The sequence below is a fragment of the Sphingobium sp. CECT 9361 genome, from assembly GCF_918741285.1.
GTDB lineage: Bacteria > Pseudomonadota > Alphaproteobacteria > Sphingomonadales > Sphingomonadaceae > Sphingobium.
The window spans coordinates 228,271-283,476 of sequence record NZ_CAKKNC010000003.1 but is presented as its reverse complement, the minus strand read 5'-3'; the positions used below and the strand labels follow the sequence as shown (position 1 = coordinate 283,476).

General features: G+C 58.2%; 39 protein-coding genes, 2 tRNA genes and 1 rRNA gene (1 of these 42 only partly in view). 8 read left to right on the top strand and 34 right to left on the bottom strand.

Annotated elements, in window-relative coordinates:
* Positions 1 to 3 precede the first annotated feature (3 nt).
* The 4 genes from LQ220_RS08000 to LQ220_RS07985 all read right to left on the bottom strand — a co-directional run bounded on the left by LQ220_RS08000 (position 4) and on the right by LQ220_RS07985 (position 3,052).
* Positions 4 to 79 (bottom strand) — tRNA-Ala (locus LQ220_RS08000).
* A gap of 17 nt (positions 80 to 96) precedes the next feature.
* Positions 97 to 173: transfer RNA gene (locus tag LQ220_RS07995), tRNA-Ile, on the bottom strand.
* 181 nt (positions 174 to 354) lie between these two features.
* Positions 355 to 1,843 (bottom strand): 16S ribosomal RNA (locus tag LQ220_RS07990).
* 396 nt (positions 1,844 to 2,239) lie between these two features.
* Positions 2,240 to 3,052 carry a ferredoxin--NADP reductase gene (locus tag LQ220_RS07985; protein WP_230187775.1) on the bottom strand — a complete coding sequence of 271 codons (813 nt, stop codon included), beginning with the start codon at positions 3,050 to 3,052 and terminating at the stop codon, positions 2,240 to 2,242.
* A 371-nt stretch (positions 3,053 to 3,423) separates the two neighbouring features.
* On the opposite strand from LQ220_RS07985, the gene LQ220_RS07980 reads away from it, so the two are divergent.
* The gene (locus LQ220_RS07980) at positions 3,424 to 3,609 is read left to right on the top strand and encodes a hypothetical protein (RefSeq protein WP_230187774.1); all 186 of its coding nucleotides are present in this window, start codon (positions 3,424 to 3,426) and stop codon (positions 3,607 to 3,609) included.
* Between the two features lie 455 nt (positions 3,610 to 4,064).
* Here the strand turns inward: LQ220_RS07980 and LQ220_RS07975 are convergent, their stop codons facing one another.
* The 11 genes from LQ220_RS07975 to LQ220_RS07925 form a co-directional block, all read right to left on the bottom strand.
* The gene (locus LQ220_RS07975) at positions 4,065 to 5,141 is read right to left on the bottom strand and encodes a PLP-dependent cysteine synthase family protein (RefSeq protein WP_230187773.1); all 1,077 of its coding nucleotides are present in this window, start codon (positions 5,139 to 5,141) and stop codon (positions 4,065 to 4,067) included.
* A complete protein-coding gene (locus LQ220_RS07970; RefSeq protein WP_230187772.1) occupies positions 5,131 to 5,652 on the bottom strand; it encodes a GNAT family N-acetyltransferase in 522 nt (173 codons plus the stop codon). Before LQ220_RS07970 ends, LQ220_RS07975 begins: the two co-directional genes overlap by 11 nt.
* Complete coding sequence (locus LQ220_RS07965) at positions 5,649 to 7,700, bottom strand: M3 family metallopeptidase (RefSeq protein WP_230187796.1); 2,052 nt, start codon at positions 7,698 to 7,700, stop codon at positions 5,649 to 5,651. Before LQ220_RS07965 ends, LQ220_RS07970 begins: the two co-directional genes overlap by 4 nt.
* Positions 7,701 to 7,735: 35 nt before the next feature.
* Complete coding sequence (locus tag LQ220_RS07960) at positions 7,736 to 8,629, bottom strand: hypothetical protein (RefSeq protein WP_230187771.1); 894 nt, start codon at positions 8,627 to 8,629, stop codon at positions 7,736 to 7,738.
* Positions 8,626 to 8,949 (bottom strand): thioredoxin, encoded by a 324-nt coding sequence (gene trxA, locus LQ220_RS07955; RefSeq protein WP_230187770.1) that lies wholly within the window; start codon positions 8,947 to 8,949, stop codon positions 8,626 to 8,628. Before trxA ends, LQ220_RS07960 begins: the two co-directional genes overlap by 4 nt.
* A 39-nt stretch (positions 8,950 to 8,988) precedes the next feature.
* Positions 8,989 to 10,449, bottom strand: coding sequence for a metallopeptidase TldD-related protein (locus LQ220_RS07950; RefSeq protein ID WP_230187769.1), 1,461 nt, complete (start codon positions 10,447 to 10,449; stop codon positions 8,989 to 8,991).
* Complete coding sequence (locus LQ220_RS07945; RefSeq protein ID WP_230187768.1) at positions 10,446 to 11,795, bottom strand: metallopeptidase TldD-related protein; 1,350 nt, start codon at positions 11,793 to 11,795, stop codon at positions 10,446 to 10,448. Before LQ220_RS07945 ends, LQ220_RS07950 begins: the two co-directional genes overlap by 4 nt.
* On the bottom strand, positions 11,792 to 13,588 hold the full coding sequence (locus LQ220_RS07940; protein WP_230187767.1) for an ABC transporter ATP-binding protein/permease: 1,797 nt from the start codon (positions 13,586 to 13,588) through the stop codon (positions 11,792 to 11,794). The genes LQ220_RS07945 and LQ220_RS07940 overlap by 4 nt, the downstream gene beginning before the upstream one ends.
* 15 nt (positions 13,589 to 13,603) lie before the next feature.
* Positions 13,604 to 15,937 (bottom strand): TonB-dependent receptor, encoded by a 2,334-nt coding sequence (locus LQ220_RS07935; protein WP_230187766.1) that lies wholly within the window; start codon positions 15,935 to 15,937, stop codon positions 13,604 to 13,606.
* A 278-nt stretch (positions 15,938 to 16,215) separates the two neighbouring features.
* Entirely contained in the window at positions 16,216 to 17,199 is a 984-nt protein-coding gene (locus LQ220_RS07930) for a LysR family transcriptional regulator (protein WP_230187765.1), read from the bottom strand.
* A 184-nt stretch (positions 17,200 to 17,383) separates the two neighbouring features.
* A complete protein-coding gene (locus LQ220_RS07925; protein WP_230187764.1) occupies positions 17,384 to 18,124 on the bottom strand; it encodes an IclR family transcriptional regulator in 741 nt (246 codons plus the stop codon).
* Positions 18,125 to 18,658: 534 nt separating this feature from the next.
* Between LQ220_RS07925 and LQ220_RS07920 the strand changes: the two genes are divergently transcribed.
* A complete protein-coding gene (locus tag LQ220_RS07920; protein WP_230187763.1) occupies positions 18,659 to 20,971 on the top strand; it encodes a TonB-dependent receptor in 2,313 nt (770 codons plus the stop codon).
* 731 nt (positions 20,972 to 21,702) lie between these two features.
* Here LQ220_RS07920 and LQ220_RS07915 read toward each other — a convergent pair.
* Positions 21,703 to 22,050 carry a DUF6152 family protein gene (locus LQ220_RS07915; RefSeq protein ID WP_230187762.1) on the bottom strand — a complete coding sequence of 116 codons (348 nt, stop codon included), beginning with the start codon at positions 22,048 to 22,050 and terminating at the stop codon, positions 21,703 to 21,705.
* Between the two features lie 317 nt (positions 22,051 to 22,367).
* Here LQ220_RS07915 and LQ220_RS07910 point away from each other — a divergent pair, with 317 nt between their 5' ends.
* From LQ220_RS07910 to LQ220_RS07900, 3 genes are all read left to right on the top strand, one after another.
* On the top strand, positions 22,368 to 23,162 hold the full coding sequence (locus tag LQ220_RS07910; RefSeq protein ID WP_230187761.1) for an SDR family oxidoreductase: 795 nt from the start codon (positions 22,368 to 22,370) through the stop codon (positions 23,160 to 23,162).
* 79 nt (positions 23,163 to 23,241) lie between these two features.
* The gene (locus LQ220_RS07905; RefSeq protein WP_230187760.1) at positions 23,242 to 23,694 is read left to right on the top strand and encodes a VOC family protein; all 453 of its coding nucleotides are present in this window, start codon (positions 23,242 to 23,244) and stop codon (positions 23,692 to 23,694) included.
* A 990-nt stretch (positions 23,695 to 24,684) separates the two neighbouring features.
* Complete coding sequence (locus tag LQ220_RS07900; RefSeq protein WP_230187759.1) at positions 24,685 to 25,878, top strand: calcium-binding protein; 1,194 nt, start codon at positions 24,685 to 24,687, stop codon at positions 25,876 to 25,878.
* A gap of 81 nt (positions 25,879 to 25,959) precedes the next feature.
* Here the strand turns inward: LQ220_RS07900 and LQ220_RS07895 are convergent, their stop codons facing one another.
* From LQ220_RS07895 to LQ220_RS07865, 7 genes are all read right to left on the bottom strand, one after another.
* Positions 25,960 to 30,456 carry a tandem-95 repeat protein gene (locus tag LQ220_RS07895; RefSeq protein WP_230187758.1) on the bottom strand — a complete coding sequence of 1,499 codons (4,497 nt, stop codon included), beginning with the start codon at positions 30,454 to 30,456 and terminating at the stop codon, positions 25,960 to 25,962.
* A gap of 141 nt (positions 30,457 to 30,597) precedes the next feature.
* Positions 30,598 to 32,367: a hypothetical protein gene (locus tag LQ220_RS07890; protein WP_230187757.1), complete on the bottom strand. Its 1,770-nt coding sequence runs from the start codon at positions 32,365 to 32,367 to the stop codon at positions 30,598 to 30,600.
* Between the two features lie 57 nt (positions 32,368 to 32,424).
* A complete protein-coding gene (locus LQ220_RS07885) occupies positions 32,425 to 33,726 on the bottom strand; it encodes an O-antigen ligase family protein (RefSeq protein ID WP_230187756.1) in 1,302 nt (433 codons plus the stop codon).
* Positions 33,723 to 34,940, bottom strand: a complete 1,218-nt coding sequence (locus LQ220_RS07880) for an acyltransferase (protein ID WP_230187755.1) — start codon at positions 34,938 to 34,940, stop codon at positions 33,723 to 33,725. The genes LQ220_RS07885 and LQ220_RS07880 overlap by 4 nt, the downstream gene beginning before the upstream one ends.
* Positions 34,930 to 35,949 (bottom strand): NAD(P)-dependent oxidoreductase, encoded by a 1,020-nt coding sequence (locus LQ220_RS07875; RefSeq protein ID WP_230187754.1) that lies wholly within the window; start codon positions 35,947 to 35,949, stop codon positions 34,930 to 34,932. Before LQ220_RS07875 ends, LQ220_RS07880 begins: the two co-directional genes overlap by 11 nt.
* A complete protein-coding gene (locus LQ220_RS07870) occupies positions 35,946 to 36,314 on the bottom strand; it encodes an EamA family transporter (RefSeq protein ID WP_230187753.1) in 369 nt (122 codons plus the stop codon). Before LQ220_RS07870 ends, LQ220_RS07875 begins: the two co-directional genes overlap by 4 nt.
* On the bottom strand, positions 36,311 to 37,798 hold the full coding sequence (locus LQ220_RS07865) for a UbiA family prenyltransferase (protein WP_230187752.1): 1,488 nt from the start codon (positions 37,796 to 37,798) through the stop codon (positions 36,311 to 36,313). The genes LQ220_RS07870 and LQ220_RS07865 overlap by 4 nt, the downstream gene beginning before the upstream one ends.
* 200 nt (positions 37,799 to 37,998) lie before the next feature.
* Here LQ220_RS07865 and LQ220_RS07860 point away from each other — a divergent pair, with 200 nt between their 5' ends.
* On the top strand, positions 37,999 to 39,621 hold the full coding sequence (locus LQ220_RS07860) for a hypothetical protein (protein ID WP_230187751.1): 1,623 nt from the start codon (positions 37,999 to 38,001) through the stop codon (positions 39,619 to 39,621).
* A 15-nt stretch (positions 39,622 to 39,636) separates the two neighbouring features.
* Here LQ220_RS07860 and LQ220_RS07855 read toward each other — a convergent pair whose 3' ends face one another.
* Complete coding sequence (locus tag LQ220_RS07855) at positions 39,637 to 40,659, bottom strand: glycosyltransferase family 4 protein (protein ID WP_230187750.1); 1,023 nt, start codon at positions 40,657 to 40,659, stop codon at positions 39,637 to 39,639.
* 143 nt (positions 40,660 to 40,802) lie between these two features.
* Positions 40,803 to 41,675: a hypothetical protein gene (locus tag LQ220_RS07850; RefSeq protein WP_230187749.1), complete on the bottom strand. Its 873-nt coding sequence runs from the start codon at positions 41,673 to 41,675 to the stop codon at positions 40,803 to 40,805.
* Positions 41,676 to 41,902: 227 nt separating this feature from the next.
* On the opposite strand from LQ220_RS07850, the gene LQ220_RS07845 reads away from it, so the two are divergent.
* Complete coding sequence (locus LQ220_RS07845) at positions 41,903 to 43,177, top strand: oligosaccharide flippase family protein (RefSeq protein ID WP_230187748.1); 1,275 nt, start codon at positions 41,903 to 41,905, stop codon at positions 43,175 to 43,177.
* 38 nt (positions 43,178 to 43,215) lie between these two features.
* Here the strand turns inward: LQ220_RS07845 and LQ220_RS07840 are convergent, their stop codons facing one another.
* The 9 genes from LQ220_RS07840 to LQ220_RS07800 all read right to left on the bottom strand — a co-directional run bounded on the left by LQ220_RS07840 (position 43,216) and on the right by LQ220_RS07800 (position 52,894).
* Positions 43,216 to 45,477 (bottom strand): polysaccharide biosynthesis tyrosine autokinase, encoded by a 2,262-nt coding sequence (locus tag LQ220_RS07840; RefSeq protein ID WP_230187747.1) that lies wholly within the window; start codon positions 45,475 to 45,477, stop codon positions 43,216 to 43,218.
* A gap of 161 nt (positions 45,478 to 45,638) precedes the next feature.
* Positions 45,639 to 46,400, bottom strand: a complete 762-nt coding sequence (locus LQ220_RS07835) for a response regulator transcription factor (protein ID WP_230187746.1) — start codon at positions 46,398 to 46,400, stop codon at positions 45,639 to 45,641.
* Positions 46,401 to 46,635: 235 nt separating this feature from the next.
* Complete coding sequence (locus LQ220_RS07830) at positions 46,636 to 47,211, bottom strand: HAD family hydrolase (RefSeq protein ID WP_354957305.1); 576 nt, start codon at positions 47,209 to 47,211, stop codon at positions 46,636 to 46,638.
* Between the two features lie 104 nt (positions 47,212 to 47,315).
* Positions 47,316 to 48,263 carry an ATP-grasp domain-containing protein gene (locus tag LQ220_RS07825; RefSeq protein WP_354957324.1) on the bottom strand — a complete coding sequence of 316 codons (948 nt, stop codon included), beginning with the start codon at positions 48,261 to 48,263 and terminating at the stop codon, positions 47,316 to 47,318.
* Between the two features lie 91 nt (positions 48,264 to 48,354).
* Positions 48,355 to 49,008: a PIG-L deacetylase family protein gene (locus LQ220_RS07820; RefSeq protein ID WP_290369024.1), complete on the bottom strand. Its 654-nt coding sequence runs from the start codon at positions 49,006 to 49,008 to the stop codon at positions 48,355 to 48,357.
* Positions 49,009 to 49,028: 20 nt separating this feature from the next.
* Complete coding sequence (locus LQ220_RS07815; RefSeq protein ID WP_230187743.1) at positions 49,029 to 49,955, bottom strand: formyltransferase family protein; 927 nt, start codon at positions 49,953 to 49,955, stop codon at positions 49,029 to 49,031.
* Positions 49,927 to 50,529, bottom strand: a complete 603-nt coding sequence (locus tag LQ220_RS07810; RefSeq protein WP_230187742.1) for a sugar transferase — start codon at positions 50,527 to 50,529, stop codon at positions 49,927 to 49,929. The genes LQ220_RS07815 and LQ220_RS07810 overlap by 29 nt, the downstream gene beginning before the upstream one ends.
* The gene (locus tag LQ220_RS07805) at positions 50,529 to 51,713 is read right to left on the bottom strand and encodes a glycosyltransferase family 4 protein (RefSeq protein WP_230187741.1); all 1,185 of its coding nucleotides are present in this window, start codon (positions 51,711 to 51,713) and stop codon (positions 50,529 to 50,531) included. The genes LQ220_RS07810 and LQ220_RS07805 overlap by 1 nt, the downstream gene beginning before the upstream one ends.
* Complete coding sequence (locus tag LQ220_RS07800) at positions 51,710 to 52,894, bottom strand: glycosyltransferase (RefSeq protein ID WP_230187740.1); 1,185 nt, start codon at positions 52,892 to 52,894, stop codon at positions 51,710 to 51,712. Before LQ220_RS07800 ends, LQ220_RS07805 begins: the two co-directional genes overlap by 4 nt.
* A 341-nt stretch (positions 52,895 to 53,235) precedes the next feature.
* On the opposite strand from LQ220_RS07800, the gene LQ220_RS07795 reads away from it, so the two are divergent.
* On the top strand, positions 53,236 to 55,206 hold the 5' portion of the coding sequence (locus LQ220_RS07795) for a nucleoside-diphosphate sugar epimerase/dehydratase (protein ID WP_230187739.1). 84 nt of this gene lie beyond the right edge of the window; the window shows 1,971 of its 2,055 coding nt (coding positions 1-1,971); it begins with the start codon at positions 53,236 to 53,238; the stop codon falls past the right edge of the window.

Below are 55,206 nucleotides of genomic sequence, written 5' to 3'. Positions count from 1 at the left end.
AAATGGTGGAGCCTATCGGGATCGAACCGATGACCTGATGCTTGCAAAGCAACCGCTCTCCCAGCTGAGCTAAGGCCCCCTTGAGCCCCACGAGAATGGTGGGCTTGGGTGGACTCGAACCACCGGCCTCACCCTTATCAGGGGTGTGCTCTAACCAACTGAGCTACAAGCCCACTCTCGCTGCCCAAGCGGCCATAATGGCCGCCAGGCGGCGTAAGCCAGCTCAAGACTCTCAACAGCACAATGCTGTTGGTCTCTAGGGATGAAGGGACATGAGGACGACGGCATATGTTCTTTGGAATGGAGGAAGCTCTTCCGACTACTAGAGCCGGCGCTTTCCGCCGATATCCTTAGAAAGGAGGTGATCCAGCCGCAGGTTCCCCTACGGCTACCTTGTTACGACTTCACCCCAGTCGCTAAACCCACCGTGGTCGCCTGCCTCTCTTGCGAGTTAGCGCAACGCCTTCGGGTGAATCCAACTCCCATGGTGTGACGGGCGGTGTGTACAAGGCCTGGGAACGTATTCACCGCGGCATGCTGATCCGCGATTACTAGCGATTCCGCCTTCATGCTCTCGAGTTGCAGAGAACAATCCGAACTGAGACGACTTTTGGAGATTAGCTTCCCCTCGCGGAGTTGCTGCCCACTGTAGTCGCCATTGTAGCACGTGTGTAGCCCAGCGTGTAAGGGCCATGAGGACTTGACGTCATCCCCACCTTCCTCCGGCTTATCACCGGCGGTTCCTTTAGAGTTCCCAACTAAATGATGGTAACTAAAGGCGAGGGTTGCGCTCGTTGCGGGACTTAACCCAACATCTCACGACACGAGCTGACGACAGCCATGCAGCACCTGTCACTCATCCAGCCGAACTGAAGTAATCCATCTCTGGAAAACGCGATGAGGATGTCAAACGCTGGTAAGGTTCTGCGCGTTGCTTCGAATTAAACCACATGCTCCACCGCTTGTGCAGGCCCCCGTCAATTCCTTTGAGTTTTAATCTTGCGACCGTACTCCCCAGGCGGATAACTTAATGCGTTAGCTGCGCCACCGAAGCTCCATGAGCCCCAGCAGCTAGTTATCATCGTTTACGGCGTGGACTACCAGGGTATCTAATCCTGTTTGCTCCCCACGCTTTCGCACCTCAGCGTCAATACCAGTCCAGTGAGCCGCCTTCGCCACTGGTGTTCTTCCGAATATCTACGAATTTCACCTCTACACTCGGAATTCCACTCACCTCTCCTGGATTCAAGCTATCTAGTTTCAAAGGCAGTTCCGGGGTTGAGCCCCGGGCTTTCACCTCTGACTTGAATAGCCGCCTACGTGCGCTTTACGCCCAGTAATTCCGAACAACGCTAGCTCCCCCCGTATTACCGCGGCTGCTGGCACGGAGTTAGCCGGAGCTTATTCTCCCGGTACAGTCATTATCTTCCCGGGTAAAAGAGCTTTACAACCCTAAGGCCTTCATCACTCACGCGGCATTGCTGGATCAGGCTTTCGCCCATTGTCCAATATTCCCCACTGCTGCCTCCCGTAGGAGTCTGGGCCGTGTCTCAGTCCCAGTGTGGCTGATCATCCTCTCAGACCAGCTAAGGATCGTCGCCTTGGTGAGCCTTTACCTCACCAACTAGCTAATCCTACGCGGGCTCATCCCTGGGCGATAAATCTTTGGACTTACGTCATCATCCGGTATTAGCAGTCGTTTCCAACTGTTATTCCGAACCCAAGGGCAGATTCCCACGCGTTACGCACCCGTGCGCCACTAGACCCGAAGGTCTCGTTCGACTTGCATGTGTTAGGCATGCCGCCAGCGTTCGTTCTGAGCCAGGATCAAACTCTCAAGTTTGATGCTCAACCTCCAGCGCGGCGGAATAAGCCACGTCAAAGGCTGCCATTTCATGGAGCCATTCCTGCACAAATTACATTCACTGTGGATATGTAAATTGAGACATATAGGAACGGCCTAATTTTAACTGATCTCGCACGCCATAAAACCGTACGAAACCAGAGCCGTCGCCCACATGTCCCTTCATCAAACTAACAATGTCAAAGAACCAAATTCCACCCGGATTTCCGTGACTTCTTCTAAGTAGCCAACCCTGTTTCCAGGTGCCGTAGAAGAGCGCCGCGTTGTCCGGAGGGCGCCGTCTATGCCCGTGATCGATTCGTGTCAACGACTAAAATCCAACTTTTTTCGTTCAGCCAATATTTGCTGGAAAACAGTCGGTGACACGATTTGATATTAGTCCACGAACGCCCGTTCAATCACATAGTGACCCGGCTTTGCATTCGACCCTTCGGCAAAACCATCCCGGTCGAAGCGCGCTGCAAGGTCGCGGATCATTGCCATGCTGCCGCACATCATGATCCGGTCTGTCTCAGGATCGAACCGATGCTGGCCCCCTACCCCTTCGAACAACAGGCCGCTTTCGATATGCGCGTCTATCCGCCCGGTCGTACGGAAAGGCTCCCGCGTCACGGTCGGCAAATAGCTTAGCTGCACCAGCGCCTGATCCTGCACCAACACGTCGTTGGCCAGAAGCGACTCTAGTTCCTCCCGAAATGCCAGATCCCTGACCTGCCGAACGCAATGCACCACCACGATCTGCCCGAACCGCTCGTAGATATCCGGATCGCGAATAATGCTGAGAAACGGCGCAAGGCCGGTACCAGTGGACAGCAGGAACAGTCGGCTACCCGGCAACAATGCGTCGGCCACAAGCGTACCTGTCGGCTTGCGACCGAGAAAGAGCTCGTCCCCCTCCCGAATTTCGGCAAGTCGTGACGTCAAAGGCCCGTCCGGTACCTTGATCGACAGGAATTCGAGTTCTTCCGCATAAGCGGGACTCGCGATCGAATACGCCCGAAGCAAAGGCTTGCCCTCCCCCGGCAACCCCAGCATGACGAACTCGCCCGACCGGAACCGGAAGCTAGGCGGGCGAGTGATCGAGAAGCTGAAAAGGTGGTCATTCCAATGACGTACGCTAGTGACTGTTTCGACCGTGAGGTTGGATGAAGGAGCGATAAGGGAAGGCATGGTGGAGCGGTTACTCATGTTCGCATAACGAGAAAGAAGGAGGCAAAAAATGCATGTTCGGCTCAGCCCCTACAAGAAAAGGGGGGGGAAGTGGAAGCCACTGAAGCAAATTAGGCGCCCGCTGCCTCCAATTTCATCGTTCGGAGACGCTCAAATACTCAGGATCGCGCGCCCTCCTCCGGATTTGCGCCAGGTGGCATCCAAAGCACAACCAAAGTGGGAACAGAGCCAAAAATGGCTTCTCGCTCAATCGCAAGTCACACTTGTGGATAGCGAATGCGGGCTCGGCTATAATCTCGTGCGAACTCCCATCACTGACAGCTGGACCTGCGTGCTGGCCATTCCCCCTGGGCTGCGGTAGGCGATCGTTTTGATGTTTTAGGAAATTTATGAACGGCTATGTGCTTCTGGAAACCCCCGATGGCGAACCTATTGCTGTAAATGCAGATCGCGTGAATTTTGTTCGCCGCTTCAAAGGCGGAAATGATGCGAGCGCCGTGAATTTTGAAAAGGGCAATTATGTTGTCGTGTCGGGAGATATTCAGCACATAGTAGACCTTCTGGCCAAGGGCTGAGTGTCTTTCAGGTCTACAGGTGGTAGCGCTTCCTATTCACGGTATATCACGCTCACCCCAGATCAGCCGGCGGTCACGCGGCCAAAGCCAAAAAACGCTTTGCGGTGTGTCGGCAGGTGACTGCTTTTTTGCTACAATCCGTGCAAGTCATTCTATGGGATTGGTGGGGGCAAGGTTGACTTAGGGAGGAGGCGATGGCGCGCTTATCGAAGCCGCCCTCCTACCAGATTGCTTTCTGCCCCGCTTCACCCCAACGGTTGCAAGTACATCCGCCTTCCCGGCGCGCAGTGTTGCAGTCTCGTGAGTCGGAATAGCGACTGACATCACCATCGCGTTGGAGGGCTTTTGCCGCAGCGGTGATCGGGGCCTTCAAGACTTCCGAAGGGACGTTCCTTGGACCTGCCCCTTACACGTTCTCAGGTTATCCGTTTCCCACGAAAAAGGACTCATTTCCCTCAACCAGAGACGAAACGATTCATTGCGCTTTCGTGCTCCTGCCAGTCAACGCCGCGTGCTGAGAGCCAGTCATCGTCATAATAGGTGCACCCGTACCGGTCACCGCCATCGCATAATATCGTGACGATCGAACCATGCTCGCCCTGGGCAGACATTTCTTCGATCAACTGCGCACAGGCGATGAGGTTCGTGCCGGTCGATCCCCCTACTTTCCTGCCAAGGCGCCGGGACAAGGCGCGCATCGCACCGATGCTGTGCGCGTCCTCGACTGCGATCATGCGATCGATCACCGACGGGATGAAGCTGGGTTCGACACGTGGCCGTCCGATACCCTCGATACGGCTGGCGCATCCTTCCGGCAGCGCGACGGCGGTGCGATCGGCGAAATGGCGGTGGAAGATCGAGTGGACCGGATCGGCGACGCACAGCCGGGTGGCATGGCGCTGATAGGCGATATAGCGGCCGATGGTCGCGGACGTTCCGCCAGTGCCCGCACCACAGACCACCCAGGTCGGCACGGGGTTTTCCTCCGCCGACATCTGCGCGAAGATGCTCTCCGCAATATTATTGTTGCCGCGCCAGTCGGTCGCGCGCTCGGCATAGGTGAACTGGTCGAGATAATGCCCGCCCGTCTCGCGGGCGAGACGATGCGCGACATCGTACACCGTTCGCGGATCATCCACGGCATGAATTTCGCCGCCGTGGAAACGGATCGCATCGAGCTTCGGCGCGGCGGTGGTTGCCGGCACGACCGCGATGAAACGTAGGCCCAACATCCGGGCGAAATAGGCTTCGCTGACGGCAGTCGATCCCGAGGATGCCTCGATTACGCAGGTATCGGGTCCGATCCACGCGTTGCACAGCGCATATAGGAAGAGCGAACGCGCCAGCCGATGCTTCAGGCTGCCGGTCGGATGGCTGCTCTCGTCCTTCAGATACAGCTTGATCTGCGGATAACGTGGCAGATCAAGCCGGATGAGATGGGTATCCGCCGAGCGGTTATAGTCCGCCTCGATCCGGCGAATGGCTTCCGCGCGCCAAGAGCGCGCCACCGCATTGCTGCGATCAGCAGTCATCGAAGGTCAACTCCATCAGATATTCATCCACATACTCGCCGCCGATCTTCAAGGCTCGACGTTCAAGTCCGTACTCGCGGAAACCACATTCCCGGTAGAGCCGGACGGCGGAGGTGGACGGGGTCGCGACGGCCAGCTGCAATGCCTCCATCGAGGGTCGGGCTTCACGGATAACGTGTTGGACCAAGGCGCGACCGATGCCTTTCGTCCGCCAGTCGGGCGCGACGAACAGGCCAAACAACACGCCCTTGTGAAGAAGTTTCACGCCAGCCCGCGCGAACAGTCCCACCGTTCCGACCAAGTCCCCGGTGCCGTTCCAAGCCCCGAAGATCGCATTCCGTCCGATCGCATCGACAAATTCGCTGACGTCCTTCGCCTGCTCCTCCTCAAAGAGACCTCCGAACGACGATGGCGACAGGCGCAGCGCATCCAGCCGAAGCTGGCGATAGATCAGGGCATCCGCCGCCTCCAATCTTCGGTACACGATGGCTTCGCGCGGAGTGTCTATCATAACGGGGTGCCGATTGCATCGTCCGTCAGTCCGTGCCGGATCAGCATCGCCTGCGGGTCCGCGTCACGCCCGCGAAACGCCCGGAAGCTCTCTGCCGCCGGGCGGCTGGCGCCGCGCGACAATACTTCGTCCCGGAACTTCGCCGCCGTCGGCCGGTCGACCAGCCCCGCCTCTACGAAGCGCTGGAAGCCGTCTGCGGCCAGCACCTCCGCCCAGAGATAGCTATAATAGCCCGAGGCATAGCCGCCCGCGAAAATATGGGTGAAAGCGTGCGGGAAGCGATGCCATGCGGGCGGATGCACCACGGCCACCTCGTCGCGCACCGCCTCGATCACCTCCATTGGATCGTGGCCCATCGCCCCGAGGTGCAGCAGCAGATCGAACAGCGCGAGTTCCACCTGTCGCACGATGAACATGCCTGACAGAAACTCATGGGCAGCCAACAACTTGTCGAAAAGGGCGTCCGGCAATGGCGCGCCGGTCTCGTAATGGCCGGACATGCCGCGCAGCACATCCCGATCCCAGGCAAAGTCCTCCATCAACTGGCTGGGCAGTTCGATGGCATCCCACTCGAAGCCATTGGTGCCCGCGATGCCGGGGCGATCGACCCGCGTGAACAGGTGATGCAGGCAATGGCCTGTCTCGTGCAGGAATGTCACCACTTCCCTGTGACTCAACAGCGAAGGATTGCCATCGGTCTTGGGCGCGAAGTTGCAGACCAGATAGGCGACGGGCACGCGCCGTACATTGCCGTCGTTCAGACGTGGGCGTGCCTGGGCCATCCATGCGCCGCTCCGCTTGCCGGGGCGGGAGTGGAGATCGACATAGACACCTGCGAAAATCTCGCCGGTCTCGTCCGTCACATCATAATAGCGAGCATCGGGATGATAGACGGCCACGTCTGTACGCGCCACCAAATGAATACCGAACAGGCGGTCGAGCAATTGCTGCCACCCTGTAATGACGCGCTCGACCGGGAAATATTTGCGTACTTCCTGCTCATCGACGGCATAGCGCGCCTTGCGCAGCCGCTCGGAAACGAAGGTCATATCCCACGGCTGCAGATCGTCGATTCCGAGATGTTCGGCGGCATAGGCCTTCAGAGAGGCGAATTCCTGTTCGGCCGCCGGCTTCGCACGGCCACCCAAATCACGCAGGAACGTCAGCACGTCCTGCCCACCCGGCGCCATCTTGGTGGCCAGCGACCACGCCACCGGATCGCTGAAGCCAAGCAATTCGGCGGCCTCGCGCCGCAAGGCCAGGATGGAGGCGATCCGCCCGCTATTGTCAAACTGGCCTGCGTGCGGCCCCTGATCGGACGCTCGGGTTCCGGACGCTGTGTACACGCGCTCCCGCAGTGCCCGATCCTCGGCGAAGGTCAGAATTGCGTTCACGCTCGGCATTTGCAGCGTTACGACCCAACCGTTCAGGCCACGCGCGCTGGCGGCCTCGGCGAACATCGCCTTGTCGGACTCGGAAATGCCGGCAAGCAGAGCGGCATCCTCGACATGTTCGAACCAGGCATCGGTCGCATCGAGAACGGCATTGCCGAATGCGGTGGTCAGGCTGGACAACTCCACCGTGATCGCCGCAAAGCGCGCGCGCGCCTCGGCGGCCAGCGCCACGCCTGACAGCCTGAAGTCCCGAAGCATATGCTCCACGGCCACCCGATCGGCATCTGGAAGCGTGGCAAAGTCCTGCGTCGTGGTCAGCGCAACCAGCACTTCGTACAGTGCCTCATTCTGCATCATCCGCAGATGATTCTCGACCAGTCGTGCTTGCCCGGCCACGAAGGCGGCGCGCAGTTCGGGTGTGTCGGCCACGCCGTGGAGATGTGACACCGCCGACCAGACGCCTGAGATTGCGGTATCCGCTCGCTCCAACGGCATCCATGCCTCGGCGAAGCTAAGGGGCCTGGTCTCCACCAGTGTCCGCACGACTGCCTGATGATCGGCAATCACCTGATCGAGCGCAGACTCGATCTGATCGGGCCGAATTTCGGCGAAGCGCGGCAATTCCAATGTCTTCAGCAACGGGTTCATCGTCATCCAGTCCATATTGGGCGCTGCATCCGCACAGCGCGTCAGGCCACATTCTCGCGGGTTGAGGCGGCCAGCGGCGCCTGCTCGGAAAGATCGATGACCTTCCACCCGACAGTCCGGTAAAAGTCGCCGAGTTTCCCGAACTGTTCAAGCCGTTCCCGAAATCCACGTGCCAGTTCAGGATCGTCGGCATCGAGTAAGGCCAGCACCCGGTCCAGACCTTCCAGCTCGGCCATGCGCCCATCGACCTCGGCCTGCTCCCGGATCTTGAAGACGCGGCTTTCATCTGCGTCCGTCCAGCCCATGACATCCATCATCTGCTGAATCTCCAGACGACCGCAAGCGCCCAGCGTATCGTGCAGGACAGTGCGCATCGTCGCGGGCCATGCTGCCGCTTCCACGATCAGGCCCGCCAATCGCGCCATTGCATCATCGGTGATGGTGTCGCTGGTTGCGACAGCGGCCAGACGCGCTGATTTCCATTCCTTGCGGTCGGGCGTCTCACCGGCGATCGCGCGCTGGTGCAAGGCGAGGACGGAGCATCGGCAGATCTCCAGTTCAACGTGCCGCGCCGTGAGCGTGGCGACATCCGGCCGCTCGAGAAGATAGTCAAGCACCTGCGGCACGACCCGGGAAAGGTCCGCCCCGACCGGCGTGCGCTCCAGCAAGGCGCCAACAAAATCCTGGGCAGCCGGCACGGCCCTGAAGGCGTTGACGATCATTTCCAATGCCGTCGTGAATGCGATGGGGTAACCATATTGATCGGCAAAAGCCTGCTTGTCGTCGGCTTCGACGAGCGCACCGATGACATTGGCTTTGCCGTCCTCCCATGCAGGAAAGATAACGAATGTCCCGGCAGCAACGTGGCTGCGTAGGCGGGTGAGTGCCTGCGCCTTGATCGCAGGATCACCCAGAAAAGCGATGTCGGTCATCATGCGGCTCCGACATTGGCTTCGACGAAGGCGTCGAGCCGGCTGCGCGAGAGTGTGCCGAAGGTCCGCGCCTGTTCTGCACCGTCCTTGACGACCATCAGCAGCGGAATGCCGCGCACGCCGAACCGCGTCGCGAGCGCCGGATTGGCTTCGATATCGACCTTCACGATCTCCATCTCTTCGGCATATTCCTCCGCCAGTTCATCCAGTGTCGGTGCCAATGCCTTGCATGGCCCGCACCAGGGCGCCCAGAAGTCGACCAGCACCGGCTTGTCGTTGTTCATGACGATGTCGTCAAAATCCTGTTCTGTCGCATTACGCATAATCGTTATCCTTTAGGGGGGGAAGGAGGTTCGGGAAAATCAACCGGCCTGTCCACCGACCATCATCCGGTCGATACGCAGGGTTGGCTGGCCGACGCTGACGCTAAGCGTCTGTCCCTGCTTACCGCAGGTTGCCATGCCGGTGTCGAAGGCCAGGTCGTTACCGACCATCGAGATATGGCGCAGCGCTTCATGGCCGACACCAATCAGTGTCGCACCACGCACGGGTGCTATGAGCTTGCCCTTTTCGACGAGCCAGGCTTCGATCGTGGTGAAGTTGAAGCGCCCGGTGACGATATCGACCTGCCCACCGTCGAATTCGGTCGCGTAGATGCCGCGATCGATCGAAGCGATGATGTCGGCCGGGTCGGCCTGACCGTTTGCCAGAAAGGTGTTGGTCATGCGCGGCATCGGCAGATGGGCATAGGATTGGCGACGACCGTTGCCGGTCGACCGCGCATTCATCAACCCGGCGTTGAGGCGATCCTGCATCAGGCCGGTCAGCACGCCGTCTTCGACCAGAATGGTGCGATCCGGCGCTGCGCCTTCATCATCGATCCCCAGCGAGCCCAGCCGCCCTGCGATCCCGCCATCGTCGATCACCGTGACGCCGGGCGCGGCGATCCGCTCCCCCACCTTGCCGTCGAAGGCGGAGAGATGCTTGCGATGATGGTCGCCTTCCAGCCCATGCCCGACTGCTTCGTGGAACAGCACGCCGGGATAGCCCGGCCCCAGCACCACCGGCATTTCGCCGACGGGTGCGGGGATCGCGTCGAGATTCTGGAGCGCCATGCGCACGGCGGCAGCGACCATCGTTTCGACCGATGCTGCGTCGAAACCGCTCAGTCCCGCCCGTCGCCCCAACCCTGCCTGACCGCGTGCACGCCTCCCGTCCGCTTCGGCAACGACCATGACCGCCAATATGGTCATAGGCCGAACATCGCCGGCCAGCAGTCCATCAGCATTGGCGACCAGGACAGTGGTGTCCTGCGCGCGGACGTTCGCGTCGATGCGCACGATCCGCGGATCATGAGCGTGCGCGATCTGATCGATCCGCTCCAGCAGGGCGATCCAGGCCGTCGCATCTTCCACCGCGACTGCGTCGATAACGGGGTAGAGGTTGTGGCGATCTGCATGACGGTTGAGCGCAATGCCTTGCGGATGCGCCGCCCGGTCGCCATCCCGCGCCAGAGCGCGAACCGCACGGACCGTATCCTGCAGCGCGCCTTCGCGCATGTCGGCAGAATGGGCAAAGCTCACATGGCCGCCATGCGCAGCCCGTGCGCCGACGCCCTGTCGCATGGAAAAGCCGCCATTGGTGACGCGGCCACCTTCCAGCCGCCAGGTGCGCAGGCTTGTCGTCTCGAAGAACAGATCGGCCAGATCCGCGCCGCCGCCAGCCAGATGGCCCAAGGCCCGGCTGATCGCTGCCTCATCCAGTCCGGCCGGGTCGAGCAATCGCGCGCGCGCGCGCTCCAACGCAAGGTCGCCACCGTTCATGCCGTGCCTCCCACTTGCATATCGTCGATCAGGATGGACCCGGTACGGATCGCCCCATGACGCTCGACATCACGGCCCACCGCGCGGATGCCGGTCAGCATCGCGGGCATATTGCTGGCCAGCGTCACGTCGGTGACGGCGTGGACGACGCGGCCATCCTCGACCCATAAGCCCTTGATCGCCTGCGTCCAGTTGCCACTGGCCGGGTCGGTTTTGCCGCCCTGAAATTCGGTCACGACGAGGCCGGTGCCAAGCAGCGCCAGCATATCCTGCCAGTCCCCGCTCGGCGCTGAGCTGGTCAGGCGGAGATTGTAGAAGCCATCGGCATTGCCGGTCGACGCCATGCCCAGCTTGCGCGCCGAGAAGGTCGAGAGAAACAGGCCTTCGACGACACCCTGGCGCAGGATCGCGCGCGACGATCCGGCAATTCCCTCGCTGTCGAATCCGCCGCTGGCCAATCCCAACGGTTCGAAGGGGTCTTCGCTGAGGTCGAGATGCGGTGCCGCGATGCTGCGGCCGATCGGATCGGGGAGGAAGCTCATTTTGCGATACTGGGCATGTCCAGTCAGTGCGCCGGCGAGTTCGCCGACCAATGTCGATGCCGTGTGCGGATCGAACAGCACGGCACATCGCCGGCTCCCGATGGTGCGCCCACCCAGCGCCTGACGCGCCCGGTTGGCGGCGCTTTGGACAAGAAGGGCGGGGCACAGCAGCGCATCGACCCGACGCTCCTTCGACTGGCAGAAGGCCGATGTGCTGCCGCTCTCGTCCTGCGCCAGCATCACCGCCCAGCGTGTATCGTTGGAGCGCTGAACGCTGCGGCAGAAGCCATCGCTGGTTGCCAGCGCCCAAAGGCCTTCGATTGCAACCGCGACGGATTCGCCTGCCCGCAGCCGACTGTCCGAGGCCACACTCTCGCGCGCAACCCGATCCATCGCCTGCGCCGCATCCAGCAGTACATCGGGATTCCGTGGGCTATCGGCATACAGCTCGGGCGCAGGGCCGGAAAATGCGAGCCAGTCCGCCGGCGGCAGGTCGGCGTCCGCGTCGGGCTGGACATGGCCTGCGATCAGCATCGCCTCTTCGACCACCCGCTCGATCGCCGCGCGGTCGAACCCGGCGGTCGACGCGGATCCCTGTCGGCCCTCGTGGAAAATCGTGATGCCCAGTCCCTGACTACCGCTACGCTCGGCTGTCTCGACTTCGCCATTGCGCACCGCGAGCTTGGCGACACCTTCATGATGGACCGACGCGCGCGCCTTGGCGCCGCGCCGGACGGCAAGGTCCACCGCCAGCGCGGCGGCATCGCGCAGGTCCGCCTCATTCTGCGTCAGCAGTTCGCTCATGCTTTCGTCTCGATCATTGCTGTGGTGGCCTGCCGATCCTGCAGAAGCAGGCGATGGGTGTGATAAGCGGCCAGCATTTCGTTATGGACGACGCTCACGATCGTGGTGTCAGGCATTGCCCCGCGCACGGCTTCATAGAAATGTGCGGCATTGTCGGCGTCGAGCGCGCTGGTCGCTTCGTCCAGCACGAGCAGCGTCGGGCGCTGCAGCAGGATACGCGCGAGCGCAACGCGCTGCTGCTCACCGGGCGACAGCTCGTCCTGCCACATGCGGACCTGATGAATGTCGTCGACATGCGCGCTGAGCCGGACCTTTCCGAGCAGCGCCGCGATCGCTTCATCGTCATGATCTTCGGCACGATCAGGGAAGCAGATTGCATTTTTCAGGGAGCCAAGCGGCAGGTAGAGGCGCTGTGGCACCAGCATGGCGACGCCGTGCCCCGTCATCGCGACCGATCCTGCTCCGTCGGGCCAAAGTCCGGCGATCGCGCGGAGCAAAGTGGTCTTGCCTGCCCCGGATGGGCCCTCGATCACCCATCGCTCGCCGTCGCGCACCGCCCACTCGCCAAGCGCGAGCAACGGCTCGCCATTTGGCCGACGCAGCTCCAGATTTTTGACATGGATCGAGATGCCTTCGCCCGCTTCACCAGGGTGAAAGGCAATCCCGCGCGGTCGTTCACTATCGATCGAATCGTCGAGTGCCTTGAGACGATTGATGTTGGCGATCTGCGCCGCAAGGCCGGGATAGACCTGGACGAAATAGGATAGGGACGAGCTGAACTGTGTAAACGCATCGCGTGACGCCAAGACCTGACCAAAACTGATCTGACCGGCAAAGAACTTTGGCACCGTCAGGAACAAGGGGATAACGGTCATGACCCGATCGTAGACGCTGCTTCCCGCGCTCAAGCCGATATTTGCCCACATCAGCCGATACCAATTCTGCCGGATACTGGCGAAGGACACCTTCAGTCCGTCGCGCTCCATCTCCTGCGTACGCGAAAAAGCGATCTGCTCACCATTTCTGCGAACATGAATAAGATTGCTTCGAAAGTCAGCCTCATAGTGCTGCTCACGCATCCGGCGGCGGATATAGGGCTTGCCGATCCAGGTGATGAGTACCGATCCCAAAAGAACATACAAGATCGAAAACCAGATGAGATCGCCGCCCGGAAGCGAAATCTGATAGCCTGCGATCGGTATTACCAACGGCCCTGATGTCTGGAGAAGAATGTAGCCAAAGCTGACCGCGCTGACCAAACTGCCGATCAGGCCGATCGCTATCCCAACCAGTGAATTACCCTGCGTGACCAGCGTGAAGGCCTTGATGTCTTCTGCAATCCGCTGATCGGGATTGTCGATCATGCGGAGGCGTTCGATTTCGTAAAACCGGTCGCGGGCAAACCACCGGTCCATATACCAGTTGGTCAACCAGTTTCGCCACCGGATAGACAGCGTCCAGCTCACCAGATTGTTGGCAATCATGACGGCAACCTGAAGCGCGGCAATCATCAGGAAGGAGAAGATAAGCGTCACGAACAGGCTGGATTGCCGTTGTTCGATCGAGTCGAAGAACTCACGCTGCCACCGGTTCGATAAGATGAAGGTATAGATCGCACCAAAGGAAATGGCGGCATACAGTGTCAGAAGAAACCATGCCCATTTCCAATCCTCAGACACGAAATAGCGTGTGCTCAGCCGCCAAGCGTGCGCGATGCGTTCGCGGGCGGGTTGGGTCGGCTGGAGACCCGCCTCGCGGCGGGTCTCCTCGACATTGGCGGGTGATGGCATCATGTCCTGGGCAACCTATCAGAACAGACGTTTAGTGATAGTCAGCCGCACGTTGCGCGGCTCGTCGACCGGGACATAGCTGAAGGAGGTCGTGGTGTTGTAGTTGCGCCGGTCAAAGATGTTACGGATGCCCAGATTGAGGTCGAAACCGGCAATCGAGAGGAAGCCGTTCACGTCGATCTGCCGCGCCGCCGGAACCACATAAAGATCCACAACTTCAGCGTAAGAACTGGACCGCCCATAAAGACCCGCGGACATGCCGCCCGTCACGCCATCGGCAATCTTGGTGCGGTAGTGCGAATAGATGCTGTAGGTATCCCGTGGCTGGCGCGCTACGGTGTATTGCGTTGGCGTCGTGGTCAGGAGCGCATATTTGGTCCGGGTGTAGGAACCGGTCACCGTCCATCCGGGCAGCAACTGGCCTGCGATGTTAAGATCGATGCCGCGTCCACGCTGACCCGGCCCCGACGAAAACCCTCCCAGGTTGGGGTTGAAAACAATGGTATTGTCTTGCTGGATATTGAAATAGGAGGCGTTGATCGTCGCCCGTTTGCCAAACAGGTCGAGCTTGACGCCCGCTTCCTTGTTGGTGGTGATGATGTTGGGCAGGAAGTTCCCATCGCGATCGAGATTGAACACCGCCTGTTCGCCGCGCGAATAATTGGCGAAGACCGACAGATCGTTGGTGACATCGACTATGATGCCGCCGCTGGGCGCGACACCGTCCTTCTTTTGCACCGGTTGCGGCGTAGCACCGGGGAAAAAGAACTGCGCGTTCGTCTCGAACCAGTTCTTGCGTACCCCGCCCAGCAGCTTGATCTTCCAGAATTCGATCAGGGCCTGTCCGTAGACCCCCTGCTGCTTGCCCTCGACACGAGATTGTACATTGCCCAAGGGCGAGAAAGGGACGACGGGAAGGCTGGTATTGGCCCCCAGCGGCGGGTTTCTGATGACGGTGTAAAGCGTTTCACTACGCTGGTTGGTAGAGCCCTTGCTGTAATTATAGCCGACATTGAACGTCGCCTTCACCACATCGCCCAGGCCCGTTTTGACGCGGACGAAGCTGTCTAGCGCGTCCGACTTGCCCTTCTGCTGCGATCCGCCGACGCCTAGCGTGAGAATGCCGGCCCGGTTGTAGCCGACCTGATAGACCTGCAGCGTCAGCTCGCTTTCGTCGTGCAAACCCCGCACGACAAGATCGACGCCGGACGCGATCTTGCGTGTCACATCGAAATAGAAGCGGTCGGTGTTGACGTGGATCGCCTGATCCGGCGAGTAGATCGGAACTGATGGATCGCGGTCGATGAGCTGGAAGGTCTTGTTGTCGAACAGCGTGTAGGCGCCGATGCCTGTATGCGCTTTCGAAAGACTGGCGCCGATTACGATATCGGTCAGCCGATCCTTGAACCGAAGCGATGGCGCAAGGAGATAATCCTCATTCCCCGTGTAGCCACCATAATTATGCTTCATCGTCTGCGCACTGGCGATGACGCGACCCGACAGCTTCTTGTCAGCGGTGATCGCGTTGTTGGCATCGATCACGCCACGCACCAGTCCGAAGGAGCCAGTATCGAATGAAACGGCCAACCGCTGTTCGGCACTGGGCTTTTTCGTTACGACATTGATGTTACCACCAAGATTGCCGAAGCCGGACAGCAACGCATCGGGGCCTTTAAGCACCTCGACCCGCTCGATATTCGCGACCGGCTGGTTGGCACCGGATTGCACGCCATATTGCGACCCGCCCGCCAGGCCGTTTACCAGACCGGCCGCGCTGAAGCCGCGCACCGTATAGCTGGCCCCGGTGTTGGGGTTGTTCGACTGCACCGAGACACCACCGGCATTGCGCAGGATATCCGCGATGTCGAGCGCCTGCTGGTCCTCGATCATTTTGGAGGAAATCACCTGTGTGTTGCGCGGCTGATCCCGCAGGCCGGTACCATTGCGGTCGGATGTCGACGCCTGCCGGACAAGCACGTTCGTCTCGGCCTCGTCGCGTCGCGCGGTGACGATGATATCGTTGATGATGTCGAATTTGCCGTCCGAGGATCGGTCGATCGCGAGGTTCGTGCCCTTGATCGCTTCTTGAAGCGCTTCCTGCGCGGACCCCGCCCGACGAACCGCGTGGGACATCAGCGTTTTGACCGCGTCGGGATCGAAGGTGACAGTAACGCCGGACTGCGCGCCGATTTCTTGAAGCGCCTTGGCCATGGGCATGGCGGGCACGGTTATATCGGCGGTGCGTGCAGCCTGTGCTAACACGGGCGATGGCGCAATTGCGGTCAGGATACCGATCGTGCCAAGGCTGGCGGCGCCCAACAGGCAACGTGCGTTTACAGTCATACCAAGCATAAAAATCCCCTCCTCCTGGCCACGCGCCATCCCACGTGCAGCAACGGCCGCACGTTCGATCGAACGAAACCCTGTGACTAAACGGATGCGCCTTGCGGCGCGAAAATACGGTTGCGCTCCCAAAGAGCGCTACAACCGCGACCGTCCTCCTGCTGACAGGCATTCAGGTCTTAACGCCTGTGCGTCAGCCGAATTTTCCTGTCCGGACCGAGGTTATGCGTCACCATCATGACACGCAAATTCTAACTGTTCATGCCGGGCATGAGGGATATCGATGGCTATGGGACCCACTTTGGGAGCAAGCGACCAGCCTGCTCCTGGATACGTTTGACGAACCAGGCCAGCATGGGATCGCGCCGCCGATGGTTTGCCCATTGCGCGACGAATATCGTTTCCTTCGTCGGGAAAGGCGCAGGGATAACGTTCAGCGGCATGATCGAAGCATAATATTGGAACAGCCATGCGCTGCCCGTGGCCACCAGGTCACTGCCGATCAGGATGGCCGGCAGTGTCGCCTGCGAGGTTGTCCGTACCCAGATTTTCCGGGCTTTCAGCATATGCTCACCTCGATCGTCACCGGCCAGAAGAGCCCTCACCCCGCCCTGCGGTGCGATGTGCCGCGCGGCGCGATACTGCGCCTCGCTTATCTCCCGACTGGAGCCGAACTCGGGATGGCCACTCCAGACCATGCACGAGGCATGATCGTTCAAGATCGGCAGCGTCTCCAGCCGATCGACTGCCGCACCTTCGGAGAGCAACAGCAGATCGGCGCCTTGATCGAGTGCGCCTTGTGGGGCGTCCACGTCGAGGGGAATCATTCGGACCGACAAGGTGGGAGCGTCGGCGGACAGTCCGCGCAGAACAGGGCCCAGCAGCATCTGCTCGATGGCCTCCGGCGTCGCGATAGTGATCGTCTGTGTGGCGGTGAGGGGATCAAAATCGAGCGCGTAATTGAAGGTGCCCTCCACCTCCTGCATGACGCGCCGCACTTCGGTGCGCAACGCCATGCCCAGCGGGGTCAGATGCTGATCCCCGCCGGAATGTGTGACGAGGTCGTCGCTAAAATGGTCCCGCAGGCGCCGCAGGGCATGGCTCATCGCGGACTGGCTGAGCCGAACCCGACGCCCGGCTTCGGTCAGCGTCGGGGCGTGCAGGATCGCGTGGAGTGGATAGAGCAGATTCAGGTTGAGTCGATGCATCGGCCGTTCCACGGCAAGCGAGTGCATATCGCTCTTCGTCTCCTTCGATCCCTCGGAGCTCATTGAGGCACGCCTTTCTATATTCGGCCTGCCGGACCCGCTAGCGATCTGCCTAAGCGGATGCTGGACGACACCGTGGGCAACCAAGGGAATATGGACATGTGCCGGTTTTGCACCGGTCGCCTATCCTACTATGCCACCTTGGATTCAAACGCGAGTGGGCGGATCTCCCCTAACAAAGCGGACGTCACAGGTTGGCTGCGATAGACTGTGCCGTTTCGATCACCCGTTCAATCACGGATTCACGGTTGAGCAGCGCAAAGCGGCTGTCATCTCCTAGAACGCACAAGCTTGCGACCGCTTCACGTTCACCACGTGGCAGTATCGGCGCAGCTATTCCGGTCAAGCCTTCGGTCAGTTGGCCCGTAGTGATGCAGTAGCCATCCTTGCGTATTTTCTTAGCAGCCCGCGAAAAGTCTTGCCAGGTCCAGCCATGACACGGATTGTCCGGATCGCAGACGATCTTTTCTTTAAATAGCTTCTGCAGCCTCCGGCCGTTCTGATAGGAAACAAGCACTTTCGATTGCGCGCCCCAAAAGAGCGGCATTGGCTGGCCACGACCGAAATGAAACGCAAAAGTCTCGCTGGGCTCAACGATATGCGTGTTGATGATGCGATCATCGTAAAACATACTGGAGAACACAGCCAACCTTGTTTCTTCTGCAAGCTTGAGCATGAGGTCGCGCCCGGCGATCAGAATGGGATCATATTGCCGCATCATCCAGTCCAGCTCGATAATGCGTGGGCCTAGGCTGTAGCTGCCGCTTTCAACCCTCGTCAGCAGACCGGCGTCGCACAAATCCTTCACGTGCCTGTAAACCGTAGCCTTGGACATACCCGTCCGCTCGATGATGCTTTCCGTGCTCATCTGCAATGAATCGGGGCCAAAGAAATCCAGAAGCGCGAGAGTTTTGCTCAACGTACTCATACTGCTTCCAAACCCTTTCCTGATTCCGCTGTGCGCACACGATTGCGCAACCTTTACACCCATGCATCCGCTCTACAAGCGGTCGTTATCGTCGGCCAAGCATGTTGATTGCGGAAGAAAGCACTCACTCAGCACGCTTAATGGACATGGACCTGCCTAGTCGTTTCCTGACGTAAAGCGCGTTCCAAGAGTGAGATCACGACGCAGGTTTATCTGACACAGGTCGAATAAAATCATTATATAGTCATATAATGAGAATATATGATATTTTTTGGTTGTGCGGTTGCCTTCATTTGTGCATGTTCTGCCCTGTTCCGGGTTAAAGGGTGAACGCAGCGATCAGACCATCTGGAGATGTGCGACCCGTTGCCCGGAAGGGAAAACACAAGCTGCGGCGATCAAGGCTGAAAACGGGATTGGGCGAATGTCCTCCCGTCGCTCCGCCGAGCCTGATGAAGGGGACAGGATATGATTTTGCAAACTCGGTATTTCAAACTGCTGATGCTTGGATGTGCATCCACAGGGGCGATGAGCATGCATGCTCATGCTCAGACGAACAGCCATCAGTCATCGAGCGCGGATTCGCAGGGATCCATTAGTGAGATCGTGGTTACAGCGACCCGCAGGGAACAGACGCTCAGCAAAGTACCGCTTAGTGTTGTGGCGACAGATCAGGCGGCTCTGGACAAACAGGGGATACGAACCACCGACGATCTGATGCGTTTCACGCCCAGCATCACCTTCGGGCAAAGTTCGGGTTTTTACGGCACGGGCCAATCCAATATTTCGATCCGCGGTGTACAGTCGACATCGGGCATTCCGACGGTTGGCGTGTACGTCGACGATACGCCGATTCAGACTCGCACGGGTGTGAGCCCCAGCCTGACCAACGCTTATCCGATATTGTTTGATCTCGATCGTGTGGAGGTTCTTCGCGGTCCGCAAGGCACTCTGTTCGGGACCGCGTCACTCGGCGGCGCAGTACGCTTCATCACGCCCGATCCCGTCCTGAACGGCGCGAAGATCTACGGGCGCACAGAGGTTGCGACGACCTATCGGGGTGGCCTCAGCTATGAGGCTGGCGTGGCCGGAGGAGCCGCGCTCGTCGATGATACGCTAGGCTTTCGCGCCAGTGTCTATCATCGCCATGACGGCGGTTACATTGACCGCATCGGTCGTGTCAGCCGCGAGGTCGTGGAGAAAGACATCAACAGTTCGAACAGTTTTTCGGCCCGCTTCGCCCTGGGATGGAAGCCGACGGAAAACATCACGCTGACGCCATCGCTATTTTATCAGGAATTGAAGATAGACGACAGCTCTCTGGTCGATATCAATGCGTCCAACGCAGGGCGCAATGATTTCCGGAACGGGTTGTTCTCGCGCCCGGAATCACGCACCGACCGTTTCTGGTTACCGGCGTTCAAGGCAGTGGTCGAATTTGACGGATTCTCGGTTATTTCGAACACGTCGTACATCACCCGCAAGGCCCGCACGGCGAGCGACGACGATACTCTGAATCTGGCGATCTTTGCGGATTATTATGATCCCGCCCCCCCTCCGGGATTTGAAGAGAATTTTGCTTTCACCAACAACCGGACCAGCCAAAAGGGCTTTACGCAGGAAATTCGCCTGCAGAACACCGACGATGGCCCATTCAACTGGGTCGTAGGTGGGTTCTTCTCGCGATCGGTCGTGACGGACAATTTTGGCGGAGCGAACACCAGATTGCTGGATACGATCAATTATGCAGTTGTGCAGGGCGGAGGACCACCCTTCGGTTCCGTCACGGACATTTTCGGCGTCGAGCCATATAGAGGCCTTTTTGTCGTTTATCAGGACTCGCGCTATCTCGACATCCAGAAATCGGTTTTTGCGCAGGCTGACTATGAAATCGTGCCGCGTCTGACGGTGACCGCCGGGCTGCGCTATACAGATTCCACCTTTAATCTGGACAATTTCGTCGCTGGCCCACTTTATGCAAGCGACGGCATCGATGTCTCGCTGAAGACCAAGAACAAGCCGCTGACACCGAAATTCGGCCTGTCGTTTCAGGCAGACCGTAATAATCTGTTTTATGCCAACGCCTCAAAAGGTGTCCGCGGTGGCGGCGTAGCCGAAGCGGCTGGCATTCGTTGCATAAACGACGGTATCGCCATTGGCTTCGATCCGATGGTTTTGCGAAGGATCAAACCTGACTCGCTCTGGACTTATGAAGTCGGCAGCAAGAACACCTTGGCGGGTGGTCGATTGAGCATCGACGCATCGGCTTATCACACCGACTGGAACAATCTCCAGAGCACGCTGACATTACCGGAATGCCAGGTGCATACCGTGTTCAACTTCGGCAGCGCAAAGATCGACGGCTTTGATCTGGCGGTCTCCGCGCGTCCGGTTGACGGTTTGACGCTCACGGCCTCAGCGTCTTACATCAACGCTCGATATACGTCACAGTTGAAGAATGCTGGTGGCGAGGTCATCCGCCGCAAGGGAGAACCGCTCGACGTTGCGCCCTGGTCGATGCATCTGAGCGGACAATACGAATTCCCCGTTGCTGGCAACGAGGGCTATCTGCGAGGTGACTTCACCTACTCTTCTCACGATGATACGCCGCTGGATGTGACGTCGCCGCTTGTCGACCCCGGTATTCCACGCACTCCGTCCTCGTCGCAGCTCGATCTGCGGGCCGGTGTGCGGTTCGACCAGATCGACGTCAGCCTGTTTGCCACCAATGTGCTGAACGCCCACCCGTTTCTGGGCCAGATTCACAGCACCCTGGCGGACCCGAACCTGCGGTCGGTGACCTTCCGTCCACGCACGATTGGCCTAACCGCCACCTTCCGCAGGTAAGCAAGGGTGTTCCCTGCCATCCCCTGATTCAGATACAATCGTCGGCCCGGAAAGCCAGCGCATGACGTCTGACCGGCGCGCCATCCTCAATCGGATGCGCGCGCCGGTTGGCTGGGCGGTGCCGTTGTTTCAGACGGCCTGCAACAAGCGACCGTTGCAGGAACTACGATCGTCAGTTCAGATGATGAATGCCGGTACAGCCGGGCGCCGGGGAACGCCAAGTTCGGCAAACCCGGTTGTATTGGCTTCGGACGCTGGGTGCCATAGCAGAAACCGCATGGATGCCGGACGTCGCTCCTGGGTCCAATCGTTATGGTTCCCGAATAGCTCCGAAGTAGATTGCGCCGGATAGCAAGTCCATCTGGCTCATGGGATCGGACATCAGGGTATCCGCGAATTCGGACTAGGCAATACAAAAATGCAGCGCGCTGTGGCTAAAGCGATAACCCGTGTCGATCTGACACGCTAGGTTAGCCTCATTCAGTCTGGTGTGCAGACTTCATCGCTCTGACTGATCTCTCGAGCCCTCTGATCGTTCGACCACCGCCCGAGAACTAGACCCGAAGTGGATACGCCCTGAGCGGCGAGGAGCGCGAACGGCATGTCCTAAATTTAATAGTTGCCGCCGTTTGCAGCTTGGCTTGCCCATATGCGAGAATTGCGCCGGGCAAGCCAAATTACGGGGCGCAAACACGCGTCACGGTACAGGCAAAAGACACGACCTGACCCTGTTACCACGCATTCAAAGTCGTTCCATTGGGCAATGTGATGGTCTTCAACATGCCGCCAGGCTTACCGTCACGCAACGGGTAGTAGACCAAGTTGACCTTATCGCCGGCCTTGAGCGTATTGAATTTCCATCCCGCCTTGCTCATCAGATTGACGCTATTGCATTCCATCACATATTTGGTGCCGTTGAATTCGACGACCACAAAGGAATGCGGATTGGTCCAGTGAAACCGTGCGACGGTAGCCCCCTTGATTGGCAGAAGTTTCGTCTGGTCGAACATGGCAAAAGAATGGTGTGCTATCGCCGGAGATGCCAGCGCAGTCAGGCCGGATATGATGGCAATAAGCACTCTTTTTCAGTCGTCATAGTCTCACTCCGATAAGTACTGTTTTATCCTTGCCGCATTGGACGTGCGAGGCAGCCCAACCCTGTCATTTCAGCGCCTAGCCCCCTGCCGCTCTACTTTGTGCAGGCCGACCCAGTAGGCCGCAACATTGCGGACCTTATATAAAAATATCAAAATTCTCGTATAATGATCTTTACGTAGCATTTTTCGTCATGTAAAGAAATTTTTGTGGCCAAGGTCGCAATATAGATTGCATTCCGATGACAAGATGATCGCTCAAACGAGGCGTCTAGATCAAATGGATACGAAGTGAGGATGGGATGAATCTTGAATTAAAAGGCCGCGTCGCGATCGTAACCGGTGGAAGTAGCGGCATCGGAAAGGAAGTTGCCCGAGTCTTGTCGCAAGAGGGTTGCACGGTTGCCATATGCGCTCGCCGCATGGCCAATTTGGAGGAAGTTGCACGCGAAATTAGCAGCGAGACCGGTGGAGACGTCCTGCCGCTCTTTTGCGACACCGGAGATATGGCCGCCGTGTCTGCCATGGTGGATGCCACTATATCCCTATTTGGCCGCGTCGACATTCTGGTGAATTCCGCTGCCGCGCCCTCGGGTGTCGTGCGCAATGACATAGAGCATGCTGGAGATCAGGAATTACTCGCCGATCTCGATACCAAGGTGGTCGGCTATTTCCGTTGCGCCAAAGCAGTGGCGCCCCACATGCGACGGGCAGGCTTCGGGCGCATTATCAACATAGGCGGTCTGACCGGGCGAGCCAGCAAGGTCATTTCAGGCATGCGCAATCTGGCCGTCGCCCATCTTACCAAGACCCTGTCTGACCAGCTTGGTCCAGATGGGATCACGGTCAATCTCATTCACCCCGGTGTCGTCGAAACGCCCCATATCCATGAGCTATACGAACGCGAGGCCGTGAAGCAGGGCAAGACCGCGGCGGCTGTGGAACAGGGCTATATCGATGTAACTCCCATACGCCGCATTCTTCAGGCGGAGGAAATGGGATGGCTTATTGCCTTTCTGTCGTCACCCAAATCAGGAGCGATCACGGGCGAATCGATTGGCATTGACGGTGGTTTGAGCCGGGGAATCTTCCTGTGAAAGATATTCTGCACGAACCGGGAAGTCTTTGCACAATGCCACCGATTCCCTCACGTCATCTCCTAGGATTTAAGCAATCATGAAGCCCAAGGTTCTGTGCACGCATTTGTCGTTGTTCGTTTCCAACCTTGAAGCGTCCGCGCGTTGGTATGCCGATGTTCTGGGTATGCGAGAAAGCGCGCGTAGCGAAAGCTGGATCATGATGTCGTTCGATGACCGGCTTCACGACATCGGCCTGATCCAGGCGACCGAAGGCGCTCACCAGGGCGGCCTTGGACTGCAGCATTACGGACTGGAGGTCGAAGGGGATATCGATACGCTGAAGGCCTTGCACGACATGCTCGTCGACAAGGGTGTCGAAGTGGTTCGGATAACCGATCACGAAATCGGGAATGGCGTGTATTTCAATGATCCCGACGGCAATCGGCTTGAGTTCTTCCTGCAGACGGAGCTTGATCCAATGTTGGCCCAAGAACGCTTCACGGCTACCAACGCGCCTAGCCGCGACATTGAATTCAAGCAATTGTCATAATGTACCGTTGATTGATGCGGGGGGAATTAAGGTTAAATCGTTTGATCGGGCGATGCAGCTTTATAGGCAATGCGTGAGTCGACGCCACAAGTGACCGGCGATTTACCCTGCCCCCTTCTCCTACCGAACGAGGCATCGGCACTGTGGCCTAAGGCGGAGACCCCGACATTGACGTTGTGATCATTGCAGCACGCAATTCCCTACCCCATCCCGGCTGGACCGATAGGGTCTGCCGCGCATCGCGACCATGTGGAACATATATTGCCTTGTGCACTCAAATGCTCGGCTCTTCAGCCCCTTCCTTCACCACTCTGAAACAACGGATCAAACCTTCTGTCCGCGCACCATCGGCCTGACCGCCGCCGGACATCGAGGCACTTTCCCGTAGTATCAACAGCCGCAGTCTGCGCTGCAACGTCTTCAGGTGGTAAGCCCAGATCACGCCATCTGCGGGCTTCGTTCCTTTAAGCCCAGGAGTTTTCTTGCTTCGGCTCCGCTGACCAAGGGACGCCCAACGGCCCTTGCCATTTCGATTGCGGCTTCGACAAGTTCGCTGATGCGCAGCCCCTGGTCTCCATTGTCCCAGCCGCCATCTGTCAAGACGGTCGGGGCTTCGAGCGTCTTCGCATTTTTACCCGCAAGGCCCTGAAAGCTCAGACCTTGCCCGCCTGCCGCTGCCGCAAACGGTCTTCCTTGTCATGACAGAAGTTTGGCGAGGGTCCGACACCAAGGATTCAGCTAGTGACTGCATCTCGTGGAGACCAGCCGGGCACTTATTAAGGTGGAGTTACGCTGCGCTTCTTCCGTAAAGCACTGGCCTGCGGCAATATATAGCCAACCGGAGTATTGCATGTCTAGCGGGTAGGCGCCTCCAGTAAGCACGCGCGTTTAATGCGCCGACGATAGCGAACGCGATAAAGATCGACGACCCTAAATACATTTCAATACAGAAAAATAATAACACATCATATCATAGCAATGGAGCTACAAATGGCGAGGCTGATTGGAACAAACTTAAACAATACTTTAAAGGGCACTTCTCAGGTCGACTACATTTTAGGATTGATGGGAAACGATCAAATATGGGCCGGTGCTGGCGATGATTTCATCGAAGGGAATGACGGAAATGATATTCTTCATGGTGAAGCTGGACTGGATTTTTTGAAAGGCGGCAACGGCGACGACAAAATCTGGGGAGAAGATGGCAATGATTTGCTGGACGGTGGGTCCGGCAATGACTTTTTATCCGGCGGAACAGGGAACAATATTGTGTCGGGGGGTGATGGCGCAGACCGAATAGAAGCGCTCGACGGACACGACCAGATACTCGGCGATGCTGGAAACGACACCATCTATGCGGGTGGAGGCAGAGACTATATCGACGGTGGGACCGGAGACGACATCATCTACGCCGGAGCCGGAAACGACGGTTTTTTCAATGAAATCAATCCCGCTACGGGGAAATTGACTACCCAGGCCGTGGGCGGCGGAGCGGGCAACGACTGGATTTATGGTGAGGACGGCAATGATCTGCTGAAAGGACAATCCGGCAACGATCACGTTTATGGCGGCAACGGCAACGACAACGTAGATGGCGGCGACGGCGACAACTATCTGAGCGGCGGCATCGGAGATGATATCCTGGTATCCGAATGGGGCGTTGATACGCTTTATGGCGGAGACGGCCGCGACAATCTCCAGGCCGGATCGGGCAATGATTTCCTTGATGGCGGCAACGATGTGGACTTCATGAGCGGGGAAGATGGCAATGACATCCTGTTCGCCGGCAATGGCGACGACCTGCTATATGGCGGCGCTGGCGCGGACGATCTGCACGGTGACGGCGGGTTCGACAGAATCTTCGGCGAGCAAGGTGCGGACCGGCTGTGGGGTGGCGCTGGCGCGGACTGGTTCGTGTTCAAGGGTGCCGGAGCACTCGACGGCGGCGACCGCATCCAGGATTTCCAGGATGGATCCGACCGCATCGTGCTCGAAAAGCTGGGAGTAACGAAGTTTGCGGCAGGGGGCGGTCTGGGCACGGTGTACGCATATGCCGCAGCATCCGGCGACATCATTTTGAATGTCGTCTCCTCCGCTGGAACTGAATTCAGCGTAACCATCGACAATGGAAACGGCGTTCTGCAGCCCCAGCATTTCTCTGCCGCCGACTTCATTTTTGTATGAGATGCAAACCGAAGGAGCCGCGCATAACCTGAAGCGGTACCCATGTACGGGGAGATCGACTGCGAACTACTCGCATCCATCCTATGCGATCAGGAAATAGTCAGCGGTCAGGATAGGCTTGGTACTCAAAAAGGCGATCTGCACCATGGCAGCGCTGCCCGATCCGTCCGCATCGTAGAACAGCCCGCCAGTCACGCTGTTATAGATGATCTTCTGATCGACAGTCTGGGCCGCCGCGCCAGCATAGAAGGCCGACGCCGGCAAGGCACCTACAGGCAGGGATCCGAGCGCGGTAAAGACTGACCGCGAAAAGACGAACATATCTTCGCTCAGGTTAAAATCCTTCACGGTGTCGCGATCGGCCGACACCGTCAGGGAATCGAAAATGAACTGGTCTGCTCCGGCGCCCCCGATCAGTTCGTCAAGGCCGGCCGCTCCGATCAAAAGGTCATTGCCATCTCCGCCCTGCAGGAAGTCGGCACCTTCTTGGCCATACAGTATGTCGTCACCCGCCAGCCCGACGATCAGGTCACCACCCAGACCGCCATAGAAAATGTTGTTTCCTGAGTTTCCGGTGATTGTGTTGGCAAAATCATTGCCAACCACGTTGATGTTGCTCGTCCCGGTTTGCGTGAGCTTTTCCAGATTGGCTTCCATCGTGAAATCGACGGACGCGAAGGCTGTGTCTGTGCCTTCGCCATAGGCCTCGATGATCTTGTCGCCGAGATTGTCGATGTAAAAAATGTCGTTGCCTGTTCCGCCATAGAGCGTGTCCGCTCCGCCCGCGCCATTGAGGGTATCCGCGCCTGAGCCGCCGTAAATCACATCGGCACTGGCATTGCCCGTCAATATGTCATTGCCGCCCAGCCCGTTGATCGTCCAAAAATCGTTCGTCGATGCAGTGAAACTGTTGGCCCCATTATCGCCCGTATAGCTTTTGGGTTCGGGCAGATTGTTGACCGCGATCAAGAAGATCAGATCGATGGATGCCCCACCGGCATCGGTCGCGCGCCCCGCGATTTGATGCGACGTTGCCGCCTCGTAGTTGAGCAGCGTACCATTGGCGACGTAGACTTGGCCTGTGACCGCATCAACGCTGAAGCGGCCTCCCGCCGTATTGGTCAGGCTATACGTCAGAACGTCGCCATTATCGATGTCGGTGGCGGTTAGCCTGCCTATCGACGTACCGTTAGCGGCATTTTCATCTACCGCAGCGCCAGAGAGGGTCAGCGACGTGGGCGCATCGTTCACGCCCGCAACCGTCAAGGTGACGATAGTGCTGGACTGGACAGCGGCCTGATCAGCTACCGTATATTGGAAACTGTCGGTCACGCTCTGGCCAGCCGCCAGTGACTGATAGGCGGATCCCGGCGCGTAGGTAATCGTCCCATTGGCCAATGACAGCGCAATGCCGTTGGCTGTCGTGGCAGGCAGTGGTTGCAAAGTCAGGATATCGCTTGGATCGACGTCCACATCATTGCCTAATATCGCATTGACTGAGAAGGATGATCCGTCTTCGGACACGGTCACGCTGTCGGCAATGGCGGTCGGCGCATCATTGACACCCACGACATTCACAGTGACGCGTCCGGTCGCACTTATCCCCGCGCTGTCGGTGACGAAATAGGTGAATAGCGCCGTGCCGCTGAAATTAGCGTAAGGCGTAAACACGACATTGCCGTCCACATCCAGGCTGACCTGCCCGCCGGACACAGCCGTTACACCGGTCAAAGTCAGGGGCAAGCCATCCCTGTCGATGTCGTTGGCGAGCAGGTTGGTGGCCAGTATTGTCGTGCTTCGATCTTCCTGCCCGCTGACGGTATCCGCCGTGGCAATGAGCGGTGGTGGACCGCCCTGCGCCCCGAGCGGGTCGAACATCTTATATTTGACCCCTGTCCCCAGATTGTCGCCACCCTGCCCGCTATAATCGGTCCAGATCGCTGCAAATCCGCCATCCTGTCCACCGGCGATGATGGGATCGACTTGCGCACCCAAGGACTGCGTATTGACGATGAATTCACCACCGATGCGATCCCCGTTGCCATCAAATATCTGGGCCTTGATCCCGGACGTACCCGACTCCGAAGCGACACCACTATAGTCGGCCCAACTGACTACGATATTGCCGTCCGACAGCAGGGTCAGTGTGGGCGCTAGTTGTCCGTTTAGGGTCGTCGAATTGACCAGCTTTTCACCACCCATCTTGGTCCCGCTGGCGTCGAATATCTGCAGCTTGATTCCGTAATAGCTGGCATCACCGCCGCGGGCGCTCGCATCGGCCCAGGCAATCGCAAAACCACCGGTCGAAAGGCCTATGATTGCCTGTTGCTGCTGGTTGCTGTTGGTTTCGGTATTGACGAGGAATTCGCTGCCGACCTTCGCGCCGGAACTGCTGAATATCTGTGCCTTAACCGCATCCTTGCTGGCATCACCGCCCTGAAGACTGGTATCGTGCCAACTGATCACGAAGCCGCCGCCAATCAAACCGGCGGCCACCGGGGCATCCTGCGTGTTCGCCGTGATGCTGTTAACGAGGAACTCGCCACCAACCTTGCCCCCCGACGCATCGAATATCTGCGCCTTGACGCTGGTCGCGCTGGCATCGCCACCGGTCATGCTGGAATCGGTCCAACTAATGACGAATCCCCCGGTCGCGAGCGTAGCTACAGAGGGAGCCCGCTGCGCATTGGCGGTCGACTGGTTCACCAGTATTTCGATCCCGACAGCAGCGCCGAATGCGTCGAAAATCTGCGCCTTGATGCTGGATACGGATGCGTCGCCACCGGTCAGACTGGAATCGACCCAGCTCACGACAAATCCTCCCGTGGGTAGCGCGGAAACGACAGGGTTGTCCTGGCTGTTCAATATTGCGCTGTTCACGAGGAATTCCGTGCCGATCTTCACGCCATTGGCGTCGACTATCTGCCCCTTGATGCCATAGCTGCTAATGTCGGTGCCCGATGTGCTGCCATCGCTCCACACCAGGATGTAGCGACCATCGGACAGCGCCGTCAGCGCTGCCTGCTGCTGGCTGCCCGCGATGCTTGTGTTGGCCAACTGCTCGATACCGCCGGCATAGCGCTTTTCATTCACTTCGTCGGATATCGACAGGTTGACGACCTTATCGAAGCTGTTGCCGAAGGTATCCGTCGCCCTGATAGTTACTGTTTCCGAAGTATCTGTTTCATAATCCAGCAACAGACTGTCGCGCACGACCAGCTTGTCACCCAGGATCGCGAAGGCGCCACCACTCGAATCATCCATGATCTGATAACTGTAGACCGCATTGACGGCACCATTGGCGGCCAGGCTTGCCACGGTGGTGTTGTCAACCGCTGTTTCGGATATCAAGGTATCGGACACGAGCAGGTCGGATATGCCCGTATTGGTCGGCATCAATATCCGTGCCTTGATCGAACCGTCGGTGTCTCCGTTCTGACCGCTATAATCGGTCCAACTCACCACCAGCGCCCCGGACGCCAATGCCGTGATCGCCGGCATTTCCTGATTGCCGGTCGTGATCCCGTTAACCTGGAATTCGCCGCCCAGCTTGTGACCAAATTCGTCGAAAATCTGCGTCTTTATGCCAAAGCCAGATGAATCAACGGAAAGGTTGCTGTTGTCGCGCCAGGTAACCGCAAAACCCCCATCCTTGGTCGCTGTCACTGCAGGCTGATCCTGCGAATTGAAGGTCGTGCTGTTGACCAGAAATTCGCCGCCTACAGCCGCGCCCGATGTGTTGTAGATTTGGGCCTTGATACCTGACGAGCTGCTGTCCCCCTGCCCGCTCAGGTCGCGCCAGACCACCACGAACCCGCCATTATCAAGGGTCGTGACAACGACTTGGTCCTGCGATGACAGCGTAGCCGTATTGACCAGAAACTCTCCGCCGATCTTGCCGCCAGATGCTGAGAATAACTGCGCCTTAATGGCGGGCGCTGTGCTGTCCCCGCCCACACCGCTTTGATCGACCCAAGTAGCGACAAATCCGCCCGATTTCAGCCCCGTCAACGCAGGAAACTGCTGACTGCCCGTGATCGTGCTGTTGACCAGAAATTCGCCGCCCATCTTAACGCCCGACGCGTCATATATTTGCGCGCGAACGCCTGTGCCTTTGGCGTCCGGCGCGGTGGCGCTTGCATCGACCCACGAAATGACAAACCCGCCTGATGCAAGGCTGGTCGTCACCGGCGTCGATTGGCCCATCTGGGTCGTCGTATTGACGAGAAATTCACCGCCGACCGGCAGACCGTTGGCGCCATAAATCTGCGCCTTGACGGAAGTCTTGTCGGCATCACCGCCCGAACCACTATTGTCCGTCCAGGTTACGACGAACCCACCCGATCCGAGCGCAGTGACAGAGGATTGCTCCTGAGCGTTGAGGAGGGAACTGTTGACCTGAAACTCGGCACCAACCGGGAGCCCATTTGCGCCGTAAATCTGAGCGCGAATACCCGTACCGCTGCCGTCCCCTGTCGCATCGGTCCAGGTGAGGACGAAACCGCCAGAAGCAAGGGCCATGATCGCGACATCGGTCTGCACGCCGCTCACACGGCTGTTGACCAGAAATTCGCTCATTGACCAAGCATAGGATCCCGACGCCATATCTGCCTTTCCCCCTCATGATTTGGACGGCATCGGTGAAAACCGAAAATGCTGCCGCCTGACATTAAGGCAGGCGGGTCATGGGTAGAATAGACCATTCGGGATAGCGTCGCTTCATCGGGGGGATGACGCTTCTACACCTTTCGATTTCTCCGCTGGCGCGCGCTGGCGCCATCCCTCCAGTATAACGGAATCGATCGTGTCTCCGCCCGCGATGCCCGTACACATGATTTGATAGGTGGTTGGTCTGTCCGCCTCTACCATCAGGCTGCCACTGGCCGGGACGGACTTGCCTTCCAATTTGCAATGCCGAATATGATCTCCCGACCAAACCAGCCGCATTCTCGTCGGCTGGTTGGCCCCGACAGGTTGAGCAACCATCCGTATATCCGGCGAGGGTGGCGCTTGCTTAATATCGAAGCCACAACTGGGGTCCGGATCTGATTTCGACCGGTTGGGCCGCGACTCGATATCGCCGGCAAGTTCGCCGAGATAGACTTCCAGAAAGGTATGACCATCAGGGCCGACGCGGTTACGATCCGCGGCGTCGGTAGGCGAAAGCCCATGCGCACGCTCCCAATCATCGGCCATGCCGTCATTGTCGCGATCGGGGGGAGCAACGCCGCCGGACAGGTCTGGCCACCCCCCCACGTCTGCAGGGTCGTCTATCACCCGGCCTTTGCACTGCTGCATATCGGCCATCACCCGCTGGTCGACGGAATCCCGTTGCGGCTTGATGGATCCGGCATTTGCCAGAACATCGCGATAGGCTTGCGCCGGTCCCGTGATCGCTCCCTCCTGCAACGACAGGCTGCCTAACGGCGCCGTGTGCACATATTTCCAGTCATGCGGCTCGAGCACCAGTCGCTGGTCACCTATGTTCGCCGGACGATGCACGTCGATGTTATCGCGAAGATAAATGCCGAAATCGGCAGGAAAATCCCGAAAATAATCGGCCAGATACAGGCGGGTCGTCTTGTCAGACGATGGCCCGACGATTGCCACATTGCCAACGAGATTAACGTTGAGGGCGCCGAAGCGGGTGTAAAACTCGGCATTATAGACCGCCGAGTTATAGATGACGTTGTTGATCATGTCGAACTGGCCGCGCATGTTAACCAGCGGGTTTCGGCGGACATTCCCTGCGATAAGATTGTGATGAAAGCTGACGTTTTGGGCGCCATAGCCGAAATAGGCGCCCCGGCTGTGCGGCCCGCGATTGGCCTTGTTCAGGCCCTCCGACAAGATCGACCACTGGATTGTGATGTTGCGGGTCTCACCGCATCGAAACGGCTTGTGGCCCGACCCAACGATGTTGATACCTTCATCGGTAGGCCAGGACGTCGATACATGGTCCAGGATCACGTCATGAGCGCCACCGCTGATCTGAACAGTATCGACATTATCTGAAGGACGGGTCGATGGTCCAGGCCGGATCCGGATGTGACGTACGATCACGTCATGTGCCTGGATCAAGAGGGGCGAGTTTAGCGATTGATCCACCCGCAGGGCGATGCCGCCAGGTGAGGTCTGGCCGGCAATAGTCAAATAAGGGTGCATGACCCGTATCCAGTCGGTCAGGGCGATCGTACCACTGACCCTAAAGATGCACGTGCGCGGTCCGGCAGCCTCCGCACATTCCCGCAGGGACCCTGGTCCTGAATCTTCCAGCGTGGACACCAGATAGACCCTGCCGCCCCTGCCGCCCCTCGCGAAGCGGCCAAATCCTTCAGCGGTTGCGAACGCTTTCTGCGTCGGCTTTTGGCTCTCCGCCCCATCGCAATTTATCGGGTTGAACGGCTTTACCCATTGGGTATCGACCTGTGGTTCCGTGCGGCCGAGCCACATCGCTGTGCCGGCTAGGAGAGATACCAGGGCCAGCATCGACCAATGCCTCCTACGTCTTGACGGGGTGGCGCGTATTGGATCGAACATAGGTGATCATCCCTGCCCTCTCGCCAATCTTCTCGCCATTTGGCGGTAGCGCCAATTAGCAAGCGCTCTGAGGTGCCCGCCTCCGGCGTGCATCGCTATTGCTAGGGCCAGCAGCACCGGCACAGCCCACAAACGCGCATACATGTGAGGGCTGGCCGCCGAAAATACGAGAAAGCTCATCAATACCGTCAAACCCAGCGCACCACTCAATCGGTCACGATAGAAAGCCGCGAGAACAATCGCTAGGGCGGCTGCCATCATTGCAACCCATCCAAGCAATGCGACGAACCCTCCCTCAACCCACAGCAGCAGGTACATGTTATGGACGGGTGCTCTTTCCTGGCTAACGACGCGATCCTGATCGACGCCCACACCCAGCCACATATGATCACCCACGCGCTGCCAAGCATCTTCGATCAGATTCATCCTTCCCTCATACGTACCGGCCTGCGCCAGGCTACCGCTCTCCAGAGCGGTCGCAACGCGCTTTTGAAACACCGCCGGCAAGCCCCAGCCCGAAACTTCCAGGACCAACACTATGGCGGAACTTGCAAGCAACATCATCATTGCTGCAGCACGCAACCGCCTGTCGCCGACGATCACGAACAATATGATGGTCAGGCAGGTTGTACCGAATGCGGTGACCGACGCAGTCAAGATCAACGCGAAGATCAACAAAGCGAGCGCGATGGCGGCCTGCCAGTGTCCGATACCGCCGCGGCCATGCAGATAGAAGACAAAGGGCAGCGCCATTGCGATCGTTGCGCCGTTCCAGTTGGCATCGGTAGCGAAGGCCCCCAATCGGTTGCTGCCGGAGATAAAATCGAATCCCAATAACGTCCGCGCCTGCATGAAAGAGCCGCTGAACGTGAAATAGACAAGGATTCCGATCAATTCCATGGCCACTACGCCCAGTAGGAAAAAGCGCGCTAGCCTGTGAGTATTGAAACTATCATGCCCTGAAATGAGGAAGGGCAGCACCGCCCACGCCATGCTATATTGGACCGCGACGATGGGCCAACGCGTGGGATCGCCACTGAACAGGGAACTGGCCAGCAATCCGCCCAGCATCAGGATGAAACCGCCATACCAGAGCGGAGACACGACGCTGAAGGGTTCACGCGGCACTTGGCGGCGCATCAGCATAGTGATCCCGCCTAATATCAGGCAGATGTCGCTTAACGTGAACATCACGTCGACGGACGGACGCCAAGAGAGATAGGCGGCAAAAACAATACCCAATATTAGGGTCGTCGGGATGCGCACGACGCTTTCGGCAGCATATGACGAGGGTGTCGCCATCGTCATGACGCTGCCGTTTCACGCAGGGAAGGCTCCGCGCCACGCCGTCGATAAATGCGTTGACGGAAGAAGCGTTGATAGGGCCAAAGTTCCAGGCTGATATGAACCACATGCGTTAGCGGCATCGTGAGAAGGACCACTATGCAGGTAAACAGCGCGATCGAAGCCGCGACATCGCTGGTGAACAAGCCATACCGATCAAATGCCCAGCGCGCGAGAAAATAGGTGTAGGGATGGACGAGGTAGAGGCTGTAGCTCACCGTTCCGAGATACCGCATGAGGCGATTATCGAGCGCGCGGGCGGTAAGGCTGCCCGGCATCACGGCGAAAAAGAAATAAAAGCCTGTGGACAGCATAATGGGGATGACCGCTGGATGACGGAAATCCTCCCAGCGATACTCGAAATGGCCCTGGCTCGCGAACAGGAGCATCAGCAGCAGGAAAGCAATCTCCAAAAACCGTGGGCTGATGCGTGGAGCCCATTCTGATCGGCTCGCTAGACGGATGCCCACGCCCATCAGGAAATAAACGGCGATCGGGAAGGCGACCAGAAACAACGTAGCGATCAGCACCATGACGATAGCAGCGGCCATGTTGCGCTTGTGAACCACGAAATATACTATGCTATACACCAATATATAGAACATGACTTCATAGGTCAGGCTCCACGCATTGGGCGTTAGCTGCTCCGTCCCCGTGAAGAGATTAAGGAATAGCAGACCGGCCACTACCGTTTCGACAGAGTTTATCTTTGGATAAGCGTTGGTTCCAGCATTGAGTGCTATGAATATAAGGGAGAGTGCGAAGAAGAGCGGGTACAGGCGAAAAAAGCGCCGCAATGCAAATTCCCGCGGAAGGTAACGTAGGGTACTTGGGAAGATGACAAATCCACTGATAACGAAAAACAGTTCGACGCCGAATGTACCGAGATACCAAGGTGCTTTTATACCCTCCACATAGGCCGGTACATCCGCATAGATATGCTTCGCTGTCCCTCCCAATATGTGTGCAAACAGAACCATAACCGCAGCAAGGCCGCGCAGCCCATGAGCGGCGACATTGAAATCGCTGACTTTTTTCGATCCGTTTACAGAGGGTAGCGAAGACTTCATGCGGTCCGCCTCGATGCATGCAGGCAAATCGTCCATCAACTGTCCGGTGGATTGGTGACTTTGCATGGTTTGGCTGACCTCTCTTGAAGACGGATGCTCAAGGGGCAAATCCGCTGGTGGAGGAGGGTTCTGAACGAAGCAACTTCCTCATCTTCGCTTTTTGGAAATGGCGGTAGGCGGCATATAATATGTCTCCGTCGCTCTGACTCGGCGACCATTTCATCGCGGTAGCCGTACCCGTGGTGTCCAACACATAATCGGCATCCGCGATCGCGAATTGCTCGGGATAGAGCAAAGTCATGCCCACTCTGTCCATGCCGGCCAAAACCGCCTGGACCAGCCGCGCAGGTGTGGGGACTAGTATGGATCGCGAACCGGATTGCTCGATCAACCCCTGAAGTAGCGATTTGACGGTGGGCGGCGTCGACGATCCAAGGTTAAAGGCACCGCACGGAAAATCCTGCTTCGCGGCGTGTAGCGCAGCACTTACACAGTCATCGACCGCGATCATTTGGTAACGGTTGCAGCCCGACCCGATCATGGGGACGGGCAAGCCGTGCTGGATCAGCATGAATAGTTTGGTGAGGATTCCAAGCCGCCCCGCGCCGGCAATCAAGCGCGGACGGAAAATGGTGGCGGACAGGCCCCAGTTGCAAACCGCATTATTGATCCATTGCTCCGCGGCTAGTTTGCTGTGTCCATAAGGACCGATCGGACGCTGGCAGTGGGTGTCCGGCACGGGCGATTGCGTCGGCCGGCCATACGTCATGTCGGTAGAAAAGAAGATCAGCCGGGTTGCACCGCCTTGCCGCATGCAGTCCAGGATGTTGCGTGTGCCTTGGGTATTGACCTCCGCAAACCACTCTTCCCGGTCGTGACGCGGTACGGCACCATGAAATTGCCGCGCGGCCAGATGATATACCCTGTCTTCCGAACCCAGCGCCAATCGCGCGATATCGGCCATGTTGCGCACATCCCCATGTACAAACAGTACGCCCGGGCAAGTCGGCTGGACAGTATCGAAGATAACCACATCTTCTCCCTGCGCGCGCAGGGCTGTCGCCAAGCGCTGCCCTACAAAGCCGGCCCCACCGGTTATGATGTGCCGGCTTTTCATGCCGTCCGCCCTATGACGAAAACGCCCGCGCAGATCAGTGCGATCCCGGACGCACGTTCCAGTCCAACCTGCTCGCCCAGCCAAAAAACGCCGATCACTGCAGCCAGAATATATCCCATGGATAGCATCGGATATGCGACACTGACTTCCAGGCGGCCCAATACCGCGAGCCACAGGCCTATGCTCAGGGCGTAGCAGGCCATGCCCGCCCAGAGCCAGACATTCGTGCCCAGCGCCCACGCAAATGCAAGTGAATGCTGGACCGGCGGCAATATTCCCACGGTCATCGCCTTGCGCAACACAATCTGCGCGAAGGCGTTGAAGGTTACGCTCGTCGCGACCAGTGCAAATGTCGCCATGTTCACAGGGAAAATCCTACTGCCGCGACCCAGAGGAACAGGACGATAACCGCATGAGCCCAGCTTCCGGGATCTCGAATGGCAAAAATCACCGGGTCGTCGTTCAACGTCCCGCGGTGCGCCCGCAGCCATATGCGCATCAACCACAGGCCCAGTACGGCTGGAATGAGATATAGCGGCCCAACATTGGCATAGAGCCCTGTCGGCATGGCTTCCATGAACATATAAAGCACCATGACGACCACCGACACGATGCCAGAAGCGATGCCGAGCGCCATTGTCATTGGTTCATCGCCCGGCAGATAGCCACGCCCCTTGACGACACGCAGGCTCTTTTGCGCCTGTACAAGCTCCGCGGTCCGCTTTGCCAGGGCGAGCGACAGGAAAAGGACGAGCGTGAAAGTGACCAGCCATAGTGAGACGGGGTGATTTACGATGACCATGCCCGCCGTGATCCGCAGACCGAACAGCGCCGCGATGGTTGCAACGTCAACCATCGGCTGGCTTTTTAGCCACAATGAATAGGCCAACGTCACCACGAGATAGACGGATAATATCATGCAGAAGGGGGGATGGAGTAGCCACGCCCCCACTATGCCCCCAACGAGCAGCGCTGCGGAGAGGCTGAGCGCCGTAGAAATCGAGATCAGCCCGGCTGCCACCGCGCGGAACCGCTTGGTCGGATGCTGTCGGTCGGCAGCAAGATCGCTTAGATCGTTCAGCAGATAGCTCGCGGAAGCCACCATCCCGAAAAGGCACCAGGCTAGGATTGTCCGTAAAAGCAATTCAGGCTGCGCATATTCGTGGCTCAACACAAGTGGTGCAAAGAGCAGGAAATTTTTGCTCCATTGGTGGATGCGAAGCGCCTTGATCCAATTCCGCAGCGTAGCGGAACGGCGCGGCAGGACGGTGGTTTCCACCCCTGCGCGCGACATGATGCCCGCCAGCGCCGTGCGTCCCCCCGCCACTATCGCGATCTTGCTGCGCCGCCATACCGGAATATCGGCCGAGCAATCGCCTACATAGTCGAAGCCGTCGCCGAAGCGCGCCGCCAACTGCTTCGCCTTCGCTGCCGACTTTAGATTATCGATGCCGTTGCTGCCCGTTGCGCTATCGAACAGACCAAGCGTAGCGGATACCGAGTCCGCGATGCTCTGGTCGGCGGCGGTCACCAAATGCACCTCCCCGCCCGCTTGGCGACGATCGGCGATCAAGGAAAGAACGGCTGCGTCATAGGGCAGCGAAGCGCAATGAATTTGCGCGAGATCGGCGCATTTGCGCTTCATGGCCGCACGACCATTGATGAGGCTGAACGCTATCGCAGGTAGTTTCAATGGGTGACGAAATGCGAGTTCGACGATGGTCTCATGCAACGTATCGGTGCGTATCAGCGTGTGATCGAGGTCCACGACCAGGGGCGTCGGACGTGCTTGCCTTGCCCCTTCCGTTACGGGCTCGACCGACCAGTTCAGCGATGGACTTGCCGTCATGATTTTCCCCCGCTCATGGGATCATGATGAGCCACCCGGCGTGTGGAAGTCACGCGCAACGACGGATAGTTCGATCCCTCGCGCGAGATAACCCGCTTCTACCGGTTTACTCCTTCTGCGTCAGCACAGAGTCGCTTGCATCGGCGGACCCTCCAGCCACTTGGCTTAGAGTGGGAATATTGAAGAGGGAGATGAACAGGATGATCGCGACCAGTCTGAAGCGCCGCGATTCCATCCCGAGCGGGGTGACAGCGAGTTCGCGCCGAGCGTGGCCCCACGCAGCGCTCGTTGCCACGATGGTCATGACCCTGCTTGCTCTGTTCGCCCGCCTGATGGCATTTCCCGTCAGACACGATGAACAAATGTATGTCCCGGTTGGCGCGTTGCTGATGCAAGGCGATCTGTATCGGGATTTCGGCTTCAACAATCTGCCCAACTTCCCCTTACTGCTCGGACTGATTGTCCACCTTACCGCAACCGACCATTATCTTCTCGCCGGGCGTTTCATCATCTTTGCGGGATGGCTTCTATTCCTCACCGCCATCATGATCTTCGTGCGCCGCGCGGCAGGAACGTGGGCGGCCGCAATACTCGCCACCTTGCTAGTCGCGACCAATCCGGTTCTGATCGGTCCCGCAGGTATGCTCGCCACCAATAACTTCCTGCCCCTGGCCTTTGCTATGGCGGGAACGACGCTGTTGATTGCGGGTCTCGATCGACCCAATCCACAGCCATGGGCTTTGGCGGGAGCGGGCCTTTGCATCGCCGTCGCCGCAGGGTTCAAGGCGAATTATGTCTATATGATACCCCTGTTTGCGATCACCGCGCTCTTCGTACCACTGCGCAAAGGATTACGGCGGTGCATAACCCACAGCATCGGCCCGCTGGCTATCGGGGGCCTGATCGGCAGCCTCTCGGTCCTTTATTATCTGCTTCGCGATATAGACGGCTTTTTCGTACATGTGATCCAATATCATCGGGGGCCTCATGTCGCTTATTGGGCCGCCAACCCGTCGCTGGATGGCCCGAAGATCATGACCCTGTCGGGCAAGATCGTCCTCGCGATCAAGGTCTGGCTTGGAGGCGGCTTCGCACTTGTGATCTGCGCGGTCACGCTATTGGTATGGAGTAATTTCCGGCAGGCCAAGAATTCAAAGCGCCCCCACCGGCCCCTCTGGCCGATCGCCTTGATCACAGCCATCATTGTCGGTGGCATGGCAATGTCTTTCGTGCCAACCCCTGCCTTCCCGCAATATTACATTCTACCAATTCCCTTCCTAATCGTGCTGGCGGCGCTGCTATATGGATCCCTGCCTGTGCGCCGTCGATCAGCTCTCTCTCCGCTCATGCTCATGATGGCGATCGGGACGATCGCCTGGGGCTTACCCCGCCTTGCCGTGAAGCTGCCCGATCTCGCCAAGCCCGATAAATGGGCTGGTATAGTCGTGCATCGCGCAGGCCAACGGCTGGCACAATATAGTCATACGGAAGGTGCGGACGGCCCCGTGGCGACGCTCTCCCCCCTTTATCCGCTGGAAGGCGGGCTGGCGGTTTATCCCGAACTGGCGGCGGGACCCTTGGTGTATCGCGTCGGCGACCTCATTCCATCGCGCGACTTGCGGCATTATCGAATCATATCGCCACATCTGGTCGGTAGCCTGATGAGCGCGCAGCCACCTGTTGCTATACTTGTCGGTCAGGAAGGACGACTGGACGAACCGTTCATTCGCTATGCCCGACACCATCGCTATCGTCTGGTCGATCCCGCCTTGGTGAACGATCGCTACGGCAAAGGCGCTTTATATATCCGCTCGCATTATTGAAATGTCGCGTATCCGTCAGGCTGCTCGGCTGTGTTCGCTATCAACCATCCGATCATATATGGCCATAATCGCGCGGACATGGCGCGATACGCCAAAATTGTTGAGTGCCTCGATGCGCGCCGTGCGCGCGATCAGCGCGGCAGTAGATGGGTTGCGCAACAGTGTGACGCAGGCGCTGGCCAAGGCATCGGCATCCTCTGCCGGGACCAGCAATCCCGTCGAGCGATCATGGATGGCCTCGACATTGCCGCCAGACTTCGTAGCAACAACTGGGGTCTCCACTAACATCGCCTCGATCAGCGTCCGTCCGAAGGGTTCGTCCACGGCGGGTATCATCAATATGTCGCAGCCCGCGAGCCAGAAGGCGCCAGGCGTACGGAACCCCATAATATGGATAGAGTCTCCGACGCCCTGTCGCTCGGCGTGAGCAACGACCTGTTCGTCCATTCCGTCCAGTCCTTCGCCAAACATCAGGCCATGGACGTCGAGGTCGGGCGCCTCTCGGCGTAAGGCGGCGATGGCATCCACGAAGAGGAATGGCCGCTTCCGATCGATAAAGACTCCGGAAAAGCCGACAAGGCAGGTCGTATCGTCCTTACCTATGTCGGCCAAAATTGCGTCGCGTGCCTCCGACCGATTGTAACGCATGGAAGTATCAAATGGACTGTGAACCACATCGTTGCGCGGCGCAGCGGAATAGAGGCCGGCGCGCGGGCTAGCGAAACGGGACACGGCTACGACGCGGTTGGCCAGCAGGGGAGCGAGATAGCGCAACCCCGCAGCATCTGGCGCGCCACGATGGTGCCAGAGCAGCTTGGCACCCGCCATGCGCGCGGGCAGAGCCCAGGTCGCATGCGTGCGGCCATCATTGCTATGGACGATACGCACGCCTCTCTGTCGTAAAAAGCGCGCCAGCGCCAACACCCGTCCGCCCAGAGCAATCACGTGAGACGGACCGATGGGAACGCCATGCCGCAATTCTGCTGATGCCGGCGCAGCTTCGGTCGCAATACCGGCTTCCGCGAAGAACTGGGCCAAGGCCCCGTCAGATTTCTGAACCAGAACCAGCGGTATGAAGCGATTTCGATCCAAGCCCCGGATCAGATCACGCGCGGAAAAATGGCTGCCGCCTATCAAATCACCGACGAACGGAAAGCAAACCGAGACCGGCTTATGCCGAGCTATCGCGCCCATTTTTCAGGCAGCTTAGCTTCAAGTACGAGCCACTCCACTTCCGATCCCCCGCAGGATCGATCAACGACATCCATATAGCGGCCATTGGCAGACACCTGAAACAAGGTAGCGACATGCCGACCTTTGGTCGATCGGGCGATCAACAAATAGGATCCCGGCCCGGTCATATAGGTTACGATGTTGGCAATAGCACGCTTGAGAGCCGCTTCCTCAAAATATCCTCGGTTGAGAATATTGGCAGCTCTGATGAAACCGAAACGATCATGATATCCGTGCGTATCCACAAAAATATCGTTCCGTTCGATTTGGACATAAGGATGGTTTTTTGCTCGCGGGCTGATCAACCGCACGGCATTGCCATTCCGCTCTCCCCGCTGCACGGACCGCTGCACGCGATCCCCAATCCACCGGTTGGCGGCAGCGCGGACCATGACCATGCCAGTTGCATAGTCGGCGCGTCGTCCCCAGGGTCGCAGCACACGACCCATCAGGTCATATTGCAGTGGATGCCCGGCATCGTCCGTCAACACATGCACACCGGGAAAGGCCTTAACAAGCCGCCCCTCGATCGCGATGTCGGTTCCCACGACACGTCCGGAATGCCCGGCAGCCCGCAGTCTGTCGCTCAGTGCAACGGTCGTCGACCCCGATGAGATGCCGATGTCCAGCACCTCGCCGATCGAGGCCTCTGCGTTAGCGAAGCTTTTCAGGCACAGTTCGTCCAAATCCCGAAACCGGTCGCTTGCGGTCCGCTTGAACGTGGCGTTCCGCGTACGAAGATCGGTGAAGAACTTGTCTTCCACTGAGATCGACGTCGCTTGATGTCCGGCATGGAAGAATCGTCTTGCGGTAATCGACATTGCATGTCCTCCCACCCGTTCTTACCCCGACAGACACGAACACTGGCAGGCAATTTCGGATTACGACGAGTGAAATACTGCATCCCCGCTCCGTAATCGCCATGGATTGCCAGAGTTAAGCTATCGAGGGGCGATCTGACATGGAAAGTGCGGGCAGGTCACAATCCAAACGGATGTTTGCCGCCAGTAAGTTGCGCAAGGCGATGGGCCATCGGCGCGTAAGGGCCGTGACACATCTTCTGACAGGGACTGCGGCCACATTAGCCATAACGTTACTATCGATCGCTCTGGTCGCGCGGCTTATCGATCCGACATCCTACGGGATTTTCGCGATGATCCTGACGCTGGGCCAGGCATGCGAACGCCTGTTGGGGTTCCAATCCTGGCAACCGCTCATTCGAAGCGGAGCAACCATCGATATGGAGACCGATGAAAAATCCTATTTCGCGCTGCTCAAATTTGGCTGGCTGCTCGACATAGGCGGCAGCGTCACGGCCTGGGCGGTGGCAAGCAGCTTGGCAATAGCGAGCCACTATATTCTGAATGTGGCGATCGAGCATGTCGAACTGGCACTGATGTTTCTCGTATCGCTGCTGTTCAACTTCAACGGTGTCTCAACCGCAATTTTCCGACTGACGGATCGTTATCGCACAATTGCAAGAATCCAGGTCGCGAACGCGCTGGTACGCTTCGTCATCGTCGCAGGCGCCTATGTCGCCGGTGCCGGGCTGTTCGAACTTACCCTGATCTGGGCGATAACTCAGATCACCGGTTCCCTTGCCAACTTCATCATCGCTGTTCGGTTCTTGCCCGCGCCCGGGTTTCGGCAGCTTTTGCAAGCCAGCAGCAAAGGTATCAGTAATCGTTTTCCTGGCATTTGGCGATTTGCGTTCGGCGCGAACATATCCTTGACGCTCTGGTCCAGCGCACAGCAGGTCGATACGCTCATCGTCGGCTGGCTTGCCGATCCCGCCAGCGCAGGTCTGTTTCATATCGCCAAGCGGATCAGCCGCGTGGTGCAACAAGTCGGGAGCCAGGTAGAATCGGTCGTTTATCCGGACCTCAGTCGGCTGGCCGCTTCCCATGAAAAACGCTCATTCCTTCAGATAGTCTTGCAGACGGAACTGCTGTTGGCGGTGTTTGGCACAGCGTGCTTTCTGGTCATATGGCTGATAGGGGCGCCGCTGATGGAGGCCGCGGTAGGCGCGCGCTATGCTGGAGCGGTGCCGCTTCTTACCATTCAGATCCTGGCAGTAACTCTGACCATCAGTGGCGCTGCCAGTCGCGCCGCTTTGCTCGCACTGGGAGATCAGGGCGCGGTACTGCGTACGGTAATGGTCTGCTCCCTCGCGTTTTACACGTCTGTCTTTCCCCTGATCCTGGAGTTTGGAGCAATGGGCGCCAATCTGGCGCACCTGCTCTTCGGACTGGCGTGGTTGGCAGGGCTAATGCTGCATTTGCGACGGACTGTCCGGCGCTTCCCCTGGACGCCTGACGTTTAAGAGGAGGCTGACAACCGTGCCAGCCTCCTCGCCAATGTTCAGTTGAAGTGGAGCGTTTCCGCCACGCGACGTCGACTGCGGCGCCACTTGCGGCGCAGTCGGTCAGCCCATGAGGCTCGGTCCAGATCGTCTGCATCATAATATTCCGTGAGGTTTGTCATATGATGAATGACGTCTCCATAACGCCGACGGGCATGGGCGGGATAGTCAATCATATTGATGACGGCACCCGCGATAGGGCGTTCAAATGTTTCCATCGCGACCCGGGCTGCTTCTGGATTGGTATAGCCCCAGCGCAACACCAGCAGCGTAGAATCGGCATACTCAGTCAATGTCTTGGCGTCTCTGACCGGCAGAATGGGTGGCGCATTGAGAATAACGAAGTCATAATGCTCACGCAGCGCATCGACCATTTCGGGCAAGCGCGGCGAAGCTATTAGCGAGCCGGGATCGAGTGGAATGTCACCCACGGCGATGACCGCATATTGGCCGCCATTTTGAATGACCGGCAAATCAGCCATGCCTGCTTTTCCGGAAAGATAGCTAACCACGCCTACTGACTTGCGCTCTTCCGACGCGATATTCGGTCGCCGCAGATCGAAGTCCACTACCACCGCCCGGCGTCCGACGGCGGTCGCCGCCGCTGCCAGGCTGGTGGCGATAGTGCTCTTGCCTTCCCCGTCCAGCGGCGACGTCACGACCACCACGTGAGAACCGGATCCGTGACGCGCCTCCAGTTCGATCAGCAGGTTTCGCATGGCCTCCGCAAAGCGAGATCGAGGCTTTGCCTCAACCATATCCTGAACCGGACGATAGTCGCTGTTGCGGCTCATGTCCGGGACCATTGCCAAAGTGGGAATGCCAAGAAGGCGCTTGACCTGTGCCGCAGTGCGAATGGTCGTATCCATTGTGTCGATGATGAACGCAGCGATCACACCCAACAGCAAAAATGCGAGCAGCGCGACCGCAAGGATGCGCTGCGGGATGGGATAACTTGGCACGGATGGCAAGGAGGCCCGTGAAATGATGGAAAGGTCCGGAACCACCGTCGATGATGCCGCAATTTTCGCGTTCAGCGCGCCGACCAGCGAGAGATAAAGGGCATTGCTGGCATCTCCCTGACGCTCTAGCGCACGAAGGGGCACGGCCTGTACCCCCGAAGCGAGGGCGCGCGACTGCATGTTCGCTATGGTCGCGTCAACGGCACCGCTGCGGGCTTGGCTTGCGGCTGCCTGCGTCGACATCTCGCCTTGGACGCGGTGCGCTTCTTGGGCAATGCGCGGACTTAAGGCCAGTAGTTCGGCTCTTGCCTTGACAACATCCGGATGAGCGCCGCCATAGATGGCCCCTAACTCACTCAACCGGCGCGCAACCAAGCTCTCTTGCTGACGCAACTCCGCCAGGAGCGGCGAGGAGACAGCGGTCAGACTATTCGCCTGGGCGCGGCGCGTATCGAACGCCTGATCGGCCTCCACCTGTGCCAAAAGACCTGCAGACTGGGCGACCTGCGTCGCGCCACTCGCTTCGGGAGAGGACGCAAGAATGCCGTTGCGCGCCCGGTATGCCGCTGCTGTACCATCGACCTGCCGCATTTGCGAACGGACCTGCGCAATACGATCCTCCAGTTCCTTGATGTCATTCTGGCGTGATTTCCGCCGCTCGATCATTTCGCCGTCAATATAGGTTTCCACCATCCGATTCGCGATCAGCGCCGCTTTCTGCGGATCGTAAGACGACGCAGTTATCTTGATCGTGCCCGACCGGCCGACCCGCGAAATCTCAACCTTGTCCAGCAGACGGTCTGCAACCGCTTCACTGTGCAACCGCGCCTCTTCCTGGGTGCGCAGATCAGGGTCAGGCTCACGGGACGATGGCTGTATCAGCAGACCGCGAAACCACTTCATGATTGCGCGTCGCTTTTGTGAACCATCCGCGAATTCGGGATCGTCATCCAGATCGAGACTGGTGGCAACGCTCCGGGCAAGGCGACGCGACTGAAGAATCTGAACCTTCGTCTCGATCACTGTTTCCTGATTCGGCGTCAGATCGGTTGTAGAAACAACGGTTTCAGGCAATTGAACCACGACCGTTGCCGAACTGCTGTAGACCGGCCTAATATTGGCCAGCACCAGAATTGTGGCAAGCATCCCGACCAGCGTGAAGGTGACGATCAAAATCCAACGGCGTCGCAGGATTCGAAAAAAGTCATTCAGACCGAAATATTCGGCTCTCGTCCCCGATTGCGTACCATGGAGTCCGCCAAAATCAGGCCCCCCATAGGTCAAGCTGGATGGCATCATAATGGCTTTTCCAGACGTCATGATATTACCCCTTATCCCAAGACAGATTCACCGCCTGGCCTGAAGGCATACGTGCCGTTATTTCGAACGTTGATGATATCGGATTGCCCGATCCACGGCCTATCTTATTAGCGCGCGTCAGACATGATCCGGATCGTTGTTCACGCTGCCGCGATGTATGTGCCGTTGCACTTCACCGAGGGCGGTCGCGTCCCCGTCAGCACTGGAAAAGGGAGCGCGATCTCCTCCTGCATCGACGTCTCGCTATTGCCCGACAAGCCGCGGCTCATGGCCCAGATTGCAGCCTGCGTACGATTAACCACCTGCAATTTGCGCAAAATGGATTTCACATGCACCTTGACCGTCGCTTCGGTTATATTCAGCCGCCGCGAAATCAGCTTATTCGGTTCGCCACGGATCAGGCCGCGAAGAATTTCGATTTCTCTTCCAGACATGTTGGTGTCGCTTATACGCACATCATTCTCGATCGGCCGGGAAGTTGTGTCCAATGCCGCAAGGTCGGAAATCACCCGTGATGGAATGACTTTCTCGCCAAGTTCCACTAGCTTAATCATGGCCACCAAGCCGGCGCAGGACGTGTCCTTGCTGATATAGCCGGCAACACCTAGGCGAAACGCTCGAGCAACCATCATACTGCTACACTCGTTGGCAAGCATGATTATGCGTGCTTCCGGATGCGCTTCATGAGCCATACGGCAGATATCCAACGTCATGTCGTCTACGGGAGAGCATATGAGCAAGAAGACGGAGGACATAGGCCCCTCCATATCGTCGAATGATATTTCGGAATACTTTCTGAAAACTTCGACATCTTCCACAGATCTTTCAATTAAAATCCGCCGCAGCCCCTCTCCTTCGATTTCATTTTGGTTGATGATCGAGATCTTGATTTTGTTACTCAATGGAACCTCCTAAAGACGCGGCTGCGCTTCGTGGCTGCACGACAGGCTTGACGGACCTCTGCCCGTGAAACCCTGTAAGAAACTGATCAATAAGATCTTTCGCTTCTGGCACTACGACCCTTAGAGGAGCTAAGAAGTAATTCCTTCCATGAAAAAATCAATTAAATTCAATTACTCTTAAATAGCCACCGACGATCATAAGGGGTAAACCTTTTGATCCCAAAAATTTCCGCGGCTAAAATTCTCCAAATTTTTCAATAACTCTAGCAGCATCTATCAAATCTCCAGACGGTGCAATGTGCATGCGCTGCGGCCGGGCGATCCTGACGGTGTCCCACTGCAAGGAAATTGGTGCATGGAAATCCTTGGTCGGGTTATCGGCTACATAAGTATATTTCATACCGGATAGGCCAAAGATGCTCTCAATGTGGCGAAACGCTCTTTGATTCGGTTTCCATCCTTCCCGTCCCCATCGATCCGTGCAGATGCCAAGATGGATCCCGCGTCGGTACAGGTTCAACGCCCGGATCTTGCGCTTTTGTGCATCAAGAAACCCGTCCGTGATGACCGCAAAGGCTGTTCGCGGATGCCTGCGTGCCAGAAATGCGGCAGCGTCATCGGCCAGTCGGATGTCCGGTCTGTGCTGACGATAGACGGCCAACATGCGCGTGATCAGCCGTTCTGACGGATGGAAACCCAGTTCGATCAATGCTTCGTCAAACAGGCGCGTACGATACCCGGCTTCGAACCGGTCTATCATGGCTGTGCCAAGACCGTGCAGCGCCAGATTGGCAATCGCCCAGTCACCCACCGCCTTAAGTCCGCTCAGAACATAGTCGCGTTCCAGATAGAGAGTGTCGTCCAGATCGAATACGATCACGCGATCAAACGCACCACCTGCCCACGCCTTCACCATTACACGAATACGGCATCGTCAAATCGCAGCATGAGCACGTCCGACTGCCAGTCGTCATTGCTCGTTCGGGGCAAACCCAGACATTCTTCCAGCATCCACAGGCTGAACCGCGCGCCTGCCTGATGGACTAGCGGATAGCCCCCGCCGAATCGGGCGTTGATTTCAAAGACAGAAGGATCGCCGTTCGCATCCATCCGCGCTTGAAAGCATAAGGCGCCATGGGCACCGTCCAACTCACCGGCGAGCTTTTTCGCGATGCTGCACAACTCAGAATCGCGCACGGTGACACCTTTCTCGACTTCGCCCGACCGAACGCGCAACCTTTCATGCGGCACTCCACATCTCATCTGCCCGGCCCGGTCGAGATAGATGCTTACGGTAAACTCGCGGCCCGGCAGAAACTCCTGCAGGATATACGGCTCGCCGGTATCGAGCGCCGAAATCTGGGCATGACTATGCACCATGGTTATTCCCCGGCTGGAACTGCCGTGCCTTGGCTTGCCCAAGAGCGGCAAGCGCAAATCCGTCCGCTGGGCTAAGAGATCGTCGACCGAAATTGTACGAGGGCTGTGGATGCCTGCAGCCGCCAGAAAATGGGCAGTGGCCAACTTGTCGCGCGCCATCCTTACAACTTTCGCACTGCTGACGGCGACATGACAATCGAGAGCCGTAAATTGATCCCGCGCTTCGCTATACGCAAGAAGTTCGGTGTCGATTGTCGGAACGATCAGGTCGATCTGCTCGCGCTTGCACAAGTCGAGCATGGCAGGAATGAACTCACTGCTTTCCGCTGGCGGCGCAGCGAAGGCCCTGTTGGCCTCGATACAAGCCGGACTCCATTCGGGGGTCAGATCGCAGGCAAGCATGGTAAGCTCGACACCCAAAAAATCGGCTGATTGTCGAAAGCTTCTCATCAGGCTCACGCGTCGGCCCGCGGAACTCAACATCATACGTAAGGAACGACCGATGGGAGATCGTCGTTTCGAGGCCATAACCACCTGTGCATTATCGACCGTGTTGGCAGGAAAAGGGTTCATGTCAGGCGACCTCCCTTATTAATACGAAGCCTTCAGCAGCCATTTTACTGACACAGCTTCCCCGTACCATCGCCAGAGCCCTTAGCGTTTCCAGCGATCTTTCATTGGGGAATGGACGGACCTGAGTTTGGAAACGGCCAAACGCTTCAAGTTTTCGATCAAGATGATCCGATATGTCGATAAAAATGTTGGGCTGGAATGACGGCGCGACATAGGGTGCCGCCCAATTGGTTTCGGAAACCGTTTCATAAGCTAATATCCGCCGTGGATAGCGATCCCCCAGCGGCCGGGCAGCCACCATCGCGGCGTCGAACACGAGCCGATGATCGAAGTGCAGATCCCCTGCAAACGGCACGAACAGAGTATCCGGCGCACAGTTCTTGACACTCTGCGCTACGGCGTCGTTCAGATCTGCACAGGCAATTTGATCGAGGTACGCGGCCGGGAAATCGAGGAAATGGGTTTGCGCAACACCCAACATGCGATGAGCGTCGCGCGCTTCCGCCTGTACGCGCTCGACCTGCGTAAGATCGAAACGCGGCGGCATCCCACGCGTCACGATCGCCACGTCGATGTGACATCCCAGCGACGCCAGACGCGCCATAGTGCCGCCGCATCCCAGAACTTCATCGTCCGGATGAGGTGCAATCACCATCGCCCGCCTGATGGCATCAATCATTGCTTTGCCCCCGCCCGCAGCCCCAAAATAGCGTGAACCGGCAAGGGACCTTCTCTGGCCCGCCGCCACCGCGTGACCAGCAGCCCCCGTCCATCGCCGCACTTGACAAGAAATCCATCCGTCTGCCGTTCGACGATCTGGCCAGTCATCGCTGCGCGGTATTGTGGCAGACACACCGGCCGCGCTTCCTCTATGACTATCCGCTCGCCATCCAGCATCGTCCACGCGCCGGGATAGGGCGCGCCGCAAGCCCGTATGAGACGCCCTGCCTTATCTGCCGGTTCCGACCAGTCGATGACGGCATCTTCGGGTCGTCGGCGCGTCGCATAGGTCGCATAGCGCTCATCCTGAGACTGCATGCGCGCCTTGCATTGGGCCACATCGTCGAGCACGCTGGGTAGCATGTCGTCCAGCATAGCCATATGTTTGGCATAGAGCGTGGCGGCGGTTTCATCCGGCGCGACGTGGAAATAGCGCTGGCCTAATATCGGACCGCTATCGACGCCCTCGTCGATCAAGAAGAGAGAAGAGGCCGAAATTGGCTCGTCGAGAAGGATCGTCCACGGTATCACCGCACGCCCCCGCAAACGGGGCAAAGGCGCAGGATGAAAGCCGATCAGCCCCAGCCGTGCGCTTGCCATGAACCGGGCGCCGCAAATCTGCGACCATCCAATAACGAATATATAATCCGGATCGATCGCTTTTATCTCTGCAAACGCCGCATCGGAATTGATGTTGGACAAGGTGATAAGCGGCGCCCCGGCTGCGCGCGCGTCTGCTGACAAATCTACGAAGTCGGAGTGCCGCTGCGCCAACTCGGGGGGCAAGGTGAAAATGGCGCCAAGATCCCATGCCGGTGATCGCGCCAGACATTGCAGCGCAATTCGGCTACTCTCAACCGCGCCGACGAGTATTGCTCTCATGAGCCCTCCCGATCGATACGGGGTTGAAGCGTTCGCCCCGCAGGGCCACCCACGCGGTGCGGAAGACAATGGTAAGATCCAGCAGGGCACTGCGATTGGCGATGTACCACAAATCGAGAGCAATTTTATCGCTATCGCTCAATAGGCTATTGCCATTGACCTGCGCCCAGCCGGTCAAACCAGGCGCCACTGAACAACGCCGACGGCCGCTTTCCCCGGCGTCAAGGATCGTCCCGGGCAAAAGTGGCCTTGGTCCTATCAGGGCCATGCTCCCGGTAAGTACATTCCAGAGCTGTGGCAGTTCATCGAGCCGCAATCGTCGCAATAGCCCACCCAATGCCGTAGTCCGAATCACATCGGGCAGAAGAAAGCCCTGCGCATCGCGGCCATCGTTCATTGTCCGGAACTTGATGACCTGAAATATCCGCCCGCCCTTGGTAACCCTGGCTTGGCGAAAAAATATGGGCTTTCCTTCGTCTAGCAGGAGCGCGCAGGCGATCACCGCCATCACGGGCGACAGCAGCAGCAGACCTGCTCCAGCTACCGCAATATCGACCAGTCGACTTACGCGCATCAAAGGTCCCCTGCGAAGGCGGTGGCGGTGGTGACTGGCGGATGGCTGACATTCACACCTTGCCGGTCCATGCCCATGGCACCGAGCAGCTGGGCATTGACCTGCTCGACCGAAAAACGGGATTCTACGGTTTTGCGCGCGGCTTCGCCCAAGCGAGCGGCCGTGGTGGGGTCGGCAATCACGCGTAGCATAGCGTCGACAAGAGCCTGTATGTTGCGCGGTTCGACAATATAGCCGTTCACGCCCTCGACGATAGGCTCGCGGCACCCTGGCATGTCCGTGGTTATGACACCGCGACCGACGGCCATCGCCTCCAATATGGTTCGCGGCAAGCCTTCGCGATACCAACTGGGCAACACGAAAAAGCTGGCTGCTGCAAGATAAGGCCGCACGTCCCGCGTTTCGCCTAAATAGTTGATGGCGCCCGCTGAATGCCATTGTTCGATCGTCTCACGCGAAACGGCCGATGGATTCTCGTCCAGTGGTCCGAGCAAGTGGAACTGTACATCCGGCCTAATGATCCGGACCCGCTTTGCCGCTTCGACATATTCGACCAGGCCTTTGTTTTGCAGCAACCGCGCGACCATAAGGAAAATAGGCGGGCCGTGCGGTATCGGGCGATGCGCATAATGGGACAGGTCGACACCTGAGCCTGGCACCTGAATGACTCGAGTGCCCTCGTGCAGAATAGCGTGACGGATCATCTCACCGCGATCGTCGCCGTTAAAAACGAAAACCGCTTTCGCCGTCTTCAGCGCGACCCGATAAAGCGCGGAAACGAGCGCTCGAACATAACACAATATGCTCGATCCATTCTCGCTATAAACATGCCCCAGGCCACTGACCATCGCATAGAAACGGATCCTGGCGAACATGCGACACGCGATACCGCTATAGATGATCGGTTTCTGCGTGTAGGCAAGGACGATATCCGGCTGCTCGCGCCAGAAGCACTTTACCAAACCAAACAGCGTTAAGAGATCCCCAACCGGGTTCAGACCGGTCCGTGCCATCGGTATAGCGCGATAGGTCACGCCCATCGCCTTTAACCTTGCTTCAATTTCTGGGTCCCGATCGGGCGCGCATGCCACCACTTCATAGCCATGATCGATCATGGAAGAGAGCAGGCGGCCCCGGAAATTGACCAGCGAATAGGCCAAGCTAGCGACAACAATGATCTTCATACCGCCTCGCACCGAAGATTCCGAGGTGGCCGACAGGCGGTCTCTCCTGAACCAATCAATTCATCGACCAACGCTTCGTAACGGCCCACGATCGTTCCCAAGGCAAACATATCGACGATCCGCTGCCTTGCGGCCAATCCGAGCGCGTGACGTTCGGATTCGGGAAGGCTGCACAATTCCAACAGCGCAAGGGCGAGCGCCGTTGCATTGCGTGGTGGGACGCTACGGCCCGTACGGTCGATAATCCAGGCCGTGTCGCCAACATCTGTCCCCACGCAGGGGACCGCCTGCGCCATGGCTTCGCCTATGATGTTGGAAAAACCCTCTCCCCATGCGGACGGCAGGACCAGAATATCCAACCCGCCGAGCCATGTAGCCACATCGGGACGCTGGCCCGCCAAGGTCCAGCTACCCTGCGGCAGCCGAGCAAGAGCCGCCGCGACCGAAGCCGTCGGCTTGTCCATGCCCTCACCCACCATCAGCAAGTGCGCATTGACGCGCGAGGAGCGGAGCAGCGCGAAAGCGGCAACGAGATTGGGAACATCCTTCATCGGATGCGACCGCGCGACCATGCCGATCAGGATGGCATTGTCAGGCAGTCCGAAGATCTCGCGGACGCGGCGATTTCCACCGGCCTCTGTGGTTCCCGCTGCGACGTCGAAGCCATTGGGGATGACATGTTCGCTTCTCGGATTGAAACCAATGGCTCGATATTGCTGCGCCGCCTTCCTCGAATTATATATTATAGCGGTCGGCTTGCGGGAGAGCATAGCCTGCATCCGCAGGACGGCTCGGGTAAGGCGCCTTTCATGCGTAAAGCCTTCCCCCAGGGAATGACGTACATTCCACACGACCGGGATTTTCAAGCCGGACAGCCTGACCGCCAGAGTCGCCGCCAGTTGTGCATGATGCATCCACGCCATGACGAGGTCGGGTTTGGTGCGACGGATGTGCAGCACCAGCCGGATCATAGCGATGCTGGCGGTCCAGATGCTGGTCATGCCCAAAGAGCGGACGGCGATACCCGATTCCAGCATCCTGCCCCCGACGAAACCGGGCGCCATTAGCGTGGCAACCGTTGCGGTAACATCTGGCCGCTTGGAATTAGCGATAATGCGGGCCAACATGGCTTCCGCCCCACCCACATTTAATCCTGTGATGACGTGTAAAATCCGCATCATGCACTGTCCCGTCCCGACGCTGCGAATTCCCCATTGCAGTCGCATGGCCGCAGAAGATCGGTGGAATCTAATGCAAATGCAAAATTATGTCTTAGCTATTTGGTCCCCTATCCTTGGGAGCGAATAAGGAAACATCTGCCATACTTTTGAGATGTCGATAGATATCCAGAGGGTCAGCACCCCTTATGGGCAGGGACTATACCTCTAATCGGCTTGCCCTGATGCCCGACTGCAGTCGTCGGTTAAAAGCGCATAACCTGCGCTTTAAGTGAGGAAAACCATCCGGTCAGCCGGCGCAAGGTTGCGAATGGCGATTGGTTCACCGACAAAGGGAGAAAGACATGCCCATAGCCGGCGTATCCAGCGCATTGCTTCGCAAATGGCGCAAACCAGCCTATTTTATCTATGACGCTATGGCGATCGCCGCGTCCCTATGGATCGCTCTTAGCTTGAGGATGAACGGCGATATCCCGCCGCACATGCTCTACGGGATGCTCGTCAACCTGCCGGTCTTCATCATAAGCGGAACAACCATATTATTTTTCAGCGGCACGTATAACCGTCTGTGGCGGCTGGCATCCTTCCCTGATTTCGTTCGCATGATCGAGGCGTCGGTCTTTGCGATCGCCATTCCGGTCGCCGTCATGATGCTGTCCGGCAATGGGAAGTGGATGCCGACATCGGTTCCCTTCATCCAGGCATTGGTGCTGATATCTCTTCTGGCCGGAGGAAGACTATGGCAACGAGTCCTTCGCGCCGAAATCAGTCGCTTCCTGACGTCGCGCGGACGGCATCGCCAAAATTCCGACATGGCCGTCAGCCAGCAGCGTGTCCTGCTTGCCGGACGGCCCGAATATGTCGAAAATGTTCTGCGTCATTTCGAAATGATCAATCCGCCCCCCTTCCTGCCAGTCGGAATATTGGACATCGATGGCGTGAACACGCATCTGCGGTTGCGTGGCGTACCGATCATGGGCGGCATAGACGCTGTGCAACACGCGGTGGCCACCCTTACGGCCCGTAACGAACGCCCGACGAGCATCATTCTGGCGACGGGTCCTGACGACTGGAAAGGCGGCGGGAAGCTCAAGCTGGTGACTGCTGCCCAGACACTCCATCTGTCAGTCTTGCGCGCGCCGACCGCGCCTGAGATGGACAAACCACTCCGCCTGGAAGCCATCAACATCGCAGACTTGTTGGATCGTCCTCAGGCCCATCTGGACGCGGACGTGGTCTCGCGCGCGATTCGGGGCGAAAAAGTGCTGATCACCGGCGCGGGCGGATCAATCGGGCGCGAACTCGTGGGCCAGATAGCGGGCTTCGGGCCATCGGAAATGATGCTGCTCGATTGCTGCGAATATAATCTCTACGCCATAGAGATGGAGTTGCGGGAGAATTATCCCGACATTCTGTGTCGGCCGATTCTGTGCTCCATCCGGCAACGTCAGCATGTCATGGCAGTTTTTGCGCAATTCCGCCCGGCATTCGTGTTCCACGCGGCCGCGTTGAAGCATGTCCCCATGGTAGAGATCAATATCTGCTCCGGCGTGCAGACTAATGTCATCGGCACGCGAAACGTGGCCGACGCAGCCAAACGCCACGGCGTGCGCGCCATGGTGCAGGTATCCACTGACAAGGCGGTTAATCCGGTCGGCGTGATGGGCGCGACCAAGCGACTGGGTGAACTGTACTGCCAGGCGCTTGATCTGGAGGGAGCACGGCGGCCTAATACGTCACGGTTCATGACTGTGCGCTTCGGCAATGTTCTGGGGTCCAGCGGCTCTCTTATCCCGCTTTTCCAACGCCAGTTGGACCGACGCGCACCGCTGACCGTCACGCATCCTGAAATCACCCGATACTTCATGACGGTCCATGAAGCGGTGCAGTTGATCCTGCACAGTACTGCCCGCGCCATGGAATATGGTCTCAAACGGGGGCGTATCATCGTGCTCGACATGGGCGAGCCGGTGAAGATCATCGACATCGCCCGCCGCATGATCCGTCTTGCGGGGCTGATCCCCGAACGGGACGTGCCCATCCAGATCGTCGGCTTGCGCCCAGGGGAGAAATTGTACGAGGAACTGTTCGACGAACGGGAACAGCAGTTGCCCTCCGAACTGCCCGGCGTGCTGGAGGCAGAACCCGTGCCAGCTACGATTGCCGAACTGCAGGCCGGCTTCGATATTCTCGAACGGAGCGTCCTGGCGCATAATGAGGATGCAGTGCGCAGCCAGCTCTTTTCCCTGTTGAACCAGGTCACGCGCAGGGCCAGCGCGGCAACTGTGCCTGACAATGCTGCAGACGAGCCACTG

Excerpts from the sequence above, each read along its gene's own strand:
- LQ220_RS07985 (WP_230187775.1), bottom strand. The coding sequence starts at position 3,052 with ATGAGTAACCGCTCCACCATGCCTTCCCTTATCGCTCCTTCATCCAAC.
- LQ220_RS07980 (WP_230187774.1), top strand. The coding sequence starts at position 3,424 with ATGAACGGCTATGTGCTTCTGGAAACCCCCGATGGCGAACCTATTGCT.
- LQ220_RS07975 (WP_230187773.1), bottom strand. The coding sequence starts at position 5,141 with ATGACTGCTGATCGCAGCAATGCGGTGGCGCGCTCTTGGCGCGCGGAA.
- LQ220_RS07970 (WP_230187772.1), bottom strand. The coding sequence starts at position 5,652 with ATGATAGACACTCCGCGCGAAGCCATCGTGTACCGAAGATTGGAGGCG.
- LQ220_RS07965 (WP_230187796.1), bottom strand. The coding sequence starts at position 7,700 with ATGACGATGAACCCGTTGCTGAAGACATTGGAATTGCCGCGCTTCGCC.
- LQ220_RS07960 (WP_230187771.1), bottom strand. The coding sequence starts at position 8,629 with ATGATGACCGACATCGCTTTTCTGGGTGATCCTGCGATCAAGGCGCAG.
- trxA (WP_230187770.1), bottom strand. The coding sequence starts at position 8,949 with ATGCGTAATGCGACAGAACAGGATTTTGACGACATCGTCATGAACAAC.
- LQ220_RS07950 (WP_230187769.1), bottom strand. The coding sequence starts at position 10,449 with ATGAACGGTGGCGACCTTGCGTTGGAGCGCGCGCGCGCGCGATTGCTC.
- LQ220_RS07945 (WP_230187768.1), bottom strand. The coding sequence starts at position 11,795 with ATGAGCGAACTGCTGACGCAGAATGAGGCGGACCTGCGCGATGCCGCC.
- LQ220_RS07940 (WP_230187767.1), bottom strand. The coding sequence starts at position 13,588 with ATGATGCCATCACCCGCCAATGTCGAGGAGACCCGCCGCGAGGCGGGT.
- LQ220_RS07935 (WP_230187766.1), bottom strand. The coding sequence starts at position 15,937 with ATGCTTGGTATGACTGTAAACGCACGTTGCCTGTTGGGCGCCGCCAGC.
- LQ220_RS07930 (WP_230187765.1), bottom strand. The coding sequence starts at position 17,199 with ATGAGCTCCGAGGGATCGAAGGAGACGAAGAGCGATATGCACTCGCTT.
- LQ220_RS07925 (WP_230187764.1), bottom strand. The coding sequence starts at position 18,124 with ATGAGTACGTTGAGCAAAACTCTCGCGCTTCTGGATTTCTTTGGCCCC.
- LQ220_RS07920 (WP_230187763.1), top strand. The coding sequence starts at position 18,659 with ATGCATGCTCATGCTCAGACGAACAGCCATCAGTCATCGAGCGCGGAT.
- LQ220_RS07910 (WP_230187761.1), top strand. The coding sequence starts at position 22,368 with ATGAATCTTGAATTAAAAGGCCGCGTCGCGATCGTAACCGGTGGAAGT.
- LQ220_RS07905 (WP_230187760.1), top strand. The coding sequence starts at position 23,242 with ATGAAGCCCAAGGTTCTGTGCACGCATTTGTCGTTGTTCGTTTCCAAC.
- LQ220_RS07900 (WP_230187759.1), top strand. The coding sequence starts at position 24,685 with ATGGCGAGGCTGATTGGAACAAACTTAAACAATACTTTAAAGGGCACT.
- LQ220_RS07895 (WP_230187758.1), bottom strand. The coding sequence starts at position 30,456 with ATGAGCGAATTTCTGGTCAACAGCCGTGTGAGCGGCGTGCAGACCGAT.
- LQ220_RS07890 (WP_230187757.1), bottom strand. The coding sequence starts at position 32,367 with ATGCTGGCCCTGGTATCTCTCCTAGCCGGCACAGCGATGTGGCTCGGC.
- LQ220_RS07885 (WP_230187756.1), bottom strand. The coding sequence starts at position 33,726 with ATGACGATGGCGACACCCTCGTCATATGCTGCCGAAAGCGTCGTGCGC.
- LQ220_RS07875 (WP_230187754.1), bottom strand. The coding sequence starts at position 35,949 with ATGAAAAGCCGGCACATCATAACCGGTGGGGCCGGCTTTGTAGGGCAG.
- LQ220_RS07865 (WP_230187752.1), bottom strand. The coding sequence starts at position 37,798 with ATGACGGCAAGTCCATCGCTGAACTGGTCGGTCGAGCCCGTAACGGAA.
- LQ220_RS07860 (WP_230187751.1), top strand. The coding sequence starts at position 37,999 with ATGATCGCGACCAGTCTGAAGCGCCGCGATTCCATCCCGAGCGGGGTG.
- LQ220_RS07850 (WP_230187749.1), bottom strand. The coding sequence starts at position 41,675 with ATGTCGATTACCGCAAGACGATTCTTCCATGCCGGACATCAAGCGACG.
- LQ220_RS07840 (WP_230187747.1), bottom strand. The coding sequence starts at position 45,477 with ATGATGCCATCCAGCTTGACCTATGGGGGGCCTGATTTTGGCGGACTC.
- LQ220_RS07825 (WP_354957324.1), bottom strand. The coding sequence starts at position 48,263 with ATGTTGAGTTCCGCGGGCCGACGCGTGAGCCTGATGAGAAGCTTTCGA.
- LQ220_RS07820 (WP_290369024.1), bottom strand. The coding sequence starts at position 49,008 with ATGGTGATTGCACCTCATCCGGACGATGAAGTTCTGGGATGCGGCGGC.
- LQ220_RS07815 (WP_230187743.1), bottom strand. The coding sequence starts at position 49,955 with ATGAGAGCAATACTCGTCGGCGCGGTTGAGAGTAGCCGAATTGCGCTG.
- LQ220_RS07810 (WP_230187742.1), bottom strand. The coding sequence starts at position 50,529 with ATGCGCGTAAGTCGACTGGTCGATATTGCGGTAGCTGGAGCAGGTCTG.
- LQ220_RS07805 (WP_230187741.1), bottom strand. The coding sequence starts at position 51,713 with ATGAAGATCATTGTTGTCGCTAGCTTGGCCTATTCGCTGGTCAATTTC.
- LQ220_RS07800 (WP_230187740.1), bottom strand. The coding sequence starts at position 52,894 with ATGATGCGGATTTTACACGTCATCACAGGATTAAATGTGGGTGGGGCG.